55 protein-coding genes and 1 pseudogene (1 of these 56 only partly in view) are annotated in these 54,788 nt (G+C 65.8%); 32 read left to right on the forward strand and 24 right to left on the reverse strand.

All coding sequences use genetic code 11. The features are described from left to right. The 11 genes from ACFPU0_RS28090 to ACFPU0_RS28140 form a co-directional block, all read left to right on the forward strand. Positions 1-710, forward strand: partial view of a DUF1302 domain-containing protein gene (locus ACFPU0_RS28090; RefSeq protein ID WP_377696576.1) — the end only. It extends 1,048 nt beyond the left edge of the window; 710 of the gene's 1,758 nt are visible here — the last part of the coding sequence; its start codon lies off the left edge, out of view; it ends in the stop codon at positions 708-710. 66 nt (positions 711-776) lie between these two features. Further along, entirely contained in the window at positions 777-3,137 is a 2,361-nt protein-coding gene (locus tag ACFPU0_RS28095) for an efflux RND transporter permease subunit (protein WP_377696577.1), read from the forward strand. Between the two features lie 15 nt (positions 3,138-3,152). Beyond that, positions 3,153-4,097 carry a WD40/YVTN/BNR-like repeat-containing protein gene (locus ACFPU0_RS28100; protein ID WP_377696578.1) on the forward strand — a complete coding sequence of 315 codons (945 nt, stop codon included), beginning with the start codon at positions 3,153-3,155 and terminating at the stop codon, positions 4,095-4,097. 116 nt (positions 4,098-4,213) lie between these two features. Beyond that, entirely contained in the window at positions 4,214-5,434 is a 1,221-nt protein-coding gene (locus ACFPU0_RS28105; protein ID WP_377696579.1) for an amine dehydrogenase large subunit, read from the forward strand. Then, positions 5,428-5,994: a MauE/DoxX family redox-associated membrane protein gene (locus ACFPU0_RS28110; protein ID WP_377696580.1), complete on the forward strand. Its 567-nt coding sequence runs from the start codon at positions 5,428-5,430 to the stop codon at positions 5,992-5,994. The genes ACFPU0_RS28105 and ACFPU0_RS28110 overlap by 7 nt, the downstream gene beginning before the upstream one ends. After that, positions 5,991-6,620 (forward strand): redoxin domain-containing protein, encoded by a 630-nt coding sequence (locus tag ACFPU0_RS28115; protein WP_377696581.1) that lies wholly within the window; start codon positions 5,991-5,993, stop codon positions 6,618-6,620. The genes ACFPU0_RS28110 and ACFPU0_RS28115 overlap by 4 nt, the downstream gene beginning before the upstream one ends. An 8-nt stretch (positions 6,621-6,628) precedes the next feature. Then, a complete protein-coding gene (locus ACFPU0_RS28120; protein WP_377696656.1) occupies positions 6,629-7,147 on the forward strand; it encodes a methylamine dehydrogenase light chain in 519 nt (172 codons plus the stop codon). Positions 7,148-7,150: 3 nt separating this feature from the next. Beyond that, positions 7,151-7,600, forward strand: coding sequence for a c-type cytochrome (locus ACFPU0_RS28125; RefSeq protein WP_377696582.1), 450 nt, complete (start codon positions 7,151-7,153; stop codon positions 7,598-7,600). A 4-nt stretch (positions 7,601-7,604) separates the two neighbouring features. After that, entirely contained in the window at positions 7,605-8,246 is a 642-nt protein-coding gene (locus ACFPU0_RS28130) for a c-type cytochrome (RefSeq protein ID WP_377696583.1), read from the forward strand. Between the two features lie 66 nt (positions 8,247-8,312). Then, on the forward strand, positions 8,313-9,020 hold the full coding sequence (locus ACFPU0_RS28135; protein ID WP_377696584.1) for an NAD(P)H-dependent oxidoreductase: 708 nt from the start codon (positions 8,313-8,315) through the stop codon (positions 9,018-9,020). Continuing rightward, positions 9,021-9,605: a hypothetical protein gene (locus ACFPU0_RS28140; protein ID WP_377696585.1), complete on the forward strand. Its 585-nt coding sequence runs from the start codon at positions 9,021-9,023 to the stop codon at positions 9,603-9,605. A gap of 191 nt (positions 9,606-9,796) precedes the next feature. Here the strand turns inward: ACFPU0_RS28140 and ACFPU0_RS28145 are convergent, their stop codons facing one another. Then, complete coding sequence (locus tag ACFPU0_RS28145; protein WP_377696586.1) at positions 9,797-10,237, reverse strand: carboxymuconolactone decarboxylase family protein; 441 nt, start codon at positions 10,235-10,237, stop codon at positions 9,797-9,799. 116 nt (positions 10,238-10,353) lie between these two features. Here ACFPU0_RS28145 and ACFPU0_RS28150 point away from each other — a divergent pair, with 116 nt between their 5' ends. Then, complete coding sequence (locus ACFPU0_RS28150) at positions 10,354-11,274, forward strand: LysR substrate-binding domain-containing protein (protein ID WP_377696587.1); 921 nt, start codon at positions 10,354-10,356, stop codon at positions 11,272-11,274. Positions 11,275-11,424: 150 nt separating this feature from the next. Here the strand turns inward: ACFPU0_RS28150 and ACFPU0_RS28155 are convergent, their stop codons facing one another. Next, positions 11,425-12,660: an NADH:flavin oxidoreductase/NADH oxidase family protein gene (locus ACFPU0_RS28155; RefSeq protein ID WP_377696588.1), complete on the reverse strand. Its 1,236-nt coding sequence runs from the start codon at positions 12,658-12,660 to the stop codon at positions 11,425-11,427. A gap of 639 nt (positions 12,661-13,299) precedes the next feature. On the opposite strand from ACFPU0_RS28155, the gene ACFPU0_RS28160 reads away from it, so the two are divergent. Further along, positions 13,300-13,791 (forward strand): GNAT family N-acetyltransferase, encoded by a 492-nt coding sequence (locus ACFPU0_RS28160; protein ID WP_377696589.1) that lies wholly within the window; start codon positions 13,300-13,302, stop codon positions 13,789-13,791. Between the two features lie 23 nt (positions 13,792-13,814). Here ACFPU0_RS28160 and ACFPU0_RS28165 read toward each other — a convergent pair whose 3' ends face one another. The 6 genes from ACFPU0_RS28165 to ACFPU0_RS28190 all read right to left on the reverse strand — a co-directional run bounded on the left by ACFPU0_RS28165 (position 13,815) and on the right by ACFPU0_RS28190 (position 18,241). Beyond that, complete coding sequence (locus tag ACFPU0_RS28165) at positions 13,815-14,207, reverse strand: GFA family protein (protein WP_377696590.1); 393 nt, start codon at positions 14,205-14,207, stop codon at positions 13,815-13,817. 279 nt (positions 14,208-14,486) lie between these two features. Beyond that, complete coding sequence (locus ACFPU0_RS28170) at positions 14,487-14,714, reverse strand: YMGG-like glycine zipper-containing protein (RefSeq protein ID WP_377696591.1); 228 nt, start codon at positions 14,712-14,714, stop codon at positions 14,487-14,489. A gap of 11 nt (positions 14,715-14,725) precedes the next feature. Next, the gene (locus ACFPU0_RS28175) at positions 14,726-15,091 is read right to left on the reverse strand and encodes a hypothetical protein (protein ID WP_377696592.1); all 366 of its coding nucleotides are present in this window, start codon (positions 15,089-15,091) and stop codon (positions 14,726-14,728) included. A gap of 491 nt (positions 15,092-15,582) precedes the next feature. After that, positions 15,583-16,071, reverse strand: coding sequence for a GlcG/HbpS family heme-binding protein (locus tag ACFPU0_RS28180; RefSeq protein ID WP_377696593.1), 489 nt, complete (start codon positions 16,069-16,071; stop codon positions 15,583-15,585). Positions 16,072-16,169: 98 nt separating this feature from the next. Next, on the reverse strand, positions 16,170-16,796 hold the full coding sequence (locus ACFPU0_RS28185; RefSeq protein WP_377696594.1) for a response regulator transcription factor: 627 nt from the start codon (positions 16,794-16,796) through the stop codon (positions 16,170-16,172). Further along, positions 16,793-18,241 carry a sensor histidine kinase gene (locus ACFPU0_RS28190; RefSeq protein WP_377696595.1) on the reverse strand — a complete coding sequence of 483 codons (1,449 nt, stop codon included), beginning with the start codon at positions 18,239-18,241 and terminating at the stop codon, positions 16,793-16,795. Before ACFPU0_RS28190 ends, ACFPU0_RS28185 begins: the two co-directional genes overlap by 4 nt. 300 nt (positions 18,242-18,541) lie before the next feature. Here ACFPU0_RS28190 and ACFPU0_RS28195 point away from each other — a divergent pair, with 300 nt between their 5' ends. The 3 genes and pseudogenes from ACFPU0_RS28195 to ACFPU0_RS28205 all read left to right on the forward strand — a co-directional run bounded on the left by ACFPU0_RS28195 (position 18,542) and on the right by ACFPU0_RS28205 (position 20,171). Further along, complete coding sequence (locus ACFPU0_RS28195) at positions 18,542-18,847, forward strand: hypothetical protein (protein WP_377696596.1); 306 nt, start codon at positions 18,542-18,544, stop codon at positions 18,845-18,847. A 32-nt stretch (positions 18,848-18,879) separates the two neighbouring features. Further along, a pseudogene (locus tag ACFPU0_RS28200) lies at positions 18,880-19,040 on the forward strand (metal resistance protein); the annotation flags it as partial. A 6-nt stretch (positions 19,041-19,046) separates the two neighbouring features. After that, on the forward strand, positions 19,047-20,171 hold the full coding sequence (locus tag ACFPU0_RS28205; protein WP_377696597.1) for a nickel/cobalt efflux protein RcnA: 1,125 nt from the start codon (positions 19,047-19,049) through the stop codon (positions 20,169-20,171). 263 nt (positions 20,172-20,434) lie between these two features. Here the strand turns inward: ACFPU0_RS28205 and ACFPU0_RS28210 are convergent, their stop codons facing one another. The 7 genes from ACFPU0_RS28210 to ACFPU0_RS28240 all read right to left on the reverse strand — a co-directional run bounded on the left by ACFPU0_RS28210 (position 20,435) and on the right by ACFPU0_RS28240 (position 25,511). Further along, positions 20,435-20,962: a cytochrome C gene (locus ACFPU0_RS28210; protein WP_377696598.1), complete on the reverse strand. Its 528-nt coding sequence runs from the start codon at positions 20,960-20,962 to the stop codon at positions 20,435-20,437. A 17-nt stretch (positions 20,963-20,979) separates the two neighbouring features. Beyond that, entirely contained in the window at positions 20,980-21,501 is a 522-nt protein-coding gene (locus tag ACFPU0_RS28215) for a methylamine dehydrogenase light chain (protein ID WP_377696599.1), read from the reverse strand. 15 nt (positions 21,502-21,516) lie between these two features. Then, complete coding sequence (mauD, locus tag ACFPU0_RS28220; protein WP_377696600.1) at positions 21,517-22,128, reverse strand: methylamine dehydrogenase accessory protein MauD; 612 nt, start codon at positions 22,126-22,128, stop codon at positions 21,517-21,519. A gap of 3 nt (positions 22,129-22,131) precedes the next feature. Continuing rightward, complete coding sequence (locus ACFPU0_RS28225) at positions 22,132-22,671, reverse strand: MauE/DoxX family redox-associated membrane protein (RefSeq protein WP_377696601.1); 540 nt, start codon at positions 22,669-22,671, stop codon at positions 22,132-22,134. 12 nt (positions 22,672-22,683) lie between these two features. Continuing rightward, positions 22,684-23,838: an amine dehydrogenase large subunit gene (locus tag ACFPU0_RS28230; RefSeq protein WP_377696602.1), complete on the reverse strand. Its 1,155-nt coding sequence runs from the start codon at positions 23,836-23,838 to the stop codon at positions 22,684-22,686. Between the two features lie 439 nt (positions 23,839-24,277). Continuing rightward, the gene (locus ACFPU0_RS28235) at positions 24,278-24,793 is read right to left on the reverse strand and encodes an ankyrin repeat domain-containing protein (RefSeq protein WP_377696603.1); all 516 of its coding nucleotides are present in this window, start codon (positions 24,791-24,793) and stop codon (positions 24,278-24,280) included. A gap of 97 nt (positions 24,794-24,890) precedes the next feature. Then, positions 24,891-25,511 carry a LysE family translocator gene (locus tag ACFPU0_RS28240; protein ID WP_377696604.1) on the reverse strand — a complete coding sequence of 207 codons (621 nt, stop codon included), beginning with the start codon at positions 25,509-25,511 and terminating at the stop codon, positions 24,891-24,893. Positions 25,512-25,644: 133 nt separating this feature from the next. Between ACFPU0_RS28240 and ACFPU0_RS28245 the strand changes: the two genes are divergently transcribed. From ACFPU0_RS28245 to yjiA, 8 genes are all read left to right on the forward strand, one after another. Further along, positions 25,645-26,091 (forward strand): Lrp/AsnC family transcriptional regulator, encoded by a 447-nt coding sequence (locus ACFPU0_RS28245; protein ID WP_377696605.1) that lies wholly within the window; start codon positions 25,645-25,647, stop codon positions 26,089-26,091. A 213-nt stretch (positions 26,092-26,304) separates the two neighbouring features. After that, positions 26,305-27,168: an MBL fold metallo-hydrolase gene (locus ACFPU0_RS28250; RefSeq protein WP_377696606.1), complete on the forward strand. Its 864-nt coding sequence runs from the start codon at positions 26,305-26,307 to the stop codon at positions 27,166-27,168. Between the two features lie 169 nt (positions 27,169-27,337). Next, on the forward strand, positions 27,338-27,502 hold the full coding sequence (locus ACFPU0_RS28255) for a hypothetical protein (RefSeq protein WP_377696607.1): 165 nt from the start codon (positions 27,338-27,340) through the stop codon (positions 27,500-27,502). Positions 27,503-27,519: 17 nt separating this feature from the next. Further along, on the forward strand, positions 27,520-27,678 hold the full coding sequence (locus tag ACFPU0_RS28260; RefSeq protein ID WP_377696608.1) for a hypothetical protein: 159 nt from the start codon (positions 27,520-27,522) through the stop codon (positions 27,676-27,678). 560 nt (positions 27,679-28,238) lie between these two features. Continuing rightward, positions 28,239-28,841 carry a hypothetical protein gene (locus tag ACFPU0_RS28265; protein WP_377696609.1) on the forward strand — a complete coding sequence of 201 codons (603 nt, stop codon included), beginning with the start codon at positions 28,239-28,241 and terminating at the stop codon, positions 28,839-28,841. Between the two features lie 528 nt (positions 28,842-29,369). Continuing rightward, positions 29,370-31,427, forward strand: a complete 2,058-nt coding sequence (locus tag ACFPU0_RS28270; RefSeq protein WP_377696610.1) for a carbon starvation CstA family protein — start codon at positions 29,370-29,372, stop codon at positions 31,425-31,427. A 13-nt stretch (positions 31,428-31,440) separates the two neighbouring features. Beyond that, a complete protein-coding gene (locus ACFPU0_RS28275) occupies positions 31,441-31,644 on the forward strand; it encodes a YbdD/YjiX family protein (protein WP_377696611.1) in 204 nt (67 codons plus the stop codon). Positions 31,645-31,834: 190 nt separating this feature from the next. Beyond that, positions 31,835-32,809: a GTPase gene (yjiA, locus tag ACFPU0_RS28280; RefSeq protein WP_377696612.1), complete on the forward strand. Its 975-nt coding sequence runs from the start codon at positions 31,835-31,837 to the stop codon at positions 32,807-32,809. Between the two features lie 183 nt (positions 32,810-32,992). On the opposite strand, the gene ACFPU0_RS28285 is transcribed toward yjiA, so the two are convergent. Next, positions 32,993-34,258 (reverse strand): OprD family porin, encoded by a 1,266-nt coding sequence (locus tag ACFPU0_RS28285; RefSeq protein ID WP_377696613.1) that lies wholly within the window; start codon positions 34,256-34,258, stop codon positions 32,993-32,995. Positions 34,259-34,430: 172 nt separating this feature from the next. Between ACFPU0_RS28285 and ACFPU0_RS28290 the strand changes: the two genes are divergently transcribed. Continuing rightward, positions 34,431-35,777 carry a cache domain-containing protein gene (locus tag ACFPU0_RS28290; protein ID WP_377696614.1) on the forward strand — a complete coding sequence of 449 codons (1,347 nt, stop codon included), beginning with the start codon at positions 34,431-34,433 and terminating at the stop codon, positions 35,775-35,777. 34 nt (positions 35,778-35,811) lie between these two features. After that, on the forward strand, positions 35,812-36,444 hold the full coding sequence (locus tag ACFPU0_RS28295) for a response regulator (protein ID WP_377696615.1): 633 nt from the start codon (positions 35,812-35,814) through the stop codon (positions 36,442-36,444). A 273-nt stretch (positions 36,445-36,717) separates the two neighbouring features. On the opposite strand, the gene ACFPU0_RS28300 is transcribed toward ACFPU0_RS28295, so the two are convergent. After that, positions 36,718-39,081, reverse strand: coding sequence for a DNA polymerase II (locus ACFPU0_RS28300; protein WP_377696657.1), 2,364 nt, complete (start codon positions 39,079-39,081; stop codon positions 36,718-36,720). A gap of 225 nt (positions 39,082-39,306) precedes the next feature. On the opposite strand from ACFPU0_RS28300, the gene ACFPU0_RS28305 reads away from it, so the two are divergent. Together ACFPU0_RS28305 and ACFPU0_RS28310 are read left to right on the forward strand one after the other, a co-directional pair. Further along, the gene (locus ACFPU0_RS28305) at positions 39,307-39,537 is read left to right on the forward strand and encodes a hypothetical protein (RefSeq protein WP_377696616.1); all 231 of its coding nucleotides are present in this window, start codon (positions 39,307-39,309) and stop codon (positions 39,535-39,537) included. Then, positions 39,534-39,833 carry a cell division protein ZapA gene (locus ACFPU0_RS28310; RefSeq protein WP_377696617.1) on the forward strand — a complete coding sequence of 100 codons (300 nt, stop codon included), beginning with the start codon at positions 39,534-39,536 and terminating at the stop codon, positions 39,831-39,833. The genes ACFPU0_RS28305 and ACFPU0_RS28310 overlap by 4 nt, the downstream gene beginning before the upstream one ends. A gap of 377 nt (positions 39,834-40,210) precedes the next feature. Here ACFPU0_RS28310 and ACFPU0_RS28315 read toward each other — a convergent pair whose 3' ends face one another. Further along, positions 40,211-41,161, reverse strand: a complete 951-nt coding sequence (locus tag ACFPU0_RS28315; RefSeq protein WP_377696618.1) for a phospholipase D family protein — start codon at positions 41,159-41,161, stop codon at positions 40,211-40,213. Positions 41,162-41,323: 162 nt separating this feature from the next. Continuing rightward, positions 41,324-41,809, reverse strand: a complete 486-nt coding sequence (locus ACFPU0_RS28320) for a GNAT family N-acetyltransferase (protein WP_377696619.1) — start codon at positions 41,807-41,809, stop codon at positions 41,324-41,326. A gap of 120 nt (positions 41,810-41,929) precedes the next feature. Between ACFPU0_RS28320 and ACFPU0_RS28325 the strand changes: the two genes are divergently transcribed. Beyond that, positions 41,930-42,868, forward strand: coding sequence for a YeeE/YedE thiosulfate transporter family protein (locus ACFPU0_RS28325; RefSeq protein WP_377696620.1), 939 nt, complete (start codon positions 41,930-41,932; stop codon positions 42,866-42,868). Positions 42,869-43,047: 179 nt separating this feature from the next. Here the strand turns inward: ACFPU0_RS28325 and ACFPU0_RS28330 are convergent, their stop codons facing one another. Beyond that, on the reverse strand, positions 43,048-43,863 hold the full coding sequence (locus tag ACFPU0_RS28330) for a gamma-glutamyl-gamma-aminobutyrate hydrolase family protein (RefSeq protein ID WP_377696621.1): 816 nt from the start codon (positions 43,861-43,863) through the stop codon (positions 43,048-43,050). Between the two features lie 454 nt (positions 43,864-44,317). Here ACFPU0_RS28330 and ACFPU0_RS28335 point away from each other — a divergent pair, with 454 nt between their 5' ends. Next, on the forward strand, positions 44,318-45,427 hold the full coding sequence (locus tag ACFPU0_RS28335; RefSeq protein WP_377696622.1) for a DUF1615 domain-containing protein: 1,110 nt from the start codon (positions 44,318-44,320) through the stop codon (positions 45,425-45,427). On the opposite strand, the gene ACFPU0_RS28340 is transcribed toward ACFPU0_RS28335, so the two are convergent. Both ACFPU0_RS28340 and ACFPU0_RS28345 read right to left on the reverse strand, forming a co-directional pair. Next, the gene (locus tag ACFPU0_RS28340; RefSeq protein WP_377696623.1) at positions 45,394-46,122 is read right to left on the reverse strand and encodes a gamma-glutamylcyclotransferase; all 729 of its coding nucleotides are present in this window, start codon (positions 46,120-46,122) and stop codon (positions 45,394-45,396) included. The two genes, ACFPU0_RS28335 and ACFPU0_RS28340, sit on opposite strands and share 34 nt — an antisense overlap. Before the next feature lie 121 nt (positions 46,123-46,243). After that, complete coding sequence (locus ACFPU0_RS28345) at positions 46,244-47,182, reverse strand: LysR family transcriptional regulator (RefSeq protein WP_377696624.1); 939 nt, start codon at positions 47,180-47,182, stop codon at positions 46,244-46,246. Positions 47,183-47,287: 105 nt separating this feature from the next. Between ACFPU0_RS28345 and araD1 the strand changes: the two genes are divergently transcribed. Then, positions 47,288-48,283, forward strand: coding sequence for an AraD1 family protein (araD1, locus tag ACFPU0_RS28350; protein WP_377696625.1), 996 nt, complete (start codon positions 47,288-47,290; stop codon positions 48,281-48,283). Positions 48,284-48,401: 118 nt separating this feature from the next. After that, the gene (locus ACFPU0_RS28355) at positions 48,402-49,982 is read left to right on the forward strand and encodes an aldehyde dehydrogenase (NADP(+)) (RefSeq protein ID WP_377696626.1); all 1,581 of its coding nucleotides are present in this window, start codon (positions 48,402-48,404) and stop codon (positions 49,980-49,982) included. 256 nt (positions 49,983-50,238) lie between these two features. On the opposite strand, the gene ACFPU0_RS28360 is transcribed toward ACFPU0_RS28355, so the two are convergent. Both ACFPU0_RS28360 and ACFPU0_RS28365 read right to left on the reverse strand, forming a co-directional pair. After that, positions 50,239-52,032: an alpha/beta fold hydrolase gene (locus ACFPU0_RS28360; RefSeq protein WP_377696627.1), complete on the reverse strand. Its 1,794-nt coding sequence runs from the start codon at positions 52,030-52,032 to the stop codon at positions 50,239-50,241. A 695-nt stretch (positions 52,033-52,727) separates the two neighbouring features. After that, positions 52,728-54,674: a UvrD-helicase domain-containing protein gene (locus ACFPU0_RS28365; protein WP_377696628.1), complete on the reverse strand. Its 1,947-nt coding sequence runs from the start codon at positions 54,672-54,674 to the stop codon at positions 52,728-52,730. Positions 54,675-54,788 lie beyond the last annotated feature (114 nt).

Consider the following 54,788-nt stretch of genomic DNA (forward strand, 5'->3'; position numbering starts at 1 on the left):
ACCCGGACAACCTGGTGGTGGACAACTTCTTCATCAATTACGGCGAGGACAAGGACCTGTTCGGCCTGTCGATGAACACCATGGTGGGGCCGGTGGCCGTGGCCGGCGAGCTGTCCTACCGGCCCGACGACAGCGTCGGCATCGACCCCACCGTACCCTTCGGCCAGGCCTTCACCGGCAGTTTCAACAAGTTCAGCGTGTTCGACACCGGCGTGCACAAGGGCTTCGTCGAAGAGAAGAAGTGGCAGGCCGACGTCAACGCCATCTACAGCTTCTCCGCCAACGACCCGCTGGGCTTCATCCCGAGCGCCCTGGGCGCGTCCGACGGCTTCCTCCTGGCCGAGGCGGTGGTCGCCCACTACCCGGACCTGGATACCTCGGGTGAGACGCCGTACTTCCTGCCGGACTACTCGCTGCCGGACAAGACCAGCTGGGGCTATGTGGCCGAGATCGGCATCAACTACCCGGACCTGTTCGGCACCGGCATTACCGTCACGCCGCAGCTGGACTTCAGCCACGACGTCAACGGCACCACGCCCAACGCCATGCCCTTCGTCGAGGGGCGCAAGTCGCTCACCACCTCGCTGCTGTTCAACTACCGCGACCGCTGGAAGGGCAACCTGCAGTGGGTGCAGTACTGGGGTGGCGGTGACAACAACCTGATGGCCGACCGCGACTTCCTCGCCGGCAGCCTTTCCTACTCGTTCTGACCTTCAGTGACCGCAGGTGGCGGGCCAGGCCCGCCACCCGTGGCTTGCGTTGAATCGAGGCATTCCATGTTGGCTTCACTCGTGTGGGCGCTCGAGCGCTTCTTCTTCCGCCATCGCCTGGCGACCCTGGGCGTGCTGGCCGCCGTCACCCTGGTCATGGGGCTGTTCGCCCTGCGCCTGGAAATGTCGGCCGGCTTCGACAAGCAGCTGCCGCAGCAGCACGCCTTCATCAAGACCTTCAACCAGTACCGCGACGTGCTGTTCGGCGCCAACCGGATCATCGTGGTGCTGCACGCCAGACACGGCAACATCTGGAACAAGGCGGCGCTGACGCGCCTGCATGACCTGACCCAGGCGCTGTTCTTCATGCCGGGGATCGACCGCCGCAGCGTCACCTCGCTGTGGACCCCGAACACCCGCGCGGTGCAGATCACCGAGGAGGGCATGAAGGCCGAGGACGTGGTGGGTGGCGATGTCACCGTCGGCACCCTCGACGACAAGGCCATCGCCGGCATTCGCGAACGCACGCTCGTCGGTGGCTTCGTCGGCAGCCTGGTGGCCAACGACCATTCCGGCGCCATGGTGGTGGCCGAACTGGCGGACCCGGACCCGCAGACCGGCCAGCGCCTGAACTACCTGGAATTCAGCCAGCGCCTCGAAGATGAGTTGCGCGCCAAGTACTCCGACGCCGACTACGAGGTGCAGATCATCGGCTTCGCCAAGCAGATGGGGGATATCGGCGCGGGCGCCAGGAGCGTGGTCGGTTTCTTCTTCCTGGCCTTCCTGCTCACCGCGCTGGCGGTCTACTGGTACACGCGCTCCTGGGTGCTGACCTTCCTGCCGCTGTTCTGCTCGCTGGTGTCGGTGGTCTGGCAGTTCGGCACCCTGACCCTGCTGGGTTACGGGCTGGACCCGCTGGCGATCCTGGTGCCCTTCCTGGTGTTCGCCATCGGCGTGTCCCACGGGGTGCAGCAGGTCAACTTCATCTCCCGCGAAGTCTGCGCCGGTGCCGGTGGCATGACCGCCGCCCGGCGCAGCTTCGGTGGCCTGCTGATTCCCGGCACCCTGGCGCTGATCACCGCCTTCGTCGGTTTCGCCACCCTGGCCCTGGTGCCCATCCCGATGATCCGCGAGCTGGCCATCACCGCCTCGGTGGGCGTGGCCTACAAGATCGTCACCAACCTGATCATGCTGCCGCTGCTGGCCAGCTACTTCCGCTTCGACGCCGCCTACGTGGCCCGCGTGGAGCGCCTGCGCAGCTGGCGTGATAGCGCCATGGTCCGCCTTGGCCGCGTCGCCGCGCCGCGCAATGCCGCCATCGGCAGCCTGTTGTGCCTGGGGCTGATGGTGCTGGCCGTCTGGCAGAGCCAGGGCCGCCATGTCGGGCACGTACTGCCCGGCGCGCCGGAGCTGCGTGCGGACTCACGCTACAACCAGGACGTGGAAAGCGTGGTCAGCCACTTCGCCCTGGGCCTGGACCTGTTCACCGTGGCGGTGGAAACCCCCGAAGGCGGCTGCTACCGCCACGACGTGATGACCTACGTGGACCGCCTGACCTGGTACCTGGGCAACGTGCCTGGCGTGCTCTCGGCGCAGTCGCTGCCGGCCCTGACCAAGCTGTCGGCCTCCGGCGTCAACGAGGGCAGCCCGAAGTGGGTGGCGCTGCCGATGGACGAGCTGTCCCTCGGCGAGGCGGTGCGTCAGGTGCCCGAGGCGCTGCGCCTGTACAACGAGGACTGCACGCTGCTGCCGATCAACCTCTACCTGGCCGACCACAAGGCCAGCACGCTGAAAGAGGTGGTGCGGGCGGTGCAGCGCTATCGCGCCGAGCATTCCCTGGACGGGGTGACGGTGCGCCTGGCCAGCGGTAATGCCGGGGTGCAGGCGGCCACCAACGAAGTGGTGGAGACCTCCGAGTTGCCGATGATGCTCTACGTCTACCTGACCATCGTGCTGCTGGTGTTCCTGGTCTACCGCGACTGGCGGGCGATGATCGCCTGTTGCCTGCCGCTGACCCTGGCCACCTTCCTCGGCTACTGGTTCATGAAGGCGCTGGACATCGGCCTGACCGTGGCGACCTTGCCGGTGATGGTGCTCGCGGTGGGCATCGGCGTCGACTACGCGTTCTACATCTATAACCGCCTGCAGCTGCATCTCGCCGAAGGCCAGGACATCGTCAGCGCCTTCCAGCAGGGCCTGCGGGAAGTGGGCGTGGCGACGGTGTTCACCGCGCTGACGCTGTCGGTGGGGGTGGCCACCTGGTCCTTCTCGGCACTGAAATTCCAGGCCGATATGGGCCTGCTGCTCACCTTCATGTTCATGGTCAACATGATCATGGCCATCACCCTGCTGCCGGCCATCGCCGTGATGCTGGACACCCTGATTCCACGACGGGGGCCGGTCCGTGCGCCCCTGCTCGCGCACTGACGAGGAGGACTGTCGATGTCCGCGATTCATTCCCTGCGCCTGCTGCTGGCGGCGCTGATCCTGGCCTGCGGTGGCAGCCCGCACGCCGAAGAGGGCGCCGGTCCGGCCATGCCCCTGGCCGCGCCCCAGCACGCCCCGCTGGTGGCGGTTGCCCGTGCCGGCGAGCGCTTGGCGGCGGTGGGCGACCACGGCGTGGTGGTGCTCTCCGACGATGGCCAGAACTGGCGGCAAGCCAAGGCCGTGCCGGTGGACGGCCTGCTCACTGCCGTCAGCTTCGCCGATGCCCAGCACGGCTGGGCCGTCGGTCACGGTGGCCTGTTGCTGCGCAGCGAGGACGGCGGCGAGACCTGGACCCGCCAAGCGGACCTGGAAGGCCAGCCTGTGCTGCTGTCGGTCTGGTTCGAGAATGCCCGCCACGGCATCGTCACCGGTGCCTATGGCTATGCCGCACAAACCCACGATGGCGGGAACAGCTGGCAGCGCCTCAGCATCGGCGCCGAGGGCGACGACTACCACCTCAACCAGGTCTTTCCCGGGCCGAAGGGCAGCCTGTTCATCGCCGCCGAAATGGGCAATGCCTACCGCTCGCGAGATGGCGGCTCGACCTGGGAAGCCCTGGGCACCGGGGCCAGCGGCTCGCTGTGGACGGGGCTCGGGTTGCGCGATGGCCGCGTGCTGCTGGCCGGCATGAGCGGCCGCGTGCTGCTGAGCGACGACCAGGGAGACAGCTGGCGCGCGCTGGACAGCGGCAGCCACGAGGCGATTACCGCCCTGGCCGAGTTGCCCGACGGGCGCGTGGCGCTGGTGGGCAATGGCGGGCTGGTGGGCGTTTCGGATCGGGGGGCAGGGCGCTTCACCGCCACGGTTCGTGAAGACCGCCTGAACCTGGCGGCGCTGGCGCCCCAGGCCAGCGGCGGCCTGCTGCTGTTCGGGCCCTCGGGCGTGCTGTCGCCGCCCTGACGCCAGATGACAAACAGGATGACGCGGCCAGCCAAGCCTGCGCCGTTGCGCCATCCCTAGACTGCAGGCTCGGCGCTGCTTGCCGGGCCCTCAATCCAAGCCATCGGAACGACCCTATGCTGAAGCCTTCATTGCGAAACCTGCTGTGCGGCATGTCGCTGGCCGCCCTGGCACTTCCCGCTGCGGCCACCTTTCAACCGGAGCAGGCCCATGTGGAAGTGCTGGGCGACCACAAGGGCCAGGACTGGTTCTGGATCTGGGGCAGCAACGCTCCCAACATGGTGGACGGTCGCGCCTACCTGTTCGCCGACGACGGCCGCAACCTCGGTCAGTTGAACACCGGCATCTGGTCCAACGGCCTGGTCTTCTCCCGTGCGCGCGATGAGCTCTACGCCACCGAGATCTATTTCAGCCGAGGCGTGCGTGGCACCCGCTCGGACGTGGTGACGGTCTACGACGCCCGCACCCTGAGTCCCAAGCACGAGATCAGCATTCCCGCGAAGCGCATGACGGCGCTGATCTCCACCGGACTCAGCGTCCTCTCGGATGACGAGCGCTTCCTGCTGGTGCTCAACTTCACCCCGGCCCAGTCCATTTCCATTGTCGACCTGGAGTCCCGGCGCTTCGTCGGAGAAGTCGCTACGCCGGGCTGCGGATCCATCTACCCGGCCGGCCCACGCGACTTCTACGCCATCTGCGGTAATGGCGGCTTCTTCCACCTCGGCCTCGACGATGCTGGGCAGGTCCGCGTGCAGTCCCGCACTGCGCCGGCCTTCGACCCGCTGAAAGACCTGATCCTCACCACCGGCGTACGCCATGGCGATACCTGGTACTTCGTCTCCCAGCAGAACCACGCCTACGGTATCCGCATGACGCCCGAAGGCATCGAGACCTCGCGGAAGTGGTCACTGGTCAGCGACGAAGAGCGCGCCGATGGCTGGGGCGTGGCCGGCAACCATGGCACCGCGCTGCACGAACGCAGCGGGCGCCTGTTCGTGCTGATGCACCAGGACAAGCCGGAGAACTATCAGAAGCCGGGCACCGAGGTCTGGGTGTACGACATCGCCACGCAACGGCGTTTGGCGCGTGTCGAGCTGAAGGAGCAGAGCACCGCCATTGGTGTCAGCCAGGGTGAGCATCCGCGCCTGTACAGCCTCGACTGGCTGGTGCCCATGCCCACGTTGTTCACCGCCGGGATCTACCTGACCGAGGGCGAGGCGGGCCTGGGACCGCTGCTGCGCCAGGGTATCAACCTCTACGACGCCGACAGCGGCGAGCATCTGCGCAGCATCGGCGATATCCCCCTGGGCTTCATGAACATGGTGGCGCCATGGTGATCGCGGCCTTTCTCCAGGATCCCCTGGTCCATTTCGCCAGCGCCGGCGGCCTGGCGTTGCTGCTGGGCTCCGCTGGCTTGCACAAGGTTCGTGACGGCCAGGGCTTCGCCCGTGTGCTGCAGGGCTACGGTGCGGCATTCGGCGGCCAACTGACGCTGTTCACGGGACTGCTCAAGGTGTTGGTGCCAGCGCTGGAACTGCTGGCTGCCGCGAGCGTCCTGGCAAGTGTCTGGCAGCCCCTGGCGGCTCTGCCTGCCGCATTGCTGCTGGCGTTCTATGCCGGTGTGCTCGCACTGGCGGCGCGGCGTGGAGCCGCTATCGAGGACTGCGGTTGCCACTGGGGTGGTCGACCCCAGGCACCCAGTGCCGCCCTGGCGCTGCGCAACCTGGTGCTGCTGCTGCCCGCACTGATCCTGCTGTTGCCGACGCAGGACCGCCCCCTGGTGTGGTTCGACGTCATCAGCCTGGCCGGCGCCCTGTGCGGTGGCTTGGCCCTCTATCTGCTGGCGAACCTGCTGGTCGCCAATCGTACCTCCCTGCACGAGTTGAACGAGCCATGACATACGCACTGATGATCTCCAGCATCTTCTCCTGGCTGACCACCCTGGGCCTGACCATCGCGGTCTGGGCCCTGGCACGCCAGATCGGCCTACTGCACGAGCGCATCCGCCCCGTGGGGGCATTGTCCCTGGGCAAGTCCATCAAGGCGGGGGAGATGGCGCCGCGCTTCACCTTGCCCAGCCTCACTGGGGGCTCGGTCAACCTCGGCGGGGCCAGCGAGCGGGGCCAGTTGACCCTGCTGTTCTTCCTCTCCGAGACCTGCCCGGTGTGCAAGACCCTGTTGCCGGTGCTGCGTTCGGTGCGTGGCCAGGAAGGCTCCCGGCTGCGCATCGTGCTGGCCAGCGACGGTGAGGCCGCTGCCCATGAAGCCTTCATCGCCGCTCAGCGTCTGGAGGCGTTTCCCTACCTGCTGTCCCGCGAGGTGGGCCTGGCCTACCAGATCAGCAAGTTGCCCTACGCCGTGCTGATCGACGCGGCCGGCACCGTGGTTACCCATGGTCTGGTCAACACCCGTGAGCACCTGGAAAGCCTGTTCGAGGCCCAGGCCCTGGGCGTGTCCTCGATCCAGGCCTGGCAGGCCTCGCGACAGGCAGCCGAACATTCCCTTTACCAGCAGGTGCACTGAGCATGGCGATCCGATGGTTTGACGAAGCCACCGAACTTTTCACCCGTCGTACGGCGCGGGGCACCTCTCGCCGGGGCTTTCTCGGCGGATTGGGCACGCTGTTGATCGGTGCCAGCGCGGCAACGCTGCTGCCGGTGTATCGCAGCAATGCCTTCGCCCAATCCGGCAGCGGCCTGGTGGAGGAGGGCGACCCCAACAGCTGCGACTACTGGCGCTACTGCGCCATCGACGGCTTCCTCTGCGGCTGCTGCGGTGGCTCGCCCAACAGTTGCCCGCCCGGCACCGTGCGCTCTGACATCACCTGGATCGGCACCTGCCGCAACCCGGCGGACGGCAAGGACTACGTGATCTCCTACAACGACTGTTGCGGCAAGGGCAATTGCGGACGCTGCGTGTGCCAGCGCGACGAGGGCGACTCGCCGCTGTACCGGCCGCAGAGCTCCAATGACCTCAACTGGTGCTCGGGCAGCCACGCTGACATGCCTTACCACTGCTCGCTGTCGGTAGTGATCGGAGTGAAGGAGTAGGCCATGGCGCTCCGTGTGCTTGCCGTCCCGGCGCTCGCTGTATCGCTCGTGCTGGGGGCACCCGTTGTGGCGGCCACCGAGCCGCGCCAGTTCGACTACATGCTCAACTGCCAGGGCTGCCACCTGCCGGATGGCAGCGGCAACCCGGCACGACAGGTGCCGGCCTTCCCGGGGCAACTGGGGAAGTTCCTCAGCGTACCCGGCGGCCGCGAGTACCTGGTGCAGGTGCCGGGCTCGGCGCTGTCGGGGCTCTCCGACGAGGCACTGGCGGGCGTTCTCAACTGGATGCTGGAGACCTTCGATGCATCCGAGTTACCGGCCGGCTTCACACCCTACACCGGCGCCGAATTACATGCGTGGCGCCAGTCGCCCCCAGCGGATGTCGAGCGTGTCCGCCGAGAACTGCTGGAGCGCATTGCCCGGCAAGAAGAACAACAGCGCAAGGGAAACTGACCACATGAAGTACCGCATCTGCACCGGCGCACTCCTGCTCGCCGCTAGCCTGCATGTTCAGGCCGAGCCGGCTCCGGCCGCCGCCCAGCTGCAAACCTGTGCCGCCTGCCATGGCGATCGCGGCCAGGGCAACCCGGCCCTTGGCGCACCGCGGCTGGCCGGCCAGCAGGCCGACTACCTTCTCCAGCAATTGCAGGGCTTCAAGGAAGGTCGTCGAGGCTACGACACGCGCGACAGCTATGGCACCCAGATGCGAGCAGTGGTGGCCAGCCTCGATGAGGCCGAGTTCGCGCCTCTGGCCCGTCACTTTGCCGGGCAGGACCTTGGCCCCGGCAGTGGGCCGACCGTGGCCGATGCCAGCGGCAAGTCCGCCTACCAGGGCACTTGCGCTGCCTGTCACGGCCCCGATGGCGGCGGTTATGCGCTGCTGAAAACGCCGAACCTGCACATCCTCGACGCCGCCTACCTGGAGCGCCAGCTCAGCCATTACGCCCAGGGCGTGCGAGGTGCCGACGCCCATGCCGACCAGCACGGTATCTGGATGCGCGGCATTTCCCTGCAACTGGCCGGAGCGGCCGAGCGCAAGGCCATAGTCGACTACATCGGCACTCTGGCGGCGGCGCCAACGCCTCCTGCCGGGCATTGATCCCAGCGGGCCGATGTCAGCTCCCGCAGCCTCCTACTCAATCATTAATCGCTGTCTGGAAAGACCATGAATGTCCTGATCGTACATGCCCACCATGAACCTCGATCCTTCAATGCCGCCATGAAGAACCTGGCGTTCGACCTGCTGCGTGAGCAGGGTCATGAAGTTGTGGTTTCGGATCTCTACGCCCAATCCTTCAACCCGGTTGCAACAGCAGAGGACTTCGGAACGCGGGCCGATGCGACGTACCTCGTCTACGCACTCGAGCAGCGCCATAACCACGGCAACGGAACCCTGGCTGCGGACATCCAGGTGGAACTGGATCGGGTCAGATGGGCGGACCTGATCATCTTCAACTTCCCGATTTACTGGTTCGGGATGCCGGCGATCATGAAGGGCTGGATCGACCGCGTCTTCGTCTCCGGCTACTGCTATGGCGGCAAGCGCATCTACGACCGCGGCGGCCTCAAGGGCAAGAAGGCGATGCTCTGCATCTCGCTGGGCGGACAGCGTCACATGTTCGGTCCGGAGGCGGTGCATGGCGAGCTGGCCACGCTGTTGCAGCCCATCCAGCGCGGCATGCTGGCCTATGTCGGCCTTGAGGTGCTGCCGCCTTTCGTGGCCTATCACGTTCCCTACATCAGCGATGCCGAACGACGCGACTACCTCGAACAGTACCGCCAGCACCTGCTGAGCCTTCACCAGCTTCCGACGCTGGAGTTCCCGTCGCTGGAAGATTTCGATGACAGCCTCAGGCCCAGGAATGCCCAGTGATTGGCCCAGCGGTTCAATTCGCCGGCCAGCGCGCCGTGCATCGTATTTCCAAGTGAGGTGTCGATCGAAATGGCGTCCAAAGTCTTCATCAAGGGGTTCCGTCACGAACTGGCCAACCGTGCCTTCGCTTTCCTGGCCATCGGGCGGATGGCCGAGCGGTTTGCGGGAAACGAGCACGGATTGTTCTGGAAGTCCTACCTGGACCTGGAGGTGTTCAATCGTCCTCGCTACGCACTCGCCGCCAGACGATGGGGGCAGGGTACCGCCCCCGGGATGTCAACCAGGCTGAAGGCCTTGGCCGTTTCCTCGTTGCCAGCAAGGCTGCATGGACCGTTGCTGAGGTTCATCTACCGCGAAACCCTGAAGTACCTCGAATGGCTGAAGAAGCTGCGGCAACAAGGGCCGGCGAATGCCAGGCGCTTCCTTGAGTACATGGTTGAGCAGGAGGAAGTGCAGCTTGAAATGATGCGACTGGCATTGACGGGCCGCTATGCCGAGATTGCGCGCTGCGCCGACGACTTCTTCCTCAAGTACGACGGCTCAGTGCGATTCTTCGATGACGGCGAGGCGGGCAAACCTTGTTGATGCGGCGGTCTGACCGCCGGCTGCGTTGAGTGCGAAAGCTCAGCCTCCTCTTTTGAAACAAAGGATCTTGGTGACCATACGGAGCCGGTCTGGCTGTGATGGGCAAAGAAGGTTGCCTCTCACTGATTCAGTGAGAGGTGGCCTTGTGCTGGGGGGAGGCAGTGCAGTCGGCAGAACCTGTAGCGGCCTGCTCACTCCGGCTGCATCGCAAAGCCGACACCAAAGCGATTCCAGGCATTGATTGCGGCGATGACGAAGGTCAGTTCGGCCAGTTCCTGGTCGTTGAACACGGCCGCCACTTGCTCGTAGATCTCATCCGGCGCATGGGTGGCTGCAACCAGGGTCAGTGTCTCGGTCCATAGCAGGGCGGCGCGTTCGCGCTCGTCGAAGAAGGGCGTTTCCTTCCAGGCGCTCACGGCCATCAGGCGTCGGAGGCTTTCGCCTTCCTTGGTCGCATCGGCGGTGTGCAGGTCGATGCAGTACGCACAGCCATTGATCTGCGACGCGCGGATTCGTACCAGTTCGCGCAGGGATCGCGGGAGCACCGATTCGGACGCGGCTTTTTCGAGGCCAAGCATGGCCTTCATCGCTTGAGGGGCGGCCTGGTAATAGTTGAGGCGCTTCGAACTCATTTTTCATTCTCCAGATGGCCGGGGTAGGGGAGGCGGCCTTGGAGTCACTTTATTGGGCGAGAAGCTGCGGATAAACTGGGCAAAATCGTTTTCATTGTGCGGATATACGGACAATCATGGCCTTCGATCGGCTGGAAGCAATGCGCGCGTTCTGCCGCATTGTCGAAGTGGGAAGCTTCACCCGGGCAGCGGAGGCCCTGAATGTGGCGAAAACGACGATCTCCGGCCAGATCCAGGGGCTTGAGTCGCTGCTGGGCGTGAAACTGCTGCACAGGACCACCAGAAGCGTCACGCCCACCACCGATGGCGCGGCCTACTACGAACGCGCGCGTGCGGTACTGGATGATCTCGACGAGCTGGAAGCCTCGGTAGCGCAAAGTCGCAGCGTGGCGCGGGGGCGGGTGAGGGTGGAGATGCCTTCGGCAGTCGGGATGTGTCTCATCATTCCATCGCTTCCCGGCTTCACGACGCTGCATCCACAGATCCAGCTGGACATCGGTTGCAGCGAGCGGGTGGTCGATCTCGTGCAGGAAGGGATCGACTGCGCGCTCCGGGGAGGGACGGTCGCGGACCAGAACCTGGTGTGTCGTCCAGTGGGCCAGATGCGTTTCTGCCTCTGCGCTTCACCCGCCTACCTGATGAACGCCACCCCCATGCTCAGGCCCGACGATCTGCTGCTGCACCGGTATCTCGGATTCACCTTTCCCGGTTCAGGCAAACCCCTGATCCCCGTGCTCCGGCGTGGTGAAGAATGCTTCACGGTCGACCAGATGCCGGCGATGCGCTTCAACCATGGCGGCGCCTACCTGGCGGCCGGGCTGGCGGGACTTGGCATCGTTTCCGTGCCTCTCGCCGAAGCCAGCCCGTACTTTCAGGCCGGGGCGCTGGTGGAGGTGTTGCCTGGCTGGACGCTGGGCAGCATGCCGATCAGCCTTGTGTATCCCTACGCACGGCACTTGTCGGCCAGGGTCCGGGTCTTCGCCGAGTGGGCGGCTGCACTGATGGCCAGCGACCCGCTCTGGCGGTTGGAGTCCTGAGTTCCTCCGGGTCGCCTGACCTTGTCTTGGCTGAACCCGGGGCATCGATGCGCTTCGGTGTCCAGGCACGACCGGAACAGGGATGATCAGCGCAAGGGCCGCTGGCGGGGATCGTCTGGATCCGTCCCCCTTTCCTGGCCACCAGAAGCATCAGACAGCCCGGCTGCTCATCAACCGCCGATACTGCCGTGCGCGGCGAAGGGTACTCCACTGCTCCTGCAGCAATGCCCGCAGTGGCGAGGCGTTCGGCTCCGGCTGCTCGCCGCTCGCCAAACGGCGCATCTGGAACTTCACCAGGGACATGTAGGCCAGCGCGGCGAGGGCCTTGCGTTTCCAGCGGATCGGCGGCAGCTCGGCGCTGACCTGGACCTGGCCGGCTTGCCAGAGGCCCGGCAGTGCCGGATTGACCGCCAGTGCGGTCGCGATGCCGGCCACGGCCACGCCACCGGACAGCACCTTTTCCACCACTGCCAGGCGGCGGATACCGCCGGTGACCATCACCGGCATGTGCGCGACGGTGGCGATCTCCTCGGCGAATTCGAGGAAGTAGGCTTCGCGTGCCAAGGTACGGCCATCACGAGCGTCGCCCTGCATGGCCGGTGCCTCGTAGCTGCCACCGGAGAGTTCCACCAGGTCCACTGCAAGTTCGTTGAGCCAGAGCACCACCTGGCGCGCGTCGCTCGGCTCGAAACCGCCGCGCTGGAAGTCTGCCGAGTTCAGCTTCACCGCCACGCAGAAGCCCGGCGACACCTGGGCGCGCACCGCCTTCACCACCTCCAGCAGCAGGCGCGCGCGGTTCTCGATGGAGCCGCCCCAGCGGTCCTCGCGGCGGTTGCTGAGCGGCGAGAGGAACTGGCTCAGCAGGTAACCGTGGGCGGCATGCACCTGCACTCCGCTGAAGCCGGCCTGTTCGGCCAACACCGCGGTGCGGGCGAAGCGCTGGATCAGCGCGGCGATCTCCATCTCGTCCAGCGCCTTGGGCAGCGGGAACAGCTTCGACAGTCCGCCCATGTCCAGTGCCACTGCGGAGGGGGCCACGGTGGGCTGGCCGAGGTTGGCCTGCATCTGCCGGCCGGGGTGATTGATCTGCATCCAGAAGTGCGCCCCGTGCGCTCGGCCGATTCGCGCCCATTCGCGGAATCGCTGCAACTGTTGCCCTTCCTCCAGCACCACACCGCCGGGGCCGGTCATGGCGCGGGCGTCCACCATCACGTTGCCGGTCAGCAACAGCCCGGCGCCACCCTCAGCCCAGGCCCGGTAGAGGCGTAGCAGCTGGTCCGATGGAGTCTGGTCCTGGTTGGCGAGATTCTCCTCCATCGCCGCCTTGGCGATGCGGTTGGGAATGACGGCGCCATTGGGCAACTGCAGGGGCTGGAAGGGCGACATGGGGCTCTCCGGAGGGTTGGCGCCGTGCGTCGGCTTGCGGATCAGCGGACGACGGCGGGGCTGTGTTGCGGCAGAGCCTAAGGTTGAAGTCAGCTTTAAGGTCAATAGGGACGCGCGATTGAATGCCGATCGGCGGATTCGCCCGATATCCCCTTTTCCGGAAACGGGAAAGCACCGCGCCAACCGCCGCTACGGACTGCTCCCTTTCCCTTCAGGGAGAGGGGGGGTGAGGGCAAGCGGCGGCGGCTTTTGGCCGCCTATAAGGGGGCGAATCTTCCCCCGTGCACAAGGCCGCCCCCTTTCGCCTGGCCTGGACCCTAGGGTGCGCTGCGCGCACCGATTCCGGGATCGGCTTCGGCACCACGTCGAACCGCCGGTGCGCACGGCGCACCCTACCGCATCGGCTTCATCCTGCCAGCCCGGACATTCGAATCGTCACGGGCAGCGCCGCTGACTCATGACCACGTCCTCAGGACGTGGTTTCCCAAGTTCAAATGAATTCGCTCCCACAGTCCTTCAAGCTGATGCTCGTATTCCGGGCTTGAGAGCGGGCGCTGTATGGCGTATTTGCTTTCGATCTGCACCTGTCATTCACCGTCCCACCGCCCTAGCATCGACCACTCCGTCCAGGTCCATGCGATGAAAGAGATTCTCGGTGAAATCGACTTTTCAGGCTTGAAGGCGCGTCGGCTGGAGCTGAATGACCTTCAGATGATTTGTGTGCATCGCGAAACCATGTTCCTCGAGGCGGGAGGCGTTCCATCGGAGTTGCGGGTGATGACCGAGCACTTCCGGCCCTGGCTGCACCAGCGCCTGCTCGATGGCCGTTACTACGGGTTTGCGCTGATGGACGATGGACAGCCTGTGGCGGCGATAGGTCTCATGAATATCGACTGGCCTCCTCATCCGTCCCATCCGAACCTGGACGAGCGCGGCTATGTACTGAATGTTTTCGTCGAACCTGCCTATCGGCGTCGGGGCCTGGCTTCGGCGCTGATGAAGCTGGCGGAAGCCGAGTTTGCACAGCGCGGATTGAGCTTTGCGGTGCTGCACGCGACTCAGGCCGGCAAGCCGGTGTATGAAGAACTGGGCTGGGCCGCCACCACTGAAATGGCCAAGACGATCGGCTGACTCGAAGGGCCGGCTCAGCTGACCTACTCCTCAAAGCGACCCGTGGCGTCACGGTCGCGCTCGTATCGTCTGGTGAGCGGAAACGGCGGCAACCAGGACTCGCGACGGATGATCCAGCTTTCGTAGGTTGGCATCAGTTGGTCAGGAGCATCCAGGGACCCCAGGTGCACTTCGACTTCGTCCGCGGTGCGCGCGAAAACGGACGAGCCGCAGCGGGGACAGAAAAACCGCCCGGCGTAGTCGCCTGTTTCGCCATGGATCGTCACCGCATCCTGCGGGAACACCGCGGATGCGTTGAACAGGGCCCCATGATGCTTGCGGCAGTCGAGACAGTGACAAAGGCCGACCCGGTATGGGCGTCCCGACGCCACGATTCGGACGTTGCCGCAAAGGCAACCGCCGGTGAATCGCTCCATGCTGCGCCTCCTCTGAAATCAAGCGGTCGGAATGTCTACGACTAACCCCGTCGGGCGTCCATGAAAGCGGCCTCTCGCCATAGGATGGCTGAAGCCTGAGATACGCATCGATTGGCTGCGCAGGTGTCGCTTTGCTCGCGGAACGCCGCCCGGCTCATCCTGCGAACTGGCGCATTACGCTCGCCGCGGTCGCCCGGGCCCGGTCACGTGGCCGCGGACGCCGATGGTGGCGTGCAACCGAACGGGCCTGCCGATGATCCATGCCACAGGGTGGCCCGCCTACTTCTGCTGCTTGCTGCCTTTGATATTGCCGGCAACCCCACCGGCGACGGCGCCGATAGCCGCGCCGGTCCATCCACTGCCGCCAGCGATCGCGGCAATGCCGGCGCCGGCAGCGGCACCGATGGCCGCGCCGCTCATCGTCCCCTGCTGCTGAGGGGTCATCGAGGTGCAGCCGATCACGCCCGCTGCAGTGAAGACCGCAGCAAACAACAGAAACCGCTTCATGATCACCTCCGCTACTTGTTCTCCTGCAGACCGGGCACGACCATCTCGAACCAGATGGTCTCGATGACGGGCCGTTTCACGCGGTCGGGATTGGCGGTGTACCACTGGTTGAGCCTTTCGCGCACGGTGTCGAGCGTGTGGCCCTTCAAGCCCCTGCCGAAACGCGGAATCAGGCTCTGCTCATCGGACAGCGGCTTCGAGCCATGGTAGGCCGCCTCCACCTGATAGGCGTTGGCGATGCCGATGAGATAGGCCTTCTTGAGCTGCTCCGACGACTGCATCCATTGCTCGCCGGTGACCATCGGCACCTCCTCGGCGCGGGTAATGCCCGATGCCGTCGCCAGGGACACGCACGCCGCCAATACCAGCGTGCCCATTCGCAATGTTCTCATCGTCTTCCCTCCTCGCTAGGCTGAACCCGAACGCCGTGGCGCGGCCTGCGCCGGCGGCCCTGGGTCGCTGCGCCGGGTCGCGCTTCGAATCGGTCGAACACGCCGGTGCTTTCGCGGAATCTCGCCGGGCCCGGATGTCAATGCTCTGGCAAGAGCGATGCGTAGGACCTCCACACCATTACCTGGCTCAGTTTAGTCGTATCGATAACGCTCGTTGCGGGTTCCCGCAGTCGCACTCGGGACAGGAAAAGGTGACAGATTCATTTGAACTTGGGAAACCACGTCCTGAGGACGTGGTCATGAGTCAGCGGCTCTGCCTGTGACGATTCGAATGAGGTCCTGTCCGAACGAGCCGCGAACGAGCGGTAGGGCGATCGTCCGCTCTCTCCGGTAGCGAGGATCAGGACCACCACAGCCTGCCGGAATCGTTGGACAGGCTGTGGAGTTCGTCTGAACAGCGAAAGTGCAGCAATCGCTTACTTGAACAGTGCCGCATTGGCCGCCAGGACTTCGTCTGCGCACTGCGCATCCAGGTGGCCGCCCGGGGCGCCAGCCACGCCGACTGCACCGATGACCGCATCGCCGGCCTTGACCGGCACACCGCCGCCCAGCAGCAGGAAGGCCGGAATATCGGTCAGGTTGGCGGCGCCCGGATTCTTCTGGGCGTTTTCCATGATGGCCAGGGTCGGGGCCTTGGCGGAGGCGGCGGTGAACGCCTTGGCGCGGCTGGCTTCGATGGTGTGCGGGCCGGCGTTGTCAGCGCGTGCGAAAGCCTTCAGCAGGCCCGCGCGGTCTACCACCGCGGCGCTCACGTTATAGCCTTTGGCCTGGCAGGCGGCGACAGTGGCGGCGGCCAGCTTCTGGGCGTCGGCGGTCGAGATATTGCTTTCCTTCAGCACGGCGGCATTGGCGGCGCCCGCGAAGGTCAGGGTGCAGAGCAGTGCGGCAAGGGAAAAACGCGACATGGTCAGGTCCTTTTCGTTGATCGAATCGAGGAGTGACCAGTGTCTCCAGAACGCACCCGGCGCGGTATGCGCCCGACTACGCGCCGGCCTCCGTAGCGCTACGGAGACGGCGAGTCGAGCAGGGTGGCGTACTGGCGGATGAGCTGCGCCAGCGAGTCGGCTTCGAGCTTGGCGAAGACGTTGGCACGGTAGGTTTCCACGGTGCGCGGCGACAGATCGAACTCGCGCGCGATTTCCTTGTTGCTCATGCCCTGGACGATGCGCACCAGCACATCACGCTCACGTCCGGACAGGCGTGCCAGCCGTTCGACGGCCGCCTGGGTCACCGCCTGGCGCTCGCGGCTGGCGACATGGCTGCGCACGGCAGCCTGCACCGCATCCAGGAAGACGTCATCGTCCACCGGCTTTTGCAGGAACTCCATGGCGCCGCCCTTGAAGGCGCGACGGCACAGGTCGACGTTGGCATGGCCGGTCAGCATGACGACAGGCAGGTCGGAAACCTCCGCCAGCTTCGCCAGCACGTCCAGCCCGCTGATCCCCGGCATGCGGATATCCAGCACGACGCAACCGATGGACTGCGGCGCCAGCGAGGCGAGGAAGGCCTGGGGATCGCCAAAGCCTTCGCTGCGCAGCCCGACGCTGCGCAACAACAGCGCCAGCCCGTCGCGCACGGCATCGTCGTCGTCGACCAGGTACACCAGTGGGGATTGTGCGGGGAGGCTCATGCATCGGCTCCGGCGAGGGGCAGGCGCAGCGTGAAGCAGGCGCCCATGGGGTCGAGGTTGCGCACTGCGATGCGACCGTCCATGGCACCGGCAAGGGTTTCGCACAGGGCCAGGCCCAGCCCCATGCCTTGCGGCCGCGTGGTGTAGAAGGGCTCGAACAGTCGTGGCAGCGCCTCGGCGGGTATGCCTGGGCCGCTATCGCTGACGCTGAACTCATATTCCGTGCCTTCGACACCGCCGGTCAGGATGATACTCCGGCTGCCCGGCGCCTCGGCCAGCGCATCGGCGGCGTTCTGCACCAGGTTGTGCAGGATCTGTTCGAGCGCCACCCGGTCACCCAGCGGGCGGGCACCTGGCGTGGCGTTGCGCCAGGTCAGGCGAATGCCACGGCGTGCCAGCTCGTCCTCGCGCAGGAACAGCAGCGAAGCCGCCAGCGCATCGGGGTCCACCACCGTGCGCGGCGAGGGTGAGCTGGGCTTCACCAGCTCGCGCATGCGGCTGATGATGTCGGCCGCGCGGCGTGCCTGGCCGGCGCTGGCGAGCAGGGCCTGGCGCACCGCGGGGCGTTCTTCCTCGTCATCCAGCAGGCGTTCGGCGGCACGTACCTGGGCGAGGATGGCGGTCAGCGGCTGGTTCAACTCATGGGCCAGGCCCGCGGCCATTTCGCCCAGGGTGCTGAGGCGCGCCATCGCGGCCAGGCGGACCTCCTCCTGCTGCCGCCTGGCGTCGGCGCGCGACCGCTGCCAGGCAGCGGTGCCGGCCACCAGCAGGCAGCTGGCGGCCGCCCAGGCCAGCCATTCCACCCAGGGCCAGTCGGCGGGCGTCAGGGTGCGCCAACTGTGCAGGGGAAAGGGTTGGCTGACCGCGCCCAGGGGTTTATGCAGGTCGATTGTCAAACCTGGCGAACTGACGGCGGACTGGCGCGCCAGCAGCGTGAGCGGGCCCGTCCCCACATCCAGCGTCAGCATGGCCAGCGAGGGCGGGAAGTCGGCAGCGGGTATGAGTTGCCGGGCGTCCAGTAACAGGCTCCAGCCCGATGGGGCCACCAGCCAGTAGCGGGCCTCGTCCAACGGCAGCGTGACCGGCCGTCCCAGTTGCCGGGCCTGCTCGACCCTGGCCTCCAGGCCGGGCGCGGCGGCAGTGCTGCCCGCCCAGCCGTCGTTGCGCAGGTAGCCCAGTCCCAGCAACTGCGGCATGGATGGCTGCAGGCTGGGAAGGAGACGTTCGGGAATGGGCGGATGCGACAGCGCGGCCAGGGTGGCCAGCACCGCTTCGTGCTGCACGGTCTTCTGGCTGAGCATGCGCTGCGCGATGCTGGTGTCCTGGAAGAAACGCTCGTAGCGGTCGGCATGGTCCTGCCAGCCGATCCAGGCCGCAACGGGGCAGAACAGGACCAGCCAGAGCAGGAAAGTGCGGGAAATCGTCAGCGGCTTCACGGTCGACATCATGCCTTGCAGGCGCCGATTCCAGCCATCCGTAGGGCTACGGAGGCAGGAAGCGTGCAGCCGCCAGGCCGGGCGAGCGGCGTGCCAATGCATTGGCCCAGATGTGAGGTGTCGATCGCTTGCATCCGTTCAACCTGATTCCGGGCTGCGGGACGGCGCCGCCCGCGTCGTTGGTGACATGCCAGTCGAAGTGGCCTGGTCATCGATTGCCTCATCGCGCCATGCTGTGAGGTATGCGGAGCTGATCTACCATCTCCTTTGCGGTCGACAATCTCACCGAAACCCCTGGAGGTCTCGCGCATGACTGATCGTTACTCCTGGACCCGTGAGATCGCAGAAGACCGGGCCGCCGCCGGAGCTGCCCTGATCCCGGTCGAACTGCGGGAAATGATCGATGGCCTGGATACCGGCGCGGTCAAGCCTTTCTACGCCGCCGTGGCCAATCTTGCCTACTCGGCTGCCGATCAGTGTGAAGAGTATGACGGCTATTGCATTGGCCTGATCGACGCCGCCTACCAGCGAGGTGAGTTGGGAATCGTGGAGCGGGATGAACTGCGGGGTTTCATCATTTCCCTGTGCGCGGGGGTTCGCGAAGGCAAGGGGTGAAAAGGGGACGGTGAAGGTGCACCGGCGCGTGGATATCGCCCAAACTGCACGCGGTGGAGAGGGCCGTCTGCCAGGCCAGGCGCACCTTGTCCAGGACCCTGTCGGCCATTGCCTGGAACACACCGTGGCTGTACTCACCAACGGTGAACGCGCTCCACTGGAAGAATTCAAACAGATCACCAAGTACCTCTGACCAGCCATGTCCAGCTTTTCCGAACTGTTGCAGCAGGGCACGACCCATGCCTGGCTCTATTTCCCCAGTGCCATCCTCCTGGGGGCTTTGCACGGCCTGGAGCCTGGCCATTCGAAGACGATGATGGCGGCCTTCATCGTGGCGATCCGTGGCACGGTGAAGCAGGCAATCCTGCTGGGCCTGGCCGCGACCGTTTCGCATACCGCCGTGGTCTGGCTGGTCGCGCTTGGCGGCATGTACCTGGGCCAGAACCTGAACGCCGAGACTACCGAGCCCTATTTCCAACTGGTTTCTGCGGTGATCATCGTGGCCATCGCGCTGTGGATGCTCTGGCGGACCTGGCGCGGCGAGCAGATGTGGCGCTTCGAGCAGGGCGACGACCATCACCAGGATGATCATCATGACGAAAGCCGACGCATCGACACTGGCCATGGGCGCGTCGAGCTGTCGATTTTCACGGAAGGGGTGTCGCCACGCTGGCGGTTGAGCGTGCTCAGTGGCCACACCTGGGTGGCGGGCGAGGTGACCTTGCAGACCACTCGTGCGGACGGCCGCATGCGGCGTTTTACCTTCGCCGATCGGGGCGGCTGGCTGGAGTCCGTGGACGAGATACCGGAGCCGCATGATTTCAACGTGCGGCTGAGCCTGGATCATGGCAATCATTGCCACGACTACGACCTGGACTTCCGCGAACGTGGGCACGACCACAACCACGCCGGGATGGAGGGGCTGGAGCTATCGCTGGAGGGCTACCAGGATGCCCACGAACGGGCTCACGCCCACGATATCCGCAAGCGCTTCGCCAATCGGGACGTGACGACTGGGCAGATCATTCTGTTTGGCCTGACGGGAGGGCTGATCCCCTGTCCGGCGGCCATCACCGTGCTGCTGCTCTGCCTGCAAGTGAAGGAAGTCGCCCTCGGCGCCGTGCTGGTGCTGTGTTTCAGCATCGGCCTGGCGCTGACCCTGGTGAGCGTGGGCGTGGCGGCGGCCATCGGCGCACGACAGGCCTCCAACCGCTGGCCCTGGCTGGGCACTGTGGCGCGGCGCGCGCCCTATCTGTCCAGCCTGCTGATCATCGGTGTGGGCATCTATGTTGGCATCCATGGCTGGATGGGACTGAGTCGGTAGCCGTGTATGGATAGCGCTTTTCTATCCACCAGCGAGGCATTTGCAAGACACCGATGGTGGAAATCCCCAAAGGGATTTTCACCCTACGTGCCGATTGACACGGAATCTCCTCCAGTCGGTAGCCGTGTAGGGCGTGCTCCATGGTTTGCGCGGCTGATCGTTGGGTTTCGCTTCGTTCTAGCGGAACGCAGTCCGCACAGGCATTTCTCTCAGGCAAAAAAAGCCCGCCATGAAGGCGGGCCGCAAGCCGTCCAGCTGAATCGTCAGTAGTTGTCGCCCATGCCGTCGTCGATCTCGAGGCCCTTGTCGCGCATCTGCCTGATCAGGCCGGCGCGGGTGTCCGGCAGGTTGAGCAGGGCGACCTTGCGTACCGCCGCCACTTCTTCCTCGGTATAGGGCTGGTAGTCGTCCGGCATGCTCTTGCCGGCCATGCCGTCCTTGCGCAGCAGCCAGTTCAGCAGGTCGGCCAGCTGGGCGTTGTTCAGCGCCGACTGGGACATGCCCGGTACCCGCACGAGGAATTCGCGGCCGCCTTCGACCTTGAGGAAATTGCCGACGAAGTCCCTCATCTTCGGCGTGTCGTTGGCCTTTGATCCGCTGCCGTCGCCCAGGTGGCAGCCGGCGCACTGCAGCTGGTAGTTCACCGGAGTGCTGTAGCCGGCCTGGGCGATGGGCTTTTGCAGCTCCTCGTTACCCGGCGCGGGCTTCTGGGCCGGGTCCGGAATGGCACGGGCCAGGGCCGGGGGGGCCGCCATGGCGCATAGCAGTCCGGCAATCAACAGGTAACGCATGGCAGCCCTCCGGCAGGTCAGATCGCGACGCCGCGGATGATGGACACGGTGCAGTGGTAGATGTGCGACTTGGCCGCCAGGCACCAGTTGACGTCGTTGTTGTTGAACGGACGGTACAGCGGCTCCTCGCTGTCGTTGCGGGTGCAGGCGCACTGGGCGCAGCTGTGCTTACCGCAGCAGTCGTTGTAGGAAATGATGTAGTCCTTGCCATCGGCCGGGTTGCGGCAGGTGCCGATCCAGGTCACCTGGGAGGCCTCGGTGCCCGGCGGGCAGGAGGTGACCGTGCCGCCGCAGCAGCTGCACAGGAAGCCGTCGATGGAGCAGTAGCGCCAGTAGTCGCAGCTGTTGGGATCGCCCGGGTCACCGGCCTTGGGTGCTTCGGCAGCCAGGGCCTTGCTGGTGCGGTCGATGGGCAGCAGTACCGGCAGGGCGGCGCCGGCCACCATCAGCGAGCCGATGCGGCCGAGGAAGTTGCGCCGCGACGTGGTGTCGGCGACATGGCGCGTGGAGCGCTCGAACAGGCGGTCTAGCAATTTCATGGAGAGCTCCCTTCCTTAGTGGTTGTGCGCGCCGTGGGCGTGCGAGTGGTTGTGCAGGTACTGCTGCAGGGTTGCGCTGCCCAGGTGTTCTGCCTCGAACAGGCTGTCCAGGTGCTCGCGGGAGTTCACCAGACCCTTGGAGCGCAGCACGCCGGCCTTGTCGATCAACGCGGCATAGGGGAGCTTGCCGATCTGGTAGGTCATGCCCACTTCCGGGCCGACCACGTAGGTGGCGTTTTCCAGCTTGTGCTCGGCGATCAGTGCCTGCTGGGCGTCCATGTCGCCGTCGCTGACGTAGATGACCTCGAGGCGATCGGCCTGGTCCCTGGCGATGGACTTGATGGCCGGCAGCAGGGATTTGCAGATCGGGCAGGTGGGCGAGAGGAAGAACAGCAGCTGGGCTTTCTCGCCGGCATAGCCGAAGTTCACCGGGCGGCCGTTACGGTCGGCGGCGGTGACTTTCGGGGCTGGTTCGTTGACGGCCACGCCTTTGTCGACCATCAGCGCGCCGGCCGGGGCCAGGCGGCCGTGGAGCACGCCGATCTGGCGTACCAGGCCCATGACGGCGAAGGCCAGGGCGATCAACAGGCACCAGAGCAGGACGTTGGAAACGATCAGGGCTTCCATAATTCACCTTCCAATAAGTTTGAGCAGACGGGGACCGTTGGCCAGCAGGCCATCGGCGGCGGCATAGACGAGCAGGGCCACGGCGGCGGAGGCGATCACGACGAAACCGTCGAACACGCCCAGCTCGCGGCTGTGGGGGGCGAGGCTGGCGACCAGCGCCAGGCCCACCAGTACGGCGTTGCGTGCCAGCAGCACCGGGCGGATCGGTTGGGCCTGTTCGGGCCCGGCGCAACCGCAGTCGATGTCGCGGCGGCCGCGCCACAGGTTGATCGAGATGGCCCCGGCGTAGCCGGCCAGCAGGGCGGCCGCGGCCAGGGCCGCGACGTGGCGGCTGGCGGGCACCAGCAGGGCGAAGGCCACCGCCACTTCGACGAAGGGCAGGACCCGTGCCACCGGGCGCACCAGGCCGCGTGGCAGCAACTGGTAGTCCTCCAGCTGGTTGGCGAAGCGCGCCGGCGCACGCAGCTTGTGGGTCGCCGCGCTGGCCAGGATCACCGCGACCGCGAGGGCGGCGGCGATGACGAAGATGGGATCGGGTTGCATGGCTGCACCTCGTCAGTGGCTGAGGACCTGGATCGGCGTCTTGGCGATACGTTCCATGGTGCCGGTGTGCTTGCCGCTGGTCAGGTCGAAGACTTCCAGGCCGCCGCTGATGTTGGTGCCCAGCAGCAGGGGCTTGTCGTCGCTGGTGGCGTGCAGGCTCCAGATCGGGTTCGGCGCTTCCAGGGTGCCGATGCGCTTGTGGGTCTTGAGGTCGTAGATCCAGACGATGGGGCTCGGGTCTTCCCACTTCATCGGCTCGTGGGCGTCGTGCATCAGCACGTAGAGGCGGTTCAGCTTCGGCGCCACGGTGATCAGCTGCCAGCCGCCCGGGGCCCAGCCGGCCTTCTTCTCGGTGTCCTGGTCCACCAGTTCCCAGGCTTCGAGGAGCTTCGGCTCCTTGCCGGAGAAGTCGACGCCGCGCACGGTGCCGGTGGTGGTGACGAAGTAGTAGGTGTCGCCCACGGCGTAGGCGCGCTCCACCAGCTTCTCGGCGTTGGGGTCGAAGAAGCGGGTATGGGTGCGGGAGATTTCCTTGCCTTCGTCGTTCAGGGTCACCAGCTGCAGGTTGCCGTCGCCGCACAGGGAGGCGAAGGATCGCTTGCCCACCGGGTAGTTCAGCACGCAGCCGGGGATGGCGATCTCGCCGGCCACGGCCTTGGCCTTGGTGTCGACCACGGTCACCGAGGTGGACGGGGTGAAGTTGTAGACGTAGACGAAACGGTCATCGGCGCTGGCGCCCAGGGCGTAGCGCTGGGTCAGGGTTTCGGCGCGCTTGGTGGGGATCAGCACTTCCCAGGACGGCGACAGGGTGCTGGTGTCCCAGGCGGTCAGCACATCGGTGCGGGTGCCGCGGGTGCCGCGGGAATAGAAGAGATCGGCGGTGTACAACAGCTTGCCGTCGCGGCTCAGGGTGGAGGGCGCGGCGAAGCCGGTGCTGACCATGCCGAGCATTTTCTTCTTCTCCGGGTCGACCACGGTCACGCGGCCGGCGACGAAGTTCTCGAACTCCACGTCGACTATGTAGGCGCGGTGGGGCTCCGGGGGGTAGGGCAAGGTGGTCTGGCCGATGCCTGGATCGGCCGGCAGCTCGGCGCGGGCCGGGCCGAGGCCGATGAGCGAGACGCCCAGGGCCAGCGTTGATTGGGCGAGGATCCTGGTTATTCGCATAGGGGCGGCTCCCTGAATTATTGGTCTTTGTCGCGGGTGCAGGGCAGAAATCTGCAGTCCTAGTCTGCCTCTGGCTGCTGGCGGGGAGCTTGTTGTCCGTGCCAACCCCTTGTGTGCCCGTGCCACAAGTTGTGGCCGGCTGCCAACGTCCATGGGAAAGCTCGCCAGAAAGCATAGCTTTGCTGCGTCATGCCCAATGGTTACGCCGGGGGAGCCTGAGGTTCCGAACGCGATCCGGGGTGGGGTATGTCCCGGATATGGACTGGCGAGGTTCCGCAAGACCATCGGGCGGATGGCGGGAGAGGGGGGAGGGACGTTGTAGGGGCGAACTCATTCGCCAACCGGACCGCAGGTTCGGCCGGCAGGGCGTCGGGGCCGCTGCGCGACCCTTGGCGATTGAAATCGCCCCTGCAGGGTTGGACGGTAACCAGGATACCTGTTAGCCGGGGATGGCCATCAGGGCTTCCACCGCATCCTTGGCCCCCATGCGCTGCGCCAGCAGCAGCGGGGTGACGCCATCGGCGTCGCGGGCCCGGGGATCGGCGCCGCGCTCCACCAGCAGGCGGATCACCTCCACCCGGTTGAACATGGCCGCCATCATCAGTGCGGTCTTGCCATCCGGGGTGGCGCCTTCCACCTCGGCGCCGAACTCCAGCAGTAGTTCGATCATGGCCAGGTCGCCTTTGAAGGCGGCACCGGCGATGGGACTCTGGCCGGCGCTGTTGCGCAGGTTGGGGTCGCCACCGTGCTGCAGCAGCAGGCGGGTGGTGTCGAGGTGGCCGTGGTAGCTGGCCAGCATCACCAGGCTGTCGCCCTTGTGCGAGCGGATATTGGCCGGCAGGCCCTGGGCCAGCAGTTGGCCGAGGCGTTCGCTGTCGCCCGCGCGGGCGAGGTCGAGGACCTCTCGGGCGAAGGCGAGGGTTTCATCGTCCGGTCGTGGCTTCTGTTCCGTCATGTCGGCTCCCTGGTTCGGCTGGAAAACATGCTCTGCATGATAGGCAGCAGCGCCACAGCTGGTGAGCCAAGAGAATCTATCGGGCGCATTGCCGCATTCAGCTGGCGCTGACCCGCACCAGCTGCCAGGCGGCGAAACCCAGCAGCACTACTCCGGCCGTGCGGTCGATCCATTGCATGGTGCGGGCGTCCAGGCGGTGGCGAACGGTGGCCACCCCCAGGCTCAGCGCCAGCCACCAGAGGGCCGAGCCGCAGAAAACGCCCAGTACCATCAGCAGGCCGTCCGCACCCGACAGCGCCTCGCCGCCGGACAGGGTGGCGAAGATGGCGATGAAGGAGAGGATGGTCAGCGGGTTGCTCAGGGTCAGCAGGAATACCGACGCGAAGGCCGGCAACGCCCGTGTCGGATCCCCGGTCCCGGCAGCGCGTTCGGGTGGGGTGGCGCGCAGCATCTTCATTCCCATCCAGGCCAGGAACAGGGCGCCGGCCAGGGCGAGCGGGGTGGCCAGCGCGACGAAGGCGTGGGTGAGGGCGCCGATGCCGAAGGCGCCCAGCGCGCCGTAGCAGGCATCCGCCGCCGCCGCGCCCAGCCCGCTGATGAAGCCGATACGTGCGCCATGGCCGAGGCTGCGCTGGATGCACAGCAAGCCTATGGGGCCGACCGGGGCGGCTATGGACAGGCCGGTAAGGACGGACTTGAGAAACAGCAGGGCTTCCATGCAGGGGCTCCGGCGGCGATGGACATGGCCGACATTCTGCGCTGCACTGCCTTGGGCTTGAATGCAGGAACTACGGTTGTTTCCGATCAATGCCTGAAAAACTAACTAAATATCCGCTGGAGGCCTGATAAACATGGAGCTGGATGCGAAGTCCTGGAAAATCCTGCAAGCGGTACAGGCCGAAGGGCGGATTTCCCTCACCGATCTGGCGGCGCGGGTGGCGCTGTCCCTGCCGGCGACCTCCGAGCGCCTGAAACGCCTGGAAGAGGGCGGGGTGATCGAGGCCTACCGCGCCGTCGTGTCGGCGGAAAAGGCCGGCTACGGGGTGATGGCGCTGATCGGCATGACCACCCCGCAACCGGACAAGGCCCGCCTTATCGCCCAGTTGCAGCAGATGCCCGAGGTGCTGGAGTGCCTCCACGTGACGGGCCAGGATTCCTTCATCCTGCGCGTGGTCACCCGCGATATCCGCCACCTGGAGCGCTTCGTCGGCAGCATCAACCACTTCGGCGAGACCCGCACCTCCATCGTCATGTCGGCGCCGATTCCGCTGCGTGGGCTGGAGCCGCCTGGCGACTGACCCCAGGCGAAGAAGCGCAGGGCCTTGATGCCGTGGCTCCAGAGCGGCGCGTCCAGGGCATCCAGCCCGGCCTGGCCGGTGACTGGTCATTGGCAAGCCTGGCTGTTCGTCCTGGCCATGGCCGCCGGGATGCTCCTCTACGCAAGCCTGGAAGCCCGGCACAGGCGCTGACCTGGAAACTAAGCTGAATTAACCAGGATTGGAGTGCGTTTTATGAACCCGCGCGTGGAAGCCTTCTTCGACCCGGCTACCTGTTCCTACAGCTATGTCGTCAGCGACCCGGAGAGCCGCCGCTGCGCCATCATCGACCCGGTGCTGGACTATTGCGCCGCCAGCGGCCGTACCTCCCACGCCGGGGCCGAGCGCATCGCCAACCATGTGCGGGAGCAGGGCCTGGTGGTGGACTGGCTGCTGGAAACCCATGTCCATGCCGACCACCTTTCCGCCGCCGCCTGGCTCAAGCGTGAGCTGGGCGGGCAGTTGGCCATCGGTGGGCTGATCACTCAGGTGCAGCAGCGCTTTGGCGAGCTGTTCAATGCCGGCCGGGACTTCGCCACCGACGGCCGCCAGTTCGACCGTCTGCTGCACGACGGTGACCGCCTGGACATCGGCAACCTGGAGTTGTGTGCCCTGCATACGCCGGGCCACACCCCGGCCTGCATGACCTATGTGGTGGGGGATGCGGCCTTCATCGGCGACACCCTGTTCATGCCTGACTACGGCACCGCCCGCTGCGACTTCCCCGGCGGCGATGCCCGTTCCCTGTATCGCTCCACCCGGCGCCTGTTCGAGCTGCCGGACGCCACACGGCTTTTCCTCTGTCATGACTACAAGGCACCTGGGCGCGACGAGTACCGTTACGAAACCACGGTGGCCGAGCAGCGAGCACGCAATGTCCATGCCCACGAAGGCGTCGACGAAGAGACCTTCGTCGCCATGCGCACCGCCCGCGACGCCACCCTGGCCATGCCGGCGCTGATCCTGCCGGCGGTGCAGGTGAACATGCGCGCCGGCCAGCTGCCACCGGCCGAGGCCAATGGCATCCGTTACCTGAAGATTCCCCTCGACATGCTCTGAGGCGTCACCCCGCCAGCCCCAGCTCCTTGGCCCGGGCGATGGCCTGGGTGCCGCCTGGGGAGAAATCCTGCGGGGCCATCCTTGTAGGGGCGAATTCATTGGGTATGAACCTCGCTCCTGCAAATGAATCCGTTCCCATGGCAATGCGCCGGATTGCGCGGCTTCTTCCATGTCGGCCCTGCTCGCCCTTGCCGTGAGCCTGGTCACCAGCGTCCTCGTGCAGCCGCGCTTCGGCGCCGAGGAGGCGCGCCTGTCCATCCGCGGTTCCGCCCTGCAGCGCACCTTCCACGGCCGCGGCCTACTGCTGCCGAGGGCTACGCCATCCGGGGGCTGAAGGGCGGTTATCGGCCGATGGAAGGCCTGGGCTTCTTCGTGGAGGGACGTAACCTTTCCGATAAGACCTATGTCGCCACCACGGGGTTGATCGCCGACGCCCAGGGCCGGGACAGTGCCCAGTTCCTGCCGGGCGATGGCCGCAGCCTGTACCTCGGCCTGGAGTGGCGCATGTGACGGCCCCGCCGCAGGCCCCATTGGCCGGCGGCTCCACGCGGGAGAGATGCCGCCGATGACCAACCGTGCCCCTCGTGCCCGCCGGTGGCCTCTGCTGGGCGCCTGCCTCTGGCTGTTCCTGATGACCCTGTTCGGCGCCGAGGCGACTGGTGACGAGCGGCCGGGACTGGAGAACGCGCCCGACGAGGGGCGGGGGCAGGGTGCCATTGCGGGACAAACGGACCGGGGAAGCGGCGGCACGGGTTTATAATGGCGCTGCAGTACTTTGCGGAGTTCAAGCACCCCCGCCATCCTGTTGTTCGCGCTCGTGCCAACTCTGACGGACGATGGAGCCGGGCAGCCTCCTGAGGGGAGCGCTGGCCCGACACCCACCGGAGGAGAGAGGCGGCTCGCCCGGCCAACCCCGATCACGGCCAGCGACCCTGAATCGACATTTCAACTCCAGAGGCTTCTCAGGCCCCGTGGCCAGCCAGCCCTTGCGACAAGGGATCACGGACTCCCGCTCTCTCTGTTCTCCGCCCCGCCGGCCTCTGTGATGGGGCCTGACAGGAGGTACGGACATGAAAAGAACGATCGCCCTATCCATTCCCGTGCTGTTGCTCGCCGGAGCACTGTCTTCAAGCGCAGTGGCCGCGGACGGCGCGCTGATCTTCCGCGGCGGCATCGGCGTCCTGCCGGTATCCAGCGGGCAGGGCACCGAAGCCATCGCCACCGTGGTCAACCGCAACCTGGTGCGTGGCGTGCAGCCGGCCGGGCAGATCTGGGTCATTCGCAGGTTCAACGCCCAGGTGACCCCGACGGGTGACATAGTCGCCGTCGGCCGCGGGCTGATCCTCGGTGGGGGCAACAACATCGGCAGGGCCACCGGGCAGTCGGTCTTCGCCACCCTGTTCTGTGGTGCCGTGGAACCCTTCACGGAAAGCAGTACCAACCTGGTCGGCGTGCCCCTGAACGAAGAAGGTGACTTCGTGATCAGTGATGTGCTTGCACCGACTCCACCGGCGCCTTGTGACAGCCCTGTGCTGCTGATTCGCAATGCCGCCAACTCCAGCTGGTTCGCCGCGGGCATCCCGAGGGCCAGTATCCTGCCGGATGAGATGGAAGATGCCCTCCCCATGGAAGAACTGCCACCGGAAACACCGGAAACACCGGCCATGCCTTGAGGGGGTGATATTCCGGCCCTGCATCGATAACGCCCTCTCGCTTCGGGGAGAGGGCGGGGGAGCCCGCTCAGCGTCGCCCATCGCTGCCGCTCCAGCGCCCGGATATATTCCCCGGCATCTTCCGCCTCACATCACAGAAGGGGGGGCCGTGGACTACCTCGGCGCATTGCTGGCCATCTCCGGCATGCTGATCGAGCGGTTGCGCACCACGTTCCTGCAGGCTCTGCTGCAGAAAAGTTCATGCTGGCTACGTAGCCCGTAGGATGGGTCGAGCGGAGCGATACCCATGCGGCTGCCGGCTGATAGGTTTCGCAAGCTCAAGCCATCCTGTGATCCCACAGTACCTCTCCCGCATCGATTCCTGCCCCGGGATGACCCATGCTGGCTACGTAGTATTACGTAGTCGTGTTTCGTAGTTGTGCGAATGTCTCCGCGGGTGCTGGGCGCCGATAGTGTCGGCTGCCCTTATCCGGGCATACACAACTACAAAAAACGCCGCAGGTAACCGCCAGCGGCAGGAGACATTCAATGACCCAACTGGCTACCCGAATTGCCTGGTTCGCCGTTGCCCTGCTGGGCGCATTTGCGCTGGGTACAGTGGCGCTGCGCCGTGGCGAGGCCATCAACGCTCTCTGGATCGTTACTGCTGCAACCGCGATCTACCTCATTGCCTACCGTTACTACAGCCTGTTCATCGCCAACAAGGTGATGCAGCTCGATCCCACCCGTGCAACGCCTGCGGTGCTGAACAACGACGGTCTGGACTACGTGCCGACCAACAAGCACATCCTCTTCGGTCACCACTTCGCCGCCATCGCCGGCGCCGGCCCGCTGGTGGGCCCGGTGCTCGCCGCGCAGATGGGTTACCTGCCCGGCACCCTCTGGCTGATCGCCGGCGTGGTCCTGGCCGGCGCGGTGCAGGACTTCATGGTGCTGTTCCTTTCCAGCCGCCGCAACGGCCGCTCGCTGGGGGACATGGTCCGCGAAGAGATGGGCCGGATTCCGGGCACCATCGCCCTGTTCGGCTGCTTCCTGATCATGATCATCATCCTCGCGGTGCTGGCGCTGATCGTGGTGAAAGCCCTGGCCGAAAGCCCCTGGGGCATGTTCACCGTGATGGCGACCATCCCGATCGCGGTGTTCATGGGCGTCTACATGCGCTACATCCGCCCGGGCCGCATCGGCGAGATTTCCATCATCGGCGTGGTGCTGCTGCTGGCCTCCATCTGGCTCGGTGGCCAGGTGGCGGCGGACCCGGTGTGGGGCCCGGCCTTCACCTTCACCGGCGTGCAGATCACCTGGATGCTGATCGGCTATGGCTTCGTCGCCGCCGTGCTGCCGGTGTGGCTGATCCTCGCCCCGCGTGACTACCTGTCGACCTTCCTCAAGATCGGCACCATAGTCGGCCTGGCCATCGGCATCCTGGTCATCGCCCCCGAGCTGAAGATGCCGGCGCTGACCCAGTTCGTCGACGGCACCGGCCCGGTGTGGAAGGGCACCCTGTTCCCCTTCCTGTTCATCACCATCGCCTGCGGCGCCGTGTCCGGCTTCCATGCGCTGATCAGCTCGGGCACCACGCCCAAGCTGCTGGCCAACGAGACCCATGCCCGCTACATCGGCTACGGCGGCATGCTGATGGAATCCTTCGTCGCCATCATGGCCATGGTCGCCGCCTCGGTGATCGAACCGGGCGTGTACTTCGCCATGAACAGCCCAGCCGCGCTGGTGGGCACCGACGTCAACGCCGTCGCCGCCACTGTCAGCAGCTGGGGCTTCGCCATCACCCCGGAAGTGCTGCAGCAGACCGCCACCGATATCGGCGAGCACAGCATCCTCGCCCGGGCCGGCGGTGCGCCGACCCTGGCCGTGGGCATCGCGCAGATCCTCCATCAGGTGCTGCCGGGCGAGAACACCATGGCCTTCTGGTACCACTTCGCGATCCTCTTCGAGGCGCTGTTCATCCTCACTGCGGTGGACGCCGGTACCCGTGCCGGTCGCTTCATGCTGCAGGACCTCCTGGGCAACTTCGTGCCGGCGCTGAAGAAGACCGAGTCCTGGACCGCCAACGTGGTCGCCACCGCCGGTTGCGTGGCCATGTGGGGCTGGCTGCTGTACCAGGGCGTGATCGACCCGCTGGGCGGCATCAACACCCTGTGGCCGCTGTTCGGCATCTCCAACCAGATGCTGGCGGGTATCGCCCTGATGCTGGGTTGCGTGGTGCTGATCAAGATGAAGCGCCAGCGCTACGTCTGGGTCACCCTGGTGCCGGCCGTGTGGCTGCTGATCTGCACCACCACCGCGGGCCTGATCAAGCTGCTCGACCCGAACCCGGCCGTCGGCTTCCTGGCCTTGGCCAAGAAGTACAGCGATGCAGCCGCCGCCGGCCAGATCCTGGCCCCTGCCAAGGACATGGGCCAGATGCAGCATGTGATCTTCAATGCCTACACCAACTCGACCCTGACCGTGCTGTTCCTCTTCGTGGTGCTGAGCATCCTGTTCTACGCCATCAAGGTGGGGCGCAGCGCCTGGATGAAGTCCGAGCGCAGCGACAAGGAATCGCCCTTCCAGCCGATTCCGGACGCTTGAGGAGTAGCTGCGCATGTTCAATGACCTGAGCCGCATGGGTAAGTACCTCGGGCAGGCCGCCCGGATGCTGGTGGGCATGCCCGACTACGACAACTACGTCGAGCACATGCGCAGCAAGCATCCGGACAAGCCGGTGATGAGTTACGACGAGTTCTTCCGCGAGCGGCAGGACGCCCGCTACGGCGGCGGCAAGGGACGGCCCGTACGCTGCTGCTGAACCCGTCGATGCGGTAACCTGAGCGCCACGCATGCCGTGGCGCTCTTGTTTCCGCGCCTGCAACAGTTGCCATGTACCCGTAGGGTGGACATCGCTTTTCATGTCCACCATTCGTGGCCTGGCCGAACTCCGCTGGTGGACCGATGAAGCGTGGTCCACCCTACGCGACTGACTTTCGAGGATTGCCCCGATGTCTGCCCATCTCCCCATTCCGGTCACCGTGCTCAGCGGCTTTCTCGGTGCCGGCAAGACCACTCTGCTGAAACATATCCTCAAGGCCGAGCACGGCCTGAAGATCGCCGTGATCGAGAACGAATTCAGCGAGACCCCCATCGACAGCCAGTTGCTCGGCGATGAGCCGGTGCAGGTGATGACCCTGGCCAACGGCTGCGTCTGCTGCTCCATCCATGTGGAACTGGAAAAGGCGCTGTTCCTCCTGCTGGAACGCCTGGACGCCGGCGAACTGGCCTTCGACCGCCTGGTGATCGAGTGCACGGGCCTCGCCGACCCGGCACCGGTGGCGCAGACCTTCTTCGCCGACGAGGAACTCTGCGAGCGCTATGTGCTGGACGGCATCATCACCCTGGTGGATGCGGTGAACGCCGAACGCCACCTGCAGGAAACCATCGCCCAGGCGCAGGTGGGCTTCGCCGACCGCCTCCTGGTGAGCAAGCGCGACCTGGTGGACGAGGCGCATTTCGACGCCCTCTGCCAGCGCCTCTCGCGCATCAACCGCCGGGCGCCGATCCGCGTGGTGGACCACGGCCGCATCGACCTGGCCGAGCTGCTGGACGTGCGCGGCTTCAACCTCAACGCCGATGTCGGCCCGGCGCTGGCCCTGCGCCCGCTGGCCCCGGCCGGCACGCCCGACCGCATCGGCACCCTGGTGCTGAAAAGCGAGTGTCCGCTGGACATGGACAGGCTCAGCAGCTTCATGGAAGGGCTGCTGGAGGAACACGGCAACTCCCTGTTGCGCTACAAGGGTGTGCTTTGCATCGACGGTGAGCCCCGCCGCCTGGTATTCCAGGGCGTGCTGCGGCTCTACGGCTTCGACTGGGACAGCGAATGGGCCGATGGCGAGGCGCGGGAGAGCGTGATGGTATTCATCGGCGATCAATTGCCGGAGGAGAGGATCCGCGCTGGGTTCGAAGCGGCGCAGGTGTGAGGCCGCATTCGCGAATGAATTCGCTCCCACAGGAGGCGGGCGTGGGAACGTAGGATGTGGTTGAGCGAAGCGATACCCATCAACCCGGGTCCGCATGGGTATCGCTCCGATCGCGGAGCGCCGCCCGATCCATCCTGCAAAAGGAAAGCCCGCCGGATGGCGGGCCTCTTCGTCGGGAAACGCTTACCAGAGCGGCATCACGTAGCTGAGGATCAGGCGGTTCTCGTCGATATCGCTGGCGAAGTTGGAGCGCACCGTGGCGTTGCGCCACTTGACGCCGAAATTCTTCAGCGGCCCTTCCTGGAACACATAGGCGATGTCCATGTTGCGTTCCCATTCCTTGCCTTCTTCGCGATTGGCGCCCAGGTCGATGTTGTCGCCGGACAGGTAGCGGGTCATGAAGGTCAGGCCGGGAATGCCGAGGCTGGCGAAGTTGTAGTCGTAGCGGGCCTGCCAGGACTTCTCGTCCTTGTTGGCGAAGTCGCCGATCTGCACGTAGTTGACCAGGAAGGGGTCGGTGCCGTTGATGTAGGCGAAGCCGGTGTCGCCGCTCATGCTCTGGTAGCCGAGGCCGAAGGCGTGGCCGCCCAAGGCGTAGGTGAACATGGCGCCGAAGGCCTTGTTGTCGACGTTGCTGGTGCCTTCGTCGGTGGAGCGGGCGAAGCGCAGGTCGCTCTTGAAGGACTGCTTGTCGCCCAGCGGCAGCAGGTGCACGGCGCTGACATAGTGCTGCTTGTAGAAGTCGTCCAGTTCACCGTAGTGGTAGCCGGTGGTGAGGCTGTCGTTCCACTTGTAGCTGGCGCCGGCGAAGTTGAACGCATCGCTGGTGGTGCCCGGGCGGAAGCTGATGCCGCGGGCGCCGCCGTTGGCGATGGTCATGTCCTCGTAGTCGGAGGAGTCGCGCTGGTTGACCTGCTTGAGCTGGCCGGCGTCGAAGGTCAGGCCGGCGAGCTCCAGGGAGTTGAGCTGGCCGCCCTGGAAGGTCTGCGGCAGCAGGCGCGAGTCGTTGTACTGGACCACCGGCAGCTTGGGCAGCAGGGTGCCGACCTTGAGCACGCTTTTCGAGGCGCGCAGCTTGGCGGTGAGGCCGAGTTCGCCGTATTCGTCCTGGGCACGGCCGGTTTCGCGGTCGCGCTTGAGCAGGCCGGTGCCGCTGCGGTCGGGGCTGGAGTCGAGCTTGACGCCGAGCAGGCCGAGGGCATCGACGCCGACGCCGACGGAGCCTTCGGTGAAGCCGGATTCGTAGCGCAGGAGGAAGCCCTGGGCCCACTCCTCGGCCTTGGCCTGGGGCGCGTTGTCCTGGCGGAAGTCGCGGTTGAAGTAGAAGTTGCGCAGTTCCAGGCTGGCCTTGCTGTCCTTGACGAACTCGGCCTGGGCGGGTGTAGCGGCACCGAGGGCGGTGCCGGTCAGCAGGAGCAGGGAAGAATAGAGACGGTTATGACGGGGCATGTTCATATCTCTTGTTATTGTGGAAGCGGGTGAGCTGGCGAGCCGCAGAGGGGGCCAGCACAGCCGCGCAACTATTCACGGGCGAGCCGCCCATTGATATGCGCTGTTCTACCGACACCGGGTGCGTAGAACTACCGAGTTCCGGCTCGGCCGCGCGATGAAGTGAGTGACCATGCAACTCAAGTACAAGATCGTGACGCTCAGTGTCCTGCCGCTCATCGTTTCCGTGCTCTTCATCTGCGTCCTGGTCTTCGCCCAGAGCCAGAAGCTGGAAGAAGAGCAGGCAAGGCTGGTGGAGAGCAGCATCATGGCGGCCAAGAAGGCCGAGCTGAAGAACTACCTGGGGCTGGCCCTGAGCCTGATCGCGCCGCTGTACCAGAGCGGCCGCGACGACGAAGAAGCGCGGCAGCAAGCGCTGCGCATGCTGTCGCGGGCGAGCTTCGGCCTGGATGGCTACTTCTTCGTCTATGACCGCCACGGCAAGAACCTGATGCACCCCCGCCAGGCGAACCTGGTGGGCAAGGAGCTCATCGGCATGAAGGACAAGAACGGCCTGCCGGTGATCCAGGCGCTGCTGGAGAGCGCCCAGCGGGGCGACGGCTACCAGCTCTACACCTGGGAGAAACCGTCCTCGGGGCAGGTGACCGAAAAGCTCTCCTACGTGGTGATGCTGGACCGCTGGGGCTGGATGCTCGGTACCGGCATCTATATCGACGACGTCGAGGTGGCCACCCTCAAGTCCCGCCAGGAAGTGGCGTCGGGGGTGCTGACCACGGTACTGGCGATCGCCTCCTTCTCGCTGATCGCGGTGCTGGTGGTGTTTACCGGCGGGCTGATGCTGAATTTCACCGAGCATCGCCTTGCCGACCGCAAGCTCTCCGCCCTCAACCAGCGCATCGTCCACCTGCAGGAAGAAGAGCGTTCGCGGGTTTCCCGCGAGCTGCACGACGGCATCAGCCAGCAATTGGTGTCCATCAAGTTCCAGTTCGAGCTGGCCAGCCTGGAGCTGGAGAACGGGCAGGGCAGGGGGCTGGACAACCTGCGTGCGGGCACGGCACGCCTGGGCGAGGCCATCGGCGAAGTCCGGCGCATCTCTCACGACCTGCGGCCGTCGCTGCTGGACACCCTTGGCCTGTCGCCGGCCATCGACCAGCTGGTGCGCGAGTTCGAGCAGCGCACCGCCATCCGTACCCAGTACGAGCGCGAGCTGGACGACGCACAGGTCGACAAGGATGTATCCGTCACACTGTTCCGCATCATCCAGGAGGCATTGGCCAACATCGAGCGCCATTCCCGGGCCAGCGCCGCTATAATTTCGCTCTCCACATCGAAGCGTGCCATCGCCCTGCGGGTGGAAGACAACGGGGTGGGATTCGACCCCGGCCTGATGGACAGGAGCCAGGGAATCGGCTTGCGCAACATCAGGGAGCGGGTCGACCATCATCGTGGGACCTTCGCCATTTCCTCCTATCACGGCCGCACGGAGCTACAGGTCGAGATACCCGTGCAAAGAGCTTGAACGGCTCTCCCAGCAGCAGAACCAAGAGGCCGTGATGAGCTTTCCCCACCCCATCAGAATCGCGCTGATCGACGACCACGTGCTGGTGCGTGACGGCGTGAAAGCCCTGCTTTCGGCGATGCCGCATTTCGAAGTGGTGGCCCAGGCCGAGTCCGGCGCCGAAGCCCTGGAGCTGGTGGCTTCCACCGAGCTGGATCTGCTGCTGGTGGACGTCGGCCTCAAGGACATGAACGGCCTGGAACTGACGCGCAAGCTGTGCAGCCTGTATCCGGGCATCAAGATCTTGATCCTCAGCATGTACGACAACCAGGAATACGTGCGCACCTCCATCAACGCCGGCGCTTTCGGCTATGTGTTGAAGAACGCACCTTCCACCGAGCTTATCGCCGCCATCGAGGCCATAGTCGCCGGCGGCAGCTTCTACAGCCCGGAAATCGCCCGCAAGCTGGCCACCAATGTCCGCGACGAGAATGAACTCACCCCGCGGGAACTTCAGGTCCTCTCCATGCTCGCCAAGGGCCTGAACAACAAGGAAGTGGCCCGCGAACTGGATATCAGCGTGCGCACGGTGGAAACCTACCGCCTGAGCATCCGCCGCAAGCTGAACATCGACACCCCCGCCGCGCTGGTGAAGTACGCCCTGGAGCATGGGTTGATCTCGATCTAGGGGCAGGGCAAACCTTTGTAGTGGGAGATTCCATGTCAATCGGCGGGTAGGGTGGAAATCCCTTCAAGGATTTCCACCATCGGAGTTCGGCTGGGCCACGAATGGTGGATAGAAAAGCGCTATCCCCCTACATGGCTGACCCGCTTTTCTGTGGGGGCGAATTCATTCGCTAAAGGGCCGCGTAGCGGCCCCTTGAGTTGTCAGGGCAGGTCTTCGGCCTGCTTAGCGATTGAAATCGCCCCCACAGTCAAAGGCACAGCCGAGCCCGGCTGCTTAGAACAACACCATCTGCCGGTCGATCAATGAGCTGAAGTCATCGCCCACGAAGGGCAGGATCGCATCGGCCACCGGTTGCAGCTGGCGGGTCAGGTAGTGGTCGTAGTCGATGGCCGAACGGCGGGCTTCCAGCGGCTCGGGGCCGTTGACGGTGATCAGGTAGCTGATCCAGCCGCCGTTCTGGTATTGGCGCGGGCGGCCCTGGCGGTCGTTGAACTCGTCGGCCATGCGCGCGGCGCGGACGTGGGGCGGCACGTTGCGGGTGTAGTCGCCTAGCTGGCGGCGCAGGCGCTTGCGGTAGACCAGCAAGTCGTCCAGTTCGCCGGCGAGGGTCTGCCGCACGTATTCGCGCACGTAATCCCGATAGGGCCGGCGTTCGAAGATCAGCTGGTAGAGCTCCTGCTGGAACCGCTGGGCCAGGGGCGACCAGTCGGTGCGCACGGTTTCCAGGCCCTTGAAGATCATTTCCCGGCTGCCGTCCGGGCGCTGCACCAGGCCGGCATAGCGTTTCTTGCTGCCTTCCTCGGCGCCGCGGATGGTGGGCATGAGGAAGCGCTGGTAGTGGGTTTCGTACTGCAGCTCCAGGGCGCTTTCCAGGCCGTACTCCTGGCGCAGATGCTCGCGCCACCATTGGTTGACCTGCTGCACCAGGTGGCGGCCGATGCGCGCGGCCTCGTCCTCGCCATGGGGACGCTTGAGCCAGACGAAGGTGGAGTCGGTATCGCCATAGATCACGCTGTAGCCTTCGGCCTCGATCAGCTCGCGGGTGCGGCGCATGATCTCGTGGCCGCGCATGGTGATGGAGGAGGCCAGGCGCGGGTCGAAGAAGCGGCAGCCGCTGGAGCCGAGCACGCCGTAGAAGGCGTTCATGATGATCTTCAGTGCCTGGGACAGGGCCTTGTTGCCATCGCGCTTGGCTGCCTCGCGGCCCTGCCAGACCCGCTCGACTATGGACGGCAGGCTGTGTCGGCTACGGGAGAAGCGGGCGCCGCGAAAGCCCGGTACCGAGTGTTCGTCATCCGGCTGGCGCAGGCCTTCGATCAGCCCCACCGGGTCGATCAGGAAGCTGCGGATGATGGAGGGGTAGAGGCTCTTGTAGTCCAGCACCAGCACCGATTCGTAGAGGCCGGGGCGCGAGTCCATGACGAAGCCGCCGGGGCTGGCCTCAGGAAGCTTCTCGCCGAGGTTGGGGGCGACGAAGCCCTGGCGGTGCATCAGTGGCAGGTAGAGGTGGGTGAAGGCCGCCACCGAGCCGCCGCTGCGGTCGGTGGCGAGACCGGTGACGGTGGCCCGTTCGAGGAGGAAGTCGAGCAGCCCGGTCTTGTCGAAGATGCGTGTTACCAGTTCGCAGTCCTTGAGGTTGTAGCGCGCCAGGGCGGGCTTGTCCTCGGCGAACATGCGGTTGATCTCGTCCATGCGCTGGTAGGGCGTGTCGATCGCCTTGCCTTCGCCGAGCAGCGTCTGGGCGACGCTCTCCAGGCTGAAGGAGGGGAAGCTCCAGGTGGCCGAGCGCAGGGCTTCGATGCCGTCGATGATCAGCCTTCCTGCGGCCTCGGCGAAGAAGTGGTTGTTGCCGCTGCCATGCTCGCGCCAACCCATGGGATCGCCGCCGCGGCCAAGGCGCAGCGGGACTTTCAGTTTTTCGGCGTGGGCCTGCAGCACGCGCAGGTCGAACTGCACCAGGTTCCAGCCGATGATGGCGTCCGGGTCGTGCTCGGCCAGCCACTGGTTCAGGGCCTCGAGCAGCCCGGCGCGGCTGTCGCGGTAGTCGAGCTGGAAGTCCAGGGTGCCGGCATCGCCATTGGCCGGGCCGAGCATGTAGACCTGGCGCTGGCCGCAGCCCTCCAGGGCGATGGAGTAGAGTTCGCCGCGCTCGCTGGTTTCGATGTCCAGGGACACCAGTCGCAGCTTGGGGCGGTAGTCGGCAAATGGCTTGAGCTGCGCCTCCAGCAGCAGGCCGCTGGCATCGTGAGTGCCGCTGAAGAGGACCGGCGCCGTGATGAAACGCTCCATCAGGTAGCGTTCCGGCGGGCGTATGTCGGCCTCGAAAACGTCGACGCCGGCCTTGCGCAGCACCTTGTCCAGGCGCATCAGCTGGCGGTGCTGCCCGCAATAGAGGCCTAGCACGGGGCGGTGCTGGAAGTCGCAGAGGGCGAGGGGGCGCAGCTCCACACCCTGCTCGCCGCGCAGCAGGGCCTCCGCGCGTTCGCGCTGTTCGGCGGGGACGAAGGCTACGGACGTCTGGATGGGCAGGCGGACCTGTCGCGGACCGGCGTCGGTGGCCAGCCAGAATTCGACTTCCGTTCCCTCGGGCGTGTCCCGCCAGTGTCGGGTCAGGACGAACCCCTGCTGCAATTCCACCGCTGCAACCTCGTACTCGTGTGTCACCGGGCGATTCTACCCGTCATCCTGATGTCGCGCGCCCTGGGGCGAAGCGCTGGCCATACTGTCCAACTGACATGAGGAAAGTTATCTAAGCCATTGAATTGACAGTATACATTTTGTCAGGACAGGCTCATTTTTCCTGGCCAGGAGCAGGCCTTTTTCTTTATTCTCCGCGCCTTTGCACCTGCCCGGGAGACAACCATGCTGGACAATACCCTCGTACAACTCGAACAACTCGTCAGCGAACTGCTGGAACAGAACCAGGCCATCGCCGACGACAACGCGCGAGTCCGCGCCGAGCTGCGCAAGGCCCGTGAGGAGAACGACAGCCTGCAGCTGGCCATGCTGGAGCAGGAAGAGAAGAGCAACGCCACCGCCGAGCGCCTGCAGGCCCTGGTCCGCCGCGTCAGCGAGAGCCGCGCCAGCGCATGAACAACGACGGCATCCGCGTACTGCGCATCCTGGGGCGCGAGTACAGCATCAAGGCGCCACCCGGCGAAGAGCGGGTGCTGCAGGACGCCAGCGCGATGCTGCAGGCGGAGATCGCCGCCAACAAGAAGAAATTCCCCTACGTCACCGCCAGCGAGCTGGTGGTGCTTTCCGCGCTCAACCTCTGCGCCCGCCAGCTGAACGCCCCGGGCGCGCCCGTGGACGTGGCCGACGCCACGCAGCGCATCGCCGTGCTCAATCGGCGCATTCGCGAGCAGCTGGATTCCCAGGGCGATTGAGCCTGCGATACCGATCCACGGAAGATTGGTGTCGGGGCGAATTCATTTGAACTTGGGAAACCACGTCCTGAGGACGTGGTCATGAGTCAGCGGCTCTGCCTGTGACGATTCGAATGTCCGGGCTGGCAGGATGAAGCCGATGCGGTAGGGTGCGCCGTGCGCACCGGCGGTTTGACATGGTGCCGAAGCTGATCCCGGAATCGGTGCGCGCAGCGCACCCTACGGTCCAGGCCAGGCGAAAGGGGGCGGGCGGCGTTCCGCGAGCTTGCGATACCCATCGATCCGACAGCATGGGTTTCGCTCCGCTCTACCCATCCTGCGGGTTTGCAGGGTGCGCCAAGGGTGGAAATCCACGAGGTGGATTTCCACCGGAAGGCTCAGCGGATGACGCGCAGGATGTCGGCGCGGTTGATCTCGGTGCGACCGTCTTCGTACCAGGCCGGAATGGCTTCCTTGAGCAGCTCCTTGTCGCCTTCCAGCTTGAACGGCTGGGTGTAGCGCTTCTTGCGGTAGGCGTAGATGTAGTAGGTGCCGTCGCGATAGAGGATGCGGTCGAAGGTGTAGAAACCGATGTGCGAGCCGTTGCAGCGCGCGGTCAGCACCACGTCGCCTTCCTCGTAGGGCAGCGCGCCTTCTGCGCATTCATAGGTGAAGAACTCACGGACATCGTCCCAGGCCACGCCGTCGCTGCTGGACTTGAGGTGGTTGCGCGCCTCGTCCTCGGACTGCTGCGAGTGGTCGCTGTACCAGATGAACAGCGGGATGCTCTGGTTGGTGTCGTCGCCCAGCCAGCCTTCGCTGTCCAGGTATTCGGCGGTGCGCGCCAGGCCCGCCTGCATGCGGCGGTGGTTCTGCTTGTAGCTGTCCAGGGCGTCTTCGAAGGCCTGGGAGTGGTCGCAGGCCAGCACGCCGTCGACGCTCTTGAGTGCCAGGACCCGCGCCAGATAAGCGTCGTACAGGGCAGCATCGGTGATCAGGGTGCAGGTGTCACGCACCAGGCTCACGCCCACCTGGGTGAGGTTGGCGCTGCCGAGGATGACGACGTCCGGTTCGATCAGGTAGAGCTTCCAGTTGATGCTCGCCTGGTAGCGGAAGTCCACCGACAGGGCCAGGGCGGGGTTGGCCTCGTTGAGACAGTGCTCGATGAAGTCGGGGGAGGTCAGCGAGTTGATGGAGCCGACCAGGATGTCCAGCTGGTTGTCATTCTCGATCAGTTGGTCGATCAGCGGCTCGGTGCCGCTGGCGAAGGCGGAAACTATCGTGATCTTCTTTCCGCTCAGTTCACCCAGATAGCTTTCAAGGCTGTCTTCGTAATCCAGAATTTCCATACAGTCTCCAGCGACATCATTTTTGCAATTGCGCCATTTTCGCACAGGCAACGCCTTTGGCCAGTACCCGCAGCGTGCCGCGGGCCCGCTGCGGGTACTGTGACGCTCGACCTGTGCTCCGAAGCACGGGCTTCGGGGCCGGAGATGGTGTCCGAGGCGGCTTCAGCCGTTGCTTTCGGCGAACTCTCGCAGGGCGTCGCCGTCAAGGCGGTAGCGCACCCATTCGTCCTGGGGCAGGGCACCGATGGAGCGGTAGAAATCGATGGCCGGCTGGTTCCAGTCCAGCACGCTCCATTCCAGGCGGCCGCAGTCGTTGGCGCGGGCTTCGCGGGCGATTTCCCGCAACAGCCGACGGCCGGCGCCGATGCCACGCTGTTCCGGCGTGATGTACAGGTCCTCCAGGTAGATGCCGTTGCGGCCCAGCCAGGTGGAGTAGCTGTAGAAGTACACCGCGTAGCCGATCGGCTGGCCATGCAGCAGGCACATCAGTGCCCGGGCCGGGGCGTTGTCGACGAACAGGCTGCGATGGATGTCCTCGACGCCGGCCTTGACCTCATGGCCGGCTCGTTCGTAGACGGCCAGCTCGGTGATGAAGTCGAGTATCTGTTGAGCATCGTCAGGCCGGGCGGGGCGGATCTCGAGGGACACGGGGAATCTCCATGGGTAGATGAAGCGGCCATGCTAGTGCCTTCGCCCGGCGGCATGAAGCGATTTCCGTGCCGCAACCGCTAAGCTTTGACGGAAACCCGGCCTGCGGAGGGCGAGGGCGTGATCCTGTTGGCGAGTGTTCTTCTGGCCCTGCTGATGGGCTATGCCGTGCAGCGTGGCGGCACCTGCCTGGTGGCCGCGCTGGAAGAACTGGTGGGCAAGCACCGCTGGACCCGGCTGCGAGCCCTGCTGGAGACTTCCATCTGGGTGCTGGGCGGGTTCGTCCTGCTGCGTGCCTTCGATCGCTTGCCCATGGTGCCCATGGGCTATCCGCTGCACTGGCATGCCGCCCTGGGCGGGGCCTTGCTGGGTGTCGGTGCCTTCCTCAACGGTGGCTGCGCCTTTGGCGTGGTGGCGCGGATCGGTTCCGGGCAATGGGCCTGGCTGGCGACGCCGCCGGGCTTTCTCGCCGGCTTCGCCCTGGCCGGACGCAGCCTCGGCGTGACCTCGGCCATGCCGGTGGCGATCCCGGACTGGTTGCACCAGGTGCCCATCGGCCTGGTCCCGCTGATTCTCGCAGCGGTGGTGGCGCGCCTGGGCTGGCTGGCCTGGAACCGGCGCAACGGATCGGCCGGCGCGTCCATCTGGACGCCGCACCATGCCACCATCGTGCTCGGCATCGCCTTCCTGCTCCTGTTCGTCTGTGTGGGCGCCTGGGCCTACACCGACATACTGGCGGAGCTGGCCACGGGACGCTTCATGGAGCTGGGCCTGCGCGGCCTTCTGCTGCCGGCGATGTTCGCCGGGGCGCTCCTGGGCGGCTGGACGGCCGGGCTCTGGGAGCACCGCTGGCCCAGCCTGCGAGCCCTGTCGAAGTGCTTCTGCGGCGGGGTGCTGATGGGGCTGGGTTCCAGCCTGGTGCCGGGCGGTAACGACAGCCTTATCCTGTTCGGCATGCCGCTGCTCTGGCCCAACGCCTGGCTGGCCTTCGCCTGCATGTGCCTGGTTGTGGTGCTTACACTCTGGTTGGTGGGGCTGGGTAGAAGGGTGCTTCAGTGAGGGGCGTCCTGCTTTTGCAGGGTGGAAATCCTTTCGGGGATTTCCACCATCGGAGTCGTGGTCCGCCCAACTGGTGGATAGAAAAGCGCTATCCCCCTACACGCTGGTTGGCCGCGCTGGTCAAGCGCCGATGAAAAAGGCCCGGCGAATGCCGGGCCTGTTCAGCGACGGGTGCAGGTTCAGGCGGCGTGGCCGAACACCTTGCCCTTGGCCTTGCGCTCCACCTGCTGGCGGCAGGCTTCACCGAAGGCTTCGAAGATCTTCACCGAATCGGGGTTCTTCGCGGCTTGCCATTCCGGGTGCCATTGCACGGCGAAGAGGAAGGGCGAAAGGCTCGGCGCATGGATGGCTTCCACCAGGCCGTCTTCGGCGTGGGCGATGGCCTCGATGCCCTTGCCGAGGGTTTTCAGGCCCTGGCCGTGCAGCGAGTTGACGCGGATCTCGTCGGTGCCCAGCACCTTCTGCAGCCAGCTGCCTTCCTGTACGCGCACGCTGTGCACGGCGCTGTACTGGACGTCCACCGGATCCTCGGGGTTTTCGCGGTGGTCGTTGAAGCCGGGCTCGGCGTAGAGCTTCTGGTGCATATCGCCGCCCAGGGCGACGTTGATTTCCTGCATGCCACGGCAGATGCCGAAGATCGGCAGGCCGCGCTCGATGGCAGCACGAATCAGGGGCAGGTCGAAGAGGTCGCGATCCTTGTCCTGACCTTTCTCCGGGGTCAGGTTCTCCTGGCCGTAGAGGGTCGGGTCGATATTGCTTCCGGCACCGGTGAGGTATACGCCGTCCGCCATGTCGAGGTACTGCTCGAGGTCTTCGGTGCCGCAGCAGGTGGGCACGAGGACCGGTACACATTCGGAGATTTCCACCAGCGGGACGATGTACTTGTGGGTCATCACCTGGTAGTCGTGGCCCTTGCGTTCCTGGGCGCCCATGGACATCAGGACGACCGGTTTACGAGTGGTCTGTTTCTTATTGCCAATGTTGCTGTTGGACATATTTCACCTTGGGACAGGCTCAGCCTATCGTTGCTGTGCAGGCGCGCCGGTGAGGGTTGGCGCTACCTGAGGTCTCGAGCACTGCCGGCCATCGTCAGGGCGATTTCCGGTCGAAACCTGCCGTATAGCCTGCCAGAGCCGTTAAATATGTCAAACGAACCAGACGGAAAACGTAAAAAATAATGGCCGATTTTTATCGGATTTTCACGGGTAACTATTTGATAAATAAGGATAAATTGTACTAATCAAAAATATTTTCAGGTTCAGCATCTAAAACGAGTGTTCAGAATGCTGGACTTCTGCTCCTGATATCGAAAGCCCCGTCCTGGAGCATGCTCGCCTTGCCCCACCTGGTCAGCTCCGCCGCCCCCACCAGACACCACCCCGCGACTTCTGGCCTGGCTGCGCCTTTCATGCGATTTTCTGCGCGCATGAATCGCAAGGCAGCCCTTACATGAACAACCCTGCAATACAGCTTTTCTCCCGGCTCACCACCCTTGCCGCACTGCTGGCACTTGCCGCCTGCGGTACCCAGCGCCCGGAGGAACCGGTGCTGCGGCCGGCCGAGGTGCGGGCCAAGGTGGTCCGCCTGTTGCCGGCCAAGGTGCCGGACCGCCAGGGCTGGGCCGCCGATATCCAGGCCGCCTTCGCCGCCCGGGAGATCCGGCCCAGCGACAGCAACCTCTGCGCCGTGCTGGCGGTGACCGAGCAGGAATCCACCTACCAGGTGGACCCGCCGGTGCCGGGCCTGGCGAAGATCGCCCGCCAGGAAATCCAGCGCCGCGCCGGGCGCCTGCATGTGCCGGCGATCCTGGTGAATTCCGCGCTGAAGATCGAATCACCCACCGGCAGGAGCTACGACCAGCGCCTGTCGTCGGTGCGCACCGAGAAGGAGCTGAGCGCCATCTTCGATGACTTCATCGGCATGGTGCCCCTGGGGCAGCGCCTGTTCGGCAACTTCAACCCGGTGCATACCGGCGGTCCCATGCAGGTGAGCATCGCGTTCGCCGAGGCCAACGCGAAGGACTATCCCTATCCGGTCAAGGGTTCCATCCGCCAGGAAGTCTTCACCCGGCGTGGCGGCATGTACTTCGGCATCGCCCATCTGCTGGGCTATTCGGCCAGCTACCCGAAGCCCCTGTACCGTTTCGCCGACTTCAACGCCGGCTGGTACGCCAGCCGCAACGCCGCCTTCCAGAATGCCGTGAGCCTGGCTTCCGGCATTCCGCTGGCCCTGGATGGTGATCTGGTGATCCACGGTTCCAGCAAGGCCGGCTCCACGGAGCTCGCGGTGCGCGCCTTGCAGAAACACCTGGACCTCAGCGACTCCGCCATCCGCCGCGACCTGCTCGAGGGCGACCGGCTGGAGTTCGAGGAAACCCGCCTCTACGAGCGGGTCTTCGCCCTGGCCGAGAAGATCGAACGGCGCAAGCTGCCCCGCGAAGTGATGCCGGGCATCGATCTGAAAAGCCCGAAGATCACCCGCAAGCTCACCACCGAGTGGTTCGCCAAACGGGTGGACGAGCGCTATCAGCGCTGCATGAAACGCGCCTCGGGGAACTGATGCCCGTCCGCGCCGGCACCTGCGATCTCGTCGGCCACCAGGCTCTGGATGCGCCAGAGGTTGCGATCGCGGATGCCGTGCTCCTCCAGCATGGTGACGGTGCGGAACAGGTACTGGGCTGCCGAACCCCAATGGCCGGCTGCCCGTGCCAGCACATGGGCGACCCGGTCCGGCGGCAGCCTGCCGGCATAGGCATTGCCGTCGCGGGCGGCGACGAAGGCCAGGGCGCGCAGCAGCCCCTTGCCGGTCCTCACATCGATCCAGCGCGGTACGTTGGTGGGCGGGTTGGCGTCGATTTCACGGACCAGCAGTTGCGCCAGCTGTTCGGCGTGGTCCCGGGCCGGCAGCCGGTAGGCCACGCCCTGGCAGCTGCCGCCCCGGTCCAGGGCCAGCATCAGCGCTGGGAACTCCCGCGTGCCGCGCCAGCGCGTCAGCTTCAGGCAGAAGGAACGGTGCCAGCCGAAGGCCGTTGCGCGGCAGCTCTCGAGGAAATCGAACTCCGGGTTCCAGATCAGCGAACCGTAGGCGAACACCCACAGCTCGTCCGGCCGGTAAGCATCCAGGAGGGCATCGGCCATGGCGGCGAATTCGGCCTCGGTATGTTCCCGCGTGCCGGGCTCCGGGCCCGGGTCCGGCTCCAGGCGTTCAACCCGGGCAACCAGATCGGCGGTCAGCTTCCTGGCTCTGTAGGCCATCGTGGCTCCACCCCTTGCTGTGGCTGGATACTGGAGCCTAGCTGAGGCGGCGTGGGCGTCGGCGCCAGGCTCAGATCACTTGCGCATAAGGGTTATTTCGGCGCCGATGGGCCCGCGTGCATCAGGCAGCCGGCGGCGCGGCTTCGGCCTCCAGCTCCGTCCACAGCAGCCGCGCCGGCGCCGACAGCGGCGCCCCCCGGCGCACCACCGCCGAGAACGGCTCGCTGCGGGAACGCAGGTGCAGGGGCAGGCTGGCCAGGCTGCCGAGGTGGATGGCCTCGTCCGCCACTTCCCGCGGCATCAGGGCGACCAGATGCGGGTTGTGCCGCAGCAGCATCAGGGTGGTGAGGGTGGACGCGGTCTCCACGGGGTAGCGCGGGAACTCCAGGCCCGCCTGACTGAATTCCCGTTCCAGTACCAGGCGCATGGGCATGTTGGCCGGGTAGACCACCCAGGGGTAACCGGCCAGCTGTGGCAGCTCCAGGGGCTCGACGCCGGCCAGGGGATGGGCCGGATTGGCCACCACCCGCAGGGGTTCCTCGTAGAGCGGCAGGCAGTCGTAGGCATCCGGCCGCGGGCTGACACTGGTGCGGCAGATGGCGAGGTCCAGGCGGCCCTGGTCGATCAGCCCCAGCAGGCGCGCGCTGGTGTCCTCCACCACTTCCACCGCCAGTTCCGGCTGGGCGTCCCGCAGGCGTTGCAGGCTGCGCACCAGCAGCGGCACCGCGCCCATCACCGCGCCCACCGAGAGGCGGCCCCCCTGGCCCTGGAGGATGCCGAGCATTTCTTCCCGCAGGTGCGCAAGGTCGGTGTGGATCAGCCGCGCGTAGCGTATGGCGCAGCGCCCCAGGTCGTTGGCCTCCAGGCCCTGGCTGGTGCGGTTGAACAGGCGCATGCCGAAGGCGGTCTCGATCTCGTTCAGCGCCTTGGTGGCGCCGGGCTGGGTAATGGCTACCTGCTCGGCGGCCTTGTGCAGCGAGCCCTGTTCGTCCAGGGCGATGAGCAGCCGCAGCTGCTTCAGGCGCAGGCGGGATACCAGGGCTGGGAGGGAAGCGATCATAGGGGGGATGACCAAAAGTTATCGCGGGATCAGAAGCTCTCATTAGGCAGGCCGCCGGGGGATTCGTAAAGTCCCGGCCAACAACCCGCAACGAGAGTCATCGCCATGAGACTGATCCAGTTCGAGAGTGCCTGCGGCCAGCGCCATGTGGGCGTGATCGAAGGCGAACAGGTGCACCTGGTGCGCGGCGTCACCACCACCCGCGCCCTGGCCCTGGCCGCCATCGCCGCCGGCCGCGGCCTGCAGGAGGAAGTGCTGGCCCGCGGCAGCGAACCCGGCCCGAGCTACCCGGAACTCCTGGAGGCCGGCCGCGTGCTGCCGCCGCTCGACCACGAGGACCCGGCCCATTGCCTGGTCAGCGGTACCGGCCTGACCCACCTGGGCAGCGCTTCCACCCGCGACAGGATGCACCAGCAAAAGGCCCAGGACGAGGCCGCCATGACCGACACCATGCGCATGTTCAAATGGGGCGTGGAAGGGGGAAAACCCGGCGCCGGCAAGGTGGGCGCGCAGCCGGAATGGTTCTACAAGGGCGATGGCGGCATCGTCGTGCGCCCGGGTGCCGACTTCCCCGTGCCGGCCTTTGCCGAGGACGCGGGTGAGGAGCCCGAGCTGGTTGGCCTCTACGTAATAGGGGAGGACGGCCGGCCCTATCGTGTGGGCTTCGCCCTGGGCAACGAGTTCTCCGACCACGTCATGGAGCGCCGCAGTTACCTCTACCTGGCCCACTCCAAGCTGCGCTTCTGCGCCTACGGCCCCGAACTGCGGGTGGGCGAGCTGCCGGCGCACCTGGCCGGTACCAGCCGTATCCGCCGGGGTGGCGAGGTGATCTGGGAGAAGGAATTCCTCTCCGGCGAGGACAACATGTGCCACAGCCTGGAGAACCTGGAGTTCCATCACTTCAAGTACGCACAGTTCCTGCGCCCGGGGGACGTGCACGTGCATTACTTCGGCACCGCCACCCTGTCCTTCGCCGATGGCATCAAGGCCCGGCCTGGCGACAGCTTCGAGATCGAGATGGCCGAGTTCGGTGCGCCGCTGGTGAACGGCATCGCCCGCGAGGACGAACATCTGGCGCCCGGTGCCGTGGGCAGCCTCTGAGTCCGCTGCCCGCGCTTGTTAGCCACACGCCCAGGAGGTGCGTGCCTGGCGCGTTCCATTCATTTGCGGCTGCCGTTCGCGGCGGCCACCCTCAACCCACGAGGTCAGGGAGACGAGCATGACCGTCATCACCGGTTTCAACTTCATCGCCGGCGGCCGCAGCGCCGCCGGCAGCGTCACCGTGCAGAGCTTCGATGCCACCAGTGGCGAACCGTTGCCCCATGGATTCCACCAGGCTACCCAGGCCGAAGTGGACGCCGCCGCCCGCGCAGCCGAGGCAGCCTATCCGGCCTTCCGCAACCTGCCTGCCAGCCGCCGCGCCGAATTCCTCGACGCCATTGCCGATGAACTGGATGCCCTGGGCGATGACTTCATCGCCACCGTCTGCCGCGAAACCGCGCTGCCCGCCGCCCGCATCCAGGGTGAGCGCGGCCGCACCAGCGGCCAGCTGCGCCTGTTCGCCACCGTGCTGCGCCGGGGCGACTTCTACGGCGCGCGCATCGATCGCGCGCTGCCCGAGCGCAAGCCCCTGGCGCGACCGGACCTGCGCCAGTACCGCATCGGCGTCGGCCCGGTGGCGGTGTTCGGCGCCAGCAATTTCCCCCTGGCCTTCTCCACGGCCGGGGGTGATACCGCTGCCGCCCTGGCCGCCGGCTGCCCGGTAGTGTTCAAGGCCCACAGCGGCCATATGGCGACTGCCGAGTGGGTGGCCGACGCCATCGTCCGCGCGGCGGCGAAAACCGCCATGCCGGCGGGCGTGTTCAACATGATCTACGGCGCCGGCGTCGGCGAGTGGCTGGTCAAGCACCCGGCCGTCCAGGCGGTGGGCTTCACCGGTTCCCTGCGCGGCGGCCGTGCCCTTTGCGACATGGCAGCCGCCCGCCCGCAGCCCATCCCGGTATTCGCCGAAATGAGCAGTATCAACCCGGTGCTGCTGCTGCCCGAAGCCCTCAAGGCCGGTGGCGAACAGGTGGCCGCGGAACTCGCCGCGTCGGTGGTGCTGGGGGCAGGGCAGTTCTGTACCAATCCCGGCCTGGTGATCGGCATCCGCTCGCCGGAATTCAGCGCATTCCTGGAACGCTTCGCCGCCCTGATGGGCGACCAGCCGGCCCAGACCATGCTCAATGCCGGCGGCCTGAAGAGCTACTGCCAGGGCCTGGAGCACTTGCATCAGCACCCCGGCGTCAGCCACCTGGCCGGTGCGACGCAGGAAGGCAGCCAGGCGCGTGCCCAGCTGTTCAAGGCCGATGTGAGCCTGCTGCTGGAAGGGGATGAACTGCTGCAGGAAGAAGTCTTCGGCCCCACCACAGTGGTGGTTGAGGTGGCCGACAAGGCCGAACTTGCCCGCGCCCTGCAGGGCCTGCGCGGCCAGCTCACCGCCACCCTGATCGCCGAGCCGGCGGACCTCGCCGCCTTCGGCGACCTGGCGAGCCTGCTGGAGCAGAAGGCTGGCCGGCTGCTGCTCAATGGTTACCCCACCGGTGTGGAAGTCTGCGACGCCATGGTTCACGGCGGGCCCTATCCGGCCACCTCCGATGCGCGTGGCACCTCGGTGGGGACCCTGGCCATCGACCGCTTCCTGCGCCCGGTGTGCTACCAGAACTACCCGGACGCGCTATTGCCGGCTGCGCTGAAGAATGCCAATCCGTTGGGCATTCAGCGGTTGGTGGATGGGCAGAGCACGCGAGAGGCGATCTGAGGGATGTACCTTCAAGAGCGACGGAACTGACCAGGTGGGGTGCGCCGCGTGCACCAAGGGGTGAGCGAGGCGCAGGAGATGACCCCGCGATCGGTGCGCATGGCGCACCCTACGGTGGGGCGAGTGCCGGAGTTGCGTCCCAGGCGTCGCATGGAACGCGGCGCCGAAGCGCTTGAAGGCGTTCATCAGGCCGACGGCGAGCGCAGCGATACCCATCAATGGCGGTCGATGGGTATCACCGGCTCGCGCAGCGCCGTCAGCGCTCCAGCACGTAGCAGCCAGGCGCGGGGCAGAGGGGCGGATACTTGCGCGAGCCCAGCTTCTTCGGCGCCGGCAGGCTGTCGCCCGAGCGTTGCTGGATCCACTCGCGCCAATGGGGCCACCAGCTGCCTGCCTGGCGTTCCCCGGCATTCTCCAGCCAGGTTTCCGGATCTTCGGCGCTGGCGGGCGCCGCATAGAAGAACGACCTGGGATTGCCGGGCGGGTTGACCAGGCTCTGCAGGTGGCCGGCGTTGGACAGCACGTAGGTGGTGTCTTCGCCGAACAGGCGAGCCGTGCCGTAGCAGCCTTGCCAGGGGGTGATGTGGTCGGTGGTGCCGCCGATCACATAGGCGCCGACCTTGACCCTGGTCATGTCGATCATCTCGCCGGCGACCTCCAGGGTGCCCGGGTTGCTGTAGGGGTTCAGCTGGACCAGGTCGAGGTAGTCCGCGTGCAGTCGCGCCGGCAGCCGCGTGGTGTCGTTGTTCCAGGCGAGGATGTCGAAGGCCGGCGGCTTGTTGCCCAGCAGGTAGTTGTTGACCCAGTAGTTCCAGATCAGGTCGTTGGGCCGCATCCAGGCGAACATGCGCGCCATTTCCTGGCCGCTCAGCACACCCTTGCGCCGCGAGCTGGCCTTGGCCGCGCGCAAGGCAGCCGGTGTGGTGAAGAGCCCGAGGGTGGTGTCGTCCAGCGCCGACGGCATGTCGAGCACACAGACGGCCCAGTTGGTGTTGGCCACCTTGTGGCCTTCGTCCCGTGCCGCCAGCCAGCCCAGGTAGGCCGCCAGGGTGATGCCGCCGGAGCAGGAACCCCACATGTTCACGTCCGGGCTTCCGCTGATCTTGCGCGCCACGTCCACGGCCTGGTCGAGGCACATCACGTAGTCGGACAGTCCCCAGTCGCGGTGTTCGCTGGTGGGATTGCGCCAGCTGATGACGAACAGGTTCACGCCGCTGTCCTGAATCCACTTGATCAGGCTTTTCTCCGGCGACAGATCGATGGCGTAGTACTTGTTGATCTGCGGTGGCGACATCACCAGCGGCCGCGCATAAACGTTCTCGGTGGTCGGCGCGAACTGCAGGAGTTCGAACATCTCGCAGCGGAACACCACCTCGCCCTTGGCCGTGGCGATGTTTTCCCCCACCTTGAACGGCGTGCTGTCCACCTGTGCCGGGAGCCCCCGGTTGTTCAGCAGATCCTGGCCGAACTGGCGGATTCCCCTGGCCAGGCTCATGCCGCCGGTGTCCACCAGCTTGCGCAGGGCGACGGGATTGGTCAGCGGCGAGTTGCTGGGGGCTACCGCATCGGCCAGAAGCGACGCGACGAACTGGGCCCGGCTCTTTTCCAGGGGGGCGAGGTCGGTGGACTCGATGAAACGGGTGAATTCGCTCTGGCCGGCCAGGTAGTTCTGCAAAAGGGCGCGCAGCAGGAAGTTGGACTGCCAGGCCGGATCGGCGAAACGCTTGTCCTTCGGGTCCGGCGCAAGGCTGGAAGTGCCCCCGACTATGGCGCGCAATTCCTTCAGATAGCCGCCGAGGTGATAGCCGGCCTTGAGGGGCGACTTGCCCACGGCCTTGAGCAGGTAGCCGGCGGAGCTGGCGAGGTCGGCTGGGCGCACGCTGACCAGGGGGTTGCCCGCGAGCGTCTGGTTCGTCGCGGTGCCAATCAGCTCATGCTGCTGGGAATCACCTGGGAGATCGGCATCTTTGTCGCTGCGGCGGGCACGGCCTGCTGCCGGGCGTCGCTTGGCGGTGGTCGGCGTCTGGGGCGTTCGAGGGGACTTGCTCATGGTGATTCTTGTTTTTCCGGGGGTTTAAGGTGATACGCAGGCACATCGGTTCCCACCTATCGACGGCGGGGACGCGGCGTCGAGCGCCTGTCACGACAGGCACTCGGGGAAGGTCAACCAGGGACGGACAGGTCGTGGCGCCACGTCCCTGATTCGGACCCTGCGCCCGGGGGCACAGCATCCGAGCCCCGACCTGATCAGCGGAGCCGACGCTTGCATCATCCGGGCAGGAATCCCGCCTGTGATGAATGGGGTTGACTGTAGGCCGGTGGTTGGCGGGAAACCTTTCATCACGTGACAGAGGTTTTTCATTTCGTGACATCGGCTGGGTTTGCCGACGAAGCAACCAGGCGATCAGCGGGTCATGAGCCCGGGCCCCTTGTAGGGGGGCGCGTGCACCAGGTTGCAGGGGAGAATTCATTTGAACTTGGGAAACCACGTGCTCAGGACGTGGTCATGAGTCACCGGCTCTGCCTGTGACGATTGAGCTGCCCTGCTATCAGGATGACGTTCGTAGGATGTGGCGGGCGGCGCTCCGCTTGAGCGAAGCGATACCCATCGGCTCCAACGACAGCATGGGTATCGCAGGCTCAACCCATCCTACGTCGCTGAGTAGAGCGACATGCTTACTCGCGAAGGGCAGACCTGCGGCCTGCTTGGCGATTGAAATCGCCCCTACAGGAAGCCTTTCCCCACTATGCCCGGCTTGCGAACACCTGCGTCGCGCCCTGCACCTTGTTGGTGTACCAGATCACCCGGCTCACGCCCCGGGTGATGGCCACATAGGCCAGGCGCAGGCTTTCGTCCTGCATGGCCTGGTCGTAGCTGTTGCGGAAGAAGCCGGAGTGGGCGTAGAGGGCGTTGCGCAGCGGGTGTTTCTCCGGTGGTGCGCAGTCGTCGACGATGATCGCCACCTCCGCCTGCAGGCCCTTGGCGCGGTGGATGCTGTAGGCCCGCACCGCTAGCTGGGCGTCCAGCTGCGCCTGGATCTGTCGCAGTGGCTCGTTGCGCCGGCTGAGCACCAGCACCGCATTGCGGTCGGCGGCGGGCCGGCTGGCGACGTGGGCGCACTGGGCCTGGATTTCCTTGATCAGCTCCGGTAGGCGGGACTTGAGGTCGAAGCGGGCCACCAGCTTCACCCCGTGATCCCCCGGTTGCATGGCCTTGAACGCCTTGCTCGCCTTGGCCTGCTTGAAGGCCACGCCGGCCAGCACCGCCTCGCCATCGCGCAGCACCGGCTCGATGGAACGGTAGTTGGTTTCCAGCATCAGGACCGCGCTCTTTTTCGCCTTGCCCTTGCTGGGGAAGTGCCTGTCGAAGTCCATGAACAGCTCCGGCGAACTGCCGCGCCAGCCGTAGATGGACTGCCAGTCGTCACCGATGGCCATCAGGCTCACCGCCTCGCCCTTGCGCGCCAGGCCTCGGTGCAGGGCCTGCAGCCACTGGACGATCTGCGGCGAGATGTCCTGGAACTCGTCGATCAGCAAATGGCTGAAGGGCGCCAGGGATTCACCGGGAACGCCGTCGCCCTTGGCCAGAACCTCGCCCAGGCGGTGGAAGGCGGCATTGAAGGTCATCAGTCCCTGCTGTTGCAGCTGCGCCTCGAAATGCTTCCAGAACTGCACCAGCGCCTCGACGAAGGTGCGCTCCCGCGCCGAGCAGGCGAGGTCGCGAGCCTTCAGCTGGTCGAGGCGGATGCCGATGCACTCCATGAACCCGGCCTGTACGTAGAAGGTCTCGAACAGCGGCAGCGGGGTGAATTCGCCGGCGAGCTTGAAGCCATCCAGCGGCGCCTTGGGGATTCGCGCAACCTTGCCTTCGGCGGGAGCGGGCAGGGGCGGGAGATCCAGCAGGCTGTGCACCCGCTCGCGAAAGTCCGCTTCGGCCTTGTAGCAATCCTGATAGGCCTGCTGCAGCAGGCGTTGCTGGGCCGGGCGCAGGCGGCCGGCCAGCAATGGGTTGTCCAGTTCGCTCGCGCCGGCCTCGTCCAGTTGTTCGAACCAGCGCGGATTGCCCAGCAGGTCCCTGGCCAGGGTGCCCATGGCCGAATGGAAGGTGCGCACGCACTGGCGCGCCTGGGCGGCGTCGAAGGGAAACTGCCAGAAGGCCAGGACCTTGAGCAGCTGCTCGCGCAGTTGGGCGCAGGAGGCATTGGTGAAGGAAATGATCGTGAGCCGTTCCGGCGCCACACCCATGTGGCAGAGCATGAACACTACCCGCAGGACCAGGGTGGTGGATTTGCCGGAGCCGGCGCCGGCGAAGACGCGGGTCAGCGGCGCGCGGCCGAGGATCATCGCCCACTGCTCATTGGACGGCGGGCTGATCACCCCGGCCGCCACGGCCTGGGCCACGCGCTCGCGCATGGCCTCGGTCTGGGCGTCGGTCACCTTCATCCGGGCGCCCGCATAGATCCCTTCGGCGGCGCTCGCTCGGGGCTTGGCGGGGCCTTCGGCGGAAGCTTTCCCGGTTCCGCCGGCCTTGGATTTGCCGCTAGCCCCGGCGGCCTTCTTCGCCCGCTGCTTGGGTTTTCTCAGCTGCGCCGCCGCTTCGCTCTCGGCGCGCAGGTACTCGGTGGTGCGAGGGAAGTAACGCGCCAGGGCGCCGGAGAGCAGCGACTTGTAGCGTTTCACGGCAGACAACATGGAGCGATCCCGGTAACCACGACAAAGCGCGGAATCATAAGCGCTTTTGCGTGAAGACTGGATGATGGCGGATTGGTCATGGCCGCTATGCCCCCATCCTCCTTGTGGGAGCTA

Origin of the sequence: Pseudomonas sp. GCM10022186, assembly GCF_042656385.1 — a bacterium.
In the GTDB taxonomy this organism is placed as follows: domain Bacteria; phylum Pseudomonadota; class Gammaproteobacteria; order Pseudomonadales; family Pseudomonadaceae; genus Metapseudomonas.

Coding starts and splice junctions, on each gene's coding strand:
- ACFPU0_RS28095 (WP_377696577.1), top strand. CDS start 777: ATGTTGGCTTCACTCGTGTGGGCGCTCGAGCGCTTCTTCTTCCGCCAT.
- ACFPU0_RS28100 (WP_377696578.1), top strand. CDS start 3,153: ATGTCCGCGATTCATTCCCTGCGCCTGCTGCTGGCGGCGCTGATCCTG.
- ACFPU0_RS28105 (WP_377696579.1), top strand. CDS start 4,214: ATGCTGAAGCCTTCATTGCGAAACCTGCTGTGCGGCATGTCGCTGGCC.
- ACFPU0_RS28110 (WP_377696580.1), top strand. CDS start 5,428: ATGGTGATCGCGGCCTTTCTCCAGGATCCCCTGGTCCATTTCGCCAGC.
- ACFPU0_RS28115 (WP_377696581.1), top strand. CDS start 5,991: ATGACATACGCACTGATGATCTCCAGCATCTTCTCCTGGCTGACCACC.
- ACFPU0_RS28125 (WP_377696582.1), top strand. CDS start 7,151: ATGGCGCTCCGTGTGCTTGCCGTCCCGGCGCTCGCTGTATCGCTCGTG.
- ACFPU0_RS28130 (WP_377696583.1), top strand. CDS start 7,605: ATGAAGTACCGCATCTGCACCGGCGCACTCCTGCTCGCCGCTAGCCTG.
- ACFPU0_RS28135 (WP_377696584.1), top strand. CDS start 8,313: ATGAATGTCCTGATCGTACATGCCCACCATGAACCTCGATCCTTCAAT.
- ACFPU0_RS28145 (WP_377696586.1), bottom strand. CDS start 10,237: ATGAGTTCGAAGCGCCTCAACTATTACCAGGCCGCCCCTCAAGCGATG.
- ACFPU0_RS28150 (WP_377696587.1), top strand. CDS start 10,354: ATGGCCTTCGATCGGCTGGAAGCAATGCGCGCGTTCTGCCGCATTGTC.
- ACFPU0_RS28155 (WP_377696588.1), bottom strand. CDS start 12,660: ATGTCGCCCTTCCAGCCCCTGCAGTTGCCCAATGGCGCCGTCATTCCC.
- ACFPU0_RS28160 (WP_377696589.1), top strand. CDS start 13,300: ATGAAAGAGATTCTCGGTGAAATCGACTTTTCAGGCTTGAAGGCGCGT.
- ACFPU0_RS28165 (WP_377696590.1), bottom strand. CDS start 14,207: ATGGAGCGATTCACCGGCGGTTGCCTTTGCGGCAACGTCCGAATCGTG.
- ACFPU0_RS28170 (WP_377696591.1), bottom strand. CDS start 14,714: ATGAAGCGGTTTCTGTTGTTTGCTGCGGTCTTCACTGCAGCGGGCGTG.
- ACFPU0_RS28175 (WP_377696592.1), bottom strand. CDS start 15,091: ATGGGCACGCTGGTATTGGCGGCGTGCGTGTCCCTGGCGACGGCATCG.
- ACFPU0_RS28180 (WP_377696593.1), bottom strand. CDS start 16,071: ATGTCGCGTTTTTCCCTTGCCGCACTGCTCTGCACCCTGACCTTCGCG.
- ACFPU0_RS28185 (WP_377696594.1), bottom strand. CDS start 16,796: ATGAGCCTCCCCGCACAATCCCCACTGGTGTACCTGGTCGACGACGAC.
- ACFPU0_RS28190 (WP_377696595.1), bottom strand. CDS start 18,241: ATGTCGACCGTGAAGCCGCTGACGATTTCCCGCACTTTCCTGCTCTGG.
- ACFPU0_RS28195 (WP_377696596.1), top strand. CDS start 18,542: ATGACTGATCGTTACTCCTGGACCCGTGAGATCGCAGAAGACCGGGCC.
- ACFPU0_RS28205 (WP_377696597.1), top strand. CDS start 19,047: ATGTCCAGCTTTTCCGAACTGTTGCAGCAGGGCACGACCCATGCCTGG.
- ACFPU0_RS28210 (WP_377696598.1), bottom strand. CDS start 20,962: ATGCGTTACCTGTTGATTGCCGGACTGCTATGCGCCATGGCGGCCCCC.
- ACFPU0_RS28215 (WP_377696599.1), bottom strand. CDS start 21,501: ATGAAATTGCTAGACCGCCTGTTCGAGCGCTCCACGCGCCATGTCGCC.
- mauD (WP_377696600.1), bottom strand. CDS start 22,128: ATGGAAGCCCTGATCGTTTCCAACGTCCTGCTCTGGTGCCTGTTGATC.
- ACFPU0_RS28225 (WP_377696601.1), bottom strand. CDS start 22,671: ATGCAACCCGATCCCATCTTCGTCATCGCCGCCGCCCTCGCGGTCGCG.
- ACFPU0_RS28230 (WP_377696602.1), bottom strand. CDS start 23,838: ATGCGAATAACCAGGATCCTCGCCCAATCAACGCTGGCCCTGGGCGTC.
- ACFPU0_RS28235 (WP_377696603.1), bottom strand. CDS start 24,793: ATGACGGAACAGAAGCCACGACCGGACGATGAAACCCTCGCCTTCGCC.
- ACFPU0_RS28240 (WP_377696604.1), bottom strand. CDS start 25,511: ATGGAAGCCCTGCTGTTTCTCAAGTCCGTCCTTACCGGCCTGTCCATA.
- ACFPU0_RS28245 (WP_377696605.1), top strand. CDS start 25,645: ATGGAGCTGGATGCGAAGTCCTGGAAAATCCTGCAAGCGGTACAGGCC.
- ACFPU0_RS28250 (WP_377696606.1), top strand. CDS start 26,305: ATGAACCCGCGCGTGGAAGCCTTCTTCGACCCGGCTACCTGTTCCTAC.
- ACFPU0_RS28255 (WP_377696607.1), top strand. CDS start 27,338: ATGTCGGCCCTGCTCGCCCTTGCCGTGAGCCTGGTCACCAGCGTCCTC.
- ACFPU0_RS28260 (WP_377696608.1), top strand. CDS start 27,520: ATGGAAGGCCTGGGCTTCTTCGTGGAGGGACGTAACCTTTCCGATAAG.
- ACFPU0_RS28265 (WP_377696609.1), top strand. CDS start 28,239: ATGAAAAGAACGATCGCCCTATCCATTCCCGTGCTGTTGCTCGCCGGA.
- ACFPU0_RS28270 (WP_377696610.1), top strand. CDS start 29,370: ATGACCCAACTGGCTACCCGAATTGCCTGGTTCGCCGTTGCCCTGCTG.
- ACFPU0_RS28275 (WP_377696611.1), top strand. CDS start 31,441: ATGTTCAATGACCTGAGCCGCATGGGTAAGTACCTCGGGCAGGCCGCC.
- yjiA (WP_377696612.1), top strand. CDS start 31,835: ATGTCTGCCCATCTCCCCATTCCGGTCACCGTGCTCAGCGGCTTTCTC.
- ACFPU0_RS28285 (WP_377696613.1), bottom strand. CDS start 34,258: ATGCCCCGTCATAACCGTCTCTATTCTTCCCTGCTCCTGCTGACCGGC.
- ACFPU0_RS28290 (WP_377696614.1), top strand. CDS start 34,431: ATGCAACTCAAGTACAAGATCGTGACGCTCAGTGTCCTGCCGCTCATC.
- ACFPU0_RS28295 (WP_377696615.1), top strand. CDS start 35,812: ATGAGCTTTCCCCACCCCATCAGAATCGCGCTGATCGACGACCACGTG.
- ACFPU0_RS28305 (WP_377696616.1), top strand. CDS start 39,307: ATGCTGGACAATACCCTCGTACAACTCGAACAACTCGTCAGCGAACTG.
- ACFPU0_RS28310 (WP_377696617.1), top strand. CDS start 39,534: ATGAACAACGACGGCATCCGCGTACTGCGCATCCTGGGGCGCGAGTAC.
- ACFPU0_RS28315 (WP_377696618.1), bottom strand. CDS start 41,161: ATGGAAATTCTGGATTACGAAGACAGCCTTGAAAGCTATCTGGGTGAA.
- ACFPU0_RS28330 (WP_377696621.1), bottom strand. CDS start 43,863: ATGTCCAACAGCAACATTGGCAATAAGAAACAGACCACTCGTAAACCG.
- ACFPU0_RS28335 (WP_377696622.1), top strand. CDS start 44,318: ATGAACAACCCTGCAATACAGCTTTTCTCCCGGCTCACCACCCTTGCC.
- ACFPU0_RS28340 (WP_377696623.1), bottom strand. CDS start 46,122: ATGGCCTACAGAGCCAGGAAGCTGACCGCCGATCTGGTTGCCCGGGTT.
- ACFPU0_RS28345 (WP_377696624.1), bottom strand. CDS start 47,182: ATGATCGCTTCCCTCCCAGCCCTGGTATCCCGCCTGCGCCTGAAGCAG.
- araD1 (WP_377696625.1), top strand. CDS start 47,288: ATGAGACTGATCCAGTTCGAGAGTGCCTGCGGCCAGCGCCATGTGGGC.
- ACFPU0_RS28355 (WP_377696626.1), top strand. CDS start 48,402: ATGACCGTCATCACCGGTTTCAACTTCATCGCCGGCGGCCGCAGCGCC.
- ACFPU0_RS28360 (WP_377696627.1), bottom strand. CDS start 52,032: ATGAGCAAGTCCCCTCGAACGCCCCAGACGCCGACCACCGCCAAGCGA.
- ACFPU0_RS28365 (WP_377696628.1), bottom strand. CDS start 54,674: ATGTTGTCTGCCGTGAAACGCTACAAGTCGCTGCTCTCCGGCGCCCTG.